The sequence below is a fragment of the Rubellimicrobium thermophilum DSM 16684 genome, assembly GCF_000442315.1.
Taxonomy (GTDB): domain Bacteria; phylum Pseudomonadota; class Alphaproteobacteria; order Rhodobacterales; family Rhodobacteraceae; genus Rubellimicrobium; species Rubellimicrobium thermophilum.
The window spans coordinates 1-56052 of the sequence record NZ_KE557325.1; the positions used below are offsets into that span (position 1 = coordinate 1).

Genomic DNA, 56052 nt, shown 5'->3' on the forward strand with positions numbered 1-56052 from the left:
GCGGGGCTCATGGCGGCCGAGACGATCGCCGCTGCCGGTCATCCCGTCCTGCTGGCCGAAGCCATGCCTTCGCCTGCGCGCAAGCTGCTGATGGCGGGCAAGTCCGGCTTGAACCTCACCAAGGCCGAGGAGCCGGAGGCCTTCCGTGCCGCCTATGGCACACCCCTGCCGCCGGCGCTCGAGGCGGCGCTGCGCGCCTTCGGCCCCGGCGAGGCGATGGCCTGGGCCGAGGGGCTGGGTCAGCGGCTTGTCATCGGGTCCACCGGGCGCGTCTTCCCGGAGGCGTGGAAGGCCTCGCCGCTGCTGCGCGCCTGGCTGAAGCGGCTGGCCGCCGGCGGGGTGCGCCTCGTGCTGCGCTGGCGCTGGACGGGCTGGGACGGCGAGGCGCACCGCTTCGAGACGCCCGATGGGCCGCGGCTGGTCGAGGCGGGGGCGGCGGTCCTCGCCCTGGGGGGGGCAAGCTGGCGCCGGCTCGGTTCGGACGGCGCCTGGGCGGCGGCTCTGCCCGGCCTCGTGGCGCCCTTCGCCCCGGCCAATATGGGCCTTGCCGTGAGCTGGTCCGACGCCATGGCCCGCCATGCCGGCGCCCCGGTCAAGGCGGCGGCCTGGTCGGCAGGGGGAATCCTGTCCCGCGGGGAGGTGGTCGTATCGGCCCGGGGGCTGGAGGGGGGCGGCCTCTACCCCCTTTCGCGTCCCTTGCGCGAAGGCGCGGCGCTGAGGCTCGACCTCTTTCCCGACCGCTCCGAGGACTGGCTGCGCAGCCGCCTGGCGGGCGGGGACCGGCGGGAGAGCCTGCCCAACCGGCTGCGCAAGCGGCTGGGCCTTTCGGGCGTGCGCGCGGCGCTGCTGCACGAATGGGGACGGGACGGCCGCGGGCGGCTGCCGGACGACCTCGCCCCGCTGCTCAAGCATCTGCCCGTGCGCCATGACGGGCCGCGCCCGCTCGATGAGGCGATCTCGACCGCGGGCGGGTTGCGCTTTGACGCGCTGACGGACGATCTGATGCTGCGCGACCGGCCCGGCGTCTTTGCCGCCGGCGAGATGCTGGACTGGGAGGCGCCCACGGGTGGCTATCTGCTGACCGCCTGTCTGGCCACGGGGCGCCTGGCCGGGCAAGCCGCGGCGGCCCGGCTCGCAAGGCGGATCTGACGCCGCCCGGCGCATCCGGTCGGCGAAAAGCGACCATCCGCCCCCGCAGCGGCTTTCCTTCCCGGCCGGCTTGGGCTTAGGTGATCTCATCCACGCGCAGGAGAGACCGATGGCCCGTCCCCTTCTCCGCCTTGCCGCCGCCGCAAGCGTGTTCGCGCTGGTCGCGGGCCCGGACCTGCCGGGACCGGCCGTCGCCCAGGACGGGGTGAGCTATACCTTCTACGGCACGCCCGGCCTTCTCGAGATGCCCTCGGCGATCAGCGCCGCAGACGGGGAACTGGCCGGCACCGTCGGCTGGTTCGGCGGCCAGCTCCGCAATTCCTTCACCTTCCAGGTCACGCCGCGCCTGTCCGCCACCTTCCGCTATGCCGGGATCGAGGATTACGAAGGCCCCGACGACATGCTGTGGGACCGCAGCTTCGACCTCCGCTACCGCTTCACGGACGAAGGGGCGATCAGGCCCCAGATCGCCGTGGGGCTGCAGGACTTTCTGGGCACCGGCATCCATTCGGCCGAATATGTGGTGGCCACCAAGACCATCGGCGACGCCTTCCGGGTGACGCTGGGCCTCGGCTGGGGCCGGTTGGGCAGCTATAACGGGTTCACCAACCCCCTCGGCGCGATCGACGAGAGTTTCGAGACCCGCCCCGACCCTTTCGAGCCCGGCGAGACCGGCGGCGTTCCGACAACGGAATCCTGGTTCCGCGGCGATGCGGCAGTCTTCGGGGGGGATCGAATGGGCACCCACCGACCGGCTGATCCTGAAGGCCGAATATTCCTCGGACGACGCCTATGAGACCGCCGCGGGAGAGCCGCTGTTCGATCGCCGCTCGCCCCTCAATTTCGGTCTCGCCTGGACGCCCTTTCCGGGGCTCGATCTCAATCTGGGCTATCTCTACGGCAGCCAGATCGCCCTGGGCGCCACGATCGCCGTGAACCCCAACAACCGCCCCTTCGGGGCGGGGCTCGATCCCGCGCCGCTTCCCGTGGCGGTGCGCGATGCCCGCGCCGCCGCGCAGAGCTGGGACCGCACTGCCCTCCCCGAGGAGACCCTGCGCGAACGGCTGCGCAGCGCGCTGCTGGCCGAAGGGATCGAGCTGATGGCGCTGGGGATCGACGACCATTCCGCAAGGCTGCGCTATACCAATACCCGCTGGCGGTCCGAGGCGCAGGCCATGGGGCGCGTGGCCCGCATCCTCACGCGCGAGCTGCCCCCTTCGGTCGAGCGGCTCACGCTCGAGCCGATGCAGCGCGGCATCCCCCTTTCGGCCGTGACCTTCGCGCGCAGCGATCTGGAGGCGCTCGAGAACGAGGTGGGCGGCACGGCCCAGACGCTCGCCCGCGCGCAGTTCGAGGATGCGGGCCCCTCTGCCGGTCTGACGCCGCTGCCGCCGGCGCGCGATCCCTTCGACTGGGGGATCCGCCCCTATGCCGGTCTGCTGCTGTTCGACGAGGAGAGCCCCCTGCAGCTCAATGCCGGGGTGGAGCTGTCGGCCAGCTGGCGCCTGGCGCCCGATCTCGTGCTCTCGGGGGCGGTGCGGCAGCGCCTGATCGGCAGCGGATCGGCCGGGGAGGAGCCCGAACCGGTCAACGGCGTTCCCGTGGTGCGGCGCAATGCCGGCCAGTATGTGCAGGACTTTCCCGTCCTGACCGATCTCACCCTCGCACATTTCTCGCGCCCCGGCCGCGATCTCTATGGCCGCGTGACGGTCGGCTATCTCGAACGGATGTATGCCGGCGTCTCGGGCGAACTGCTCTGGGCGCCGGTCGCCTCGCGCCTGGCTTTGGGGGCAGAGATCAACTATGCCGTCCAGCGCGATTACGATTCCCCCTTCGGATTGCGTGACTACGAGACCGTCACGGGCCATGCCTCGGTCTATTACGACATGGGCAACGGCTTTCACCTGCAGGTCGATGCCGGACGCTATCTCGCGGGGGACTGGGGGGCGACCTTCGCCCTGGATCGCGAGTTCGAGAACGGCTGGCGCGTGGGCGGCTATTTCACCCTGACCGACATGCCCTTCGAGGATTTCGGCGAAGGGTCCTTCGACAAGGGGATCCGTCTGTCCGTTCCCCTCGACTTTGCCCTGGGCCGGCCCACGCGGCGCGGCATCGACACGACGCTGCGTTCGCTCAACCGCGACGGCGGTGCAAGGCTGTCGGTCGAGGGGCGGCTCTATGACGTGGTGCGCGGCGGCCGCTATGCGGATCTCGAGGATACATGGGGACGGTTCTGGCGATGAGATGCGCGATTCTTGCGGCCATGCTGGGGGCCGGACTGCTGGCAGGATGCGACCGGGGAGGGGCGGCCGGAAACGCCGGCAGGGCGGACCCCGCCGGCGCTCCGGAAGCCGAGGGGCGCGTTCTCGGCGCCGTCAATGCCGCGGCAAACCTGATCTTCGGCAGCGATCCCGAGAGCGCCGGATCCGGGCCGGGCGCCCTCATCCCCGGCGCCTTCACCCCGGAGGCCGTCGCCGCCGATCCCTCCGCCTATCGCATCATCCAGATCAATGCGCTGGGCCTGAACGAGCTGGGTCGCGTCATCCAGGACAATGGCGAGGAGATCACCATCGCCCTCCAGTCCGGTCCGACGGCCGCCTTCGATCAGGGCGTGCTGACCGCGACACGCGGCTTCGGCGACGATCTGCTGACGATCGACGCGCCGGGCCTGCTGCCCATCCTGCGCGCCGGGGGCGGGACGCTGACGCGAACCGTCGAGACGCTCGATTCGCAGGACCGGATTGTCACCAGCCGCTTCACCTGCACCGTCACCCCGGCCGGAACCGAGACGCTCAATCTCGGCCTGCGCGAGGCTAGCCTGCGGCGCCTCGACGAGAACTGCCGCGGCGAACGAATCGTGTTCGACAACATCTACTGGCTCGACACGCGCGGAGAGATCGTGGCATCGAGGCAGTATGTCTCGCCGACTGTTGCATATTTGCGCGCCAGCCGACTTTGATTGCGGCAGAGGCTTGGCACCCCCGTGCATCGCGCTTGTTTACGCGGAACAATGCCACTACACGAAGCTCAACGCTTTGTATCCAAACGGAGTAGGAACATGCGCATCCTGAAGTCCCTCGTCCTTGCTGTCGCCGCGGCCACCGTCGCCGGTCAGGCCATCGCCGGCGGCTTTGCCCCCGCCGTGCCGGAGCCCGCGCCGACCGTCGTCGTCGAGCCCGAGGCGCCCCGCTCCACCTGGGGGGTGGTCCTGCCGATCGTCCTGCTCGGCGGTCTGATCGCCCTCGCCGTCGCGAACGACTCCGACAGCGAAGACGACACGCCGGCCATGTGATCGGCCGGCGGATGCTGCGTCACGGCACATCCCCGTCACAATCGGCAAGACAGGCCTGATGGCCTGTCTTGTTTCATGATGGAAGCTGCGTCATGATGCCCCTGACGGCCCCGGCCGTGCGCCAGACAACAGGAGTGAATTCCATGCGCTTCACGAAGCCCCTCGCCCTCGCTGCCGCTCTTGCGGCTGCTGCGGGCCCTGTCCTTGCCGGTGGCTTCGCCCCGGTCGTGCCGGTCGAGCCCCCGACCGTGGTCGTCGAGCCGCCGCCGGCCCCCCGCTCCACCTGGGGCGTGGTCCTGCCGATCGTCCTGCTCGGCGGTCTGATCGCCCTCGCCGTCGCGAACGACTCCGACAGCGAAGACGATACCCCTGCTGAATAATTCCCCCCTTCGGGAAGGTTCCGGGCCCGTCTGCCCTGTTCCGGGCGGCGGGCCCTTCTCGTCATGGGAGCCCGGGGATCAGCGACCGCGCAGCGCCGCCTGCCTGAGCAGCATCCGCTCCAGCAAGGCCGCCGGCGGCGCCATGGATCCGCCGCGCAGCCCGAGATCGAGATCCACGGTCAGCCGCAGCGCCTCCTCCAGCGCTTCGCGCGGCCAGGCCGCAGCGCGCTGGATCGCCTGACGCCGGATCCCCCCTGCCGGGGGACGCAGGGCGGCAAGCCCGGCCTCGCCGCCGCCTCGCGGCCTTGACCAGCAGCGCCGCCCGCCAATGGCGGGCCAGCGCGATGGCCACCGCCACCGGTGCACCCCCTCGAGCCGAAAGCCGCGCAAGCAGCGTCGGCACCCGGTCCTTCCGCCCTTCCGACAGGGCGAGCAGAAGATCCTCCATCCCGGCCTCGCCTGTGGCGGGGGCCAGCGCGGCAACAGCTTCGGCGGTCAGCGGTTCCGTCCCTGCGGACTGATACAGCGACAGCTTCTCCAGGAGGCCGCGGAATTCGCCGGGGGGCAGGGATTGGGCTGCGGCAAGGATCGCCTCATATGCCTCCGGATCGGGGTGCAGATCCGCCTCGCGCAGCAGGGCCTCGATCTCGGCCGGGTCGGGCGGATCGTCATAAAGCGCGATGACGACCGCATGCCGGGCCGCCTCGAAGAGCCGGCGGAGCGCCCCGCGCGCAGGCAGCCCCGCCCCCGCCACGACCAGATGCGCATCGCCCGCTGACCATCCCTCCAGCGCGGTCTGCAGGGCAGGGGCAAGGCCATCGGTCGCCTCGTCCAGCACCACGACACGGGTGCCGGGAAAGAAGCCGCGTGCCTTCACGGCATCCGGCAGAAGCGCGGGATTGCGACGGATCTCGGCCGCGGCCAGACGGTCGATGCGCATCTCGGCCTCGGCCCCCGGACCGGCCCAGGCCGCCACGAGATCCCCCCGGGCAAGGGCCACCCGCGCGGCGTCCTCTCCCGTGATCAGGGCGGCGGCGATCCCCGGGCGGGGGGCGCGCAGGAAGGCCCGGGCCTCACGCGAGGAGAGCTTCACGCCAGATCCAGGAGCAGAAGGCGCCGGAGAACCGCATCGGCCATGGTCTGCATCAGCCTTTCGCGCGCATCCCGAGCCGCGGCATCGACGGCCACGGTCGATCCGGTGGCGGAATAGCTGGCCGTGCCGCCGGTCTCTCCCTCAGCCAGAAGACGGTCCCCTTCGGACAGGCGCCAGAGGGTGCGGCCTGCCAGGGTATAGCGCGTGATGGCCCCGCTGCGTGTCACGGCGGCCGATTCGGTGGCGATCTCGGGGGTGACGGCCAGGCGCAGCGGCCCCGCCGAAGGGCCCAGACGATCCTCGAGAGCCCGGCGCAGGCGCGTGCCGTCCTCAGTCTGCGGGGCCTCGATCACGACGCGCCCCCGCAGGCGGAGGCCATCCCCGCCCGGCCCGTAGACAGGCGCAAAGCCACAGGCGGCGAGTGCGACGGGCGCCAGCAGGACCGCCCGCCGGCGCATCAGGCCACCACATTCACGATGCGGCCCGGCACGACGATCACCTTGCGCGGCGTCGCGCCATCGAGCGTTCTGGCCACGGCTTCGACTGCGAGACGTTCCAGCTCGGGCGCGGCGATGTCGCGCGGCACGGTGATCTCGCAGCGGCGCTTGCCATTGACCTGGACGGGGAGCGTCATCGTCTCTTCCACCAGCATGGCGGGATCGGCCTCGGGCCAGGGGGCGGCGGCCACGAGCCCTTCGCCATCCAGCATCGCCCAGACCTCTTCGGCCAGATGGGGGGTCATCGGCGCCATGAGCTGGGCGAGCGTGCGCAGCGCGCGGCGCCGTGCCTCGGCCCCGGCCTCGGATTTCTGGATCATGGTGGTGAAGGCATAGAGACGGGCGATGGCGGTGTTGAAGCCGAAGCTCTCGATTCCCAGGGTCACCTCATGGATGGCGCGGTGGCGCGCCTTCTCGAGCGCGGCATCGGCCTCCGGATGGGGGGGAGCATCCGAGGTCGTCGCCTCCTGCGCCAGACGCCAGACGCGGGCGAGATGGCGATGCGCGGCCTCGGCCCCGGCGGCTGTCCATTCGACGTCGCGCTCCGGGGGCGAGTCCGAGAGCACGAACCACCGCGCCGTGTCCGCGCCATAGCGCGCCACGATGGCGTCGGGGTCCACGACGTTCTTCTTCGACTTGGACATCTTGGCCGAGGGGATGATTTCCACCGGCTCGCCCGTGGCTTTGAGGCGGCCATTCTCCACCTCTTCGGGGAAGTGATAGACGGGGCGGCCTTCGGCATCCCGGGTCTGATAGATCTCGTGCGTGACCATGCCCTGGGTAAACAGCGCGTCGAAGGGTTCGCGCGCGCTCTCCGGCAGATGGCCGGTCTTCACCATCGCCCGGGCGAAGAAGCGGCTGTAGAGCAGATGCAGGATCGCATGCTCGATGCCGCCGATATACTGGTCCACATTCATCCAGTAGCGGGCCTCGGCGAGATCCGTGGGTGTCGCCGCATGGGGCGCGGTGAAGCGCGCGAAATACCAGGACGAATCGACGAAGGTATCCATCGTGTCCGTCTCGCGCGTGGCCGGCGCCCCGCAGGCGGGGCAGGGGACATGCTTCCATGTCGGGTGCCGGTCAAGCGGATTGCCGGGCCGGTCGAAGGTCACATCGTCGGGCAGCAGCACGGGAAGCTGATCCCGCGGCACGGGCACGATGCCACAGGCTTCGCAATGGATGACGGGAATCGGGCAGCCCCAGTAGCGCTGGCGCGAGAGCAGCCAGTCACGCAGCCGGTAGCGCGTGACCCCCTTGCCGATTCCCAGACCTTCGCAATGGGCGATGGCGGCCTCGACCGCCTGTTCGCCCGTCTGATGCGCGTCACCGGCGACCGGGCGCAGATAGCGCTGCCGCTCCGATTTCGGCGGGATATGGGCGGGGCCGCCGGCCTCGGGCGCGACATGGCCTGCGGCCTCCTCGGGCTCGAAGACGGAGAGCACGGGCAGGCCGTATTTGCGCGCAAAGTCCAGATCGCGCCCGTCATGCGCCGGACAGCCGAAGATCGCCCCGGTGCCGTAGTCCATGAGGATGAAATTGGCGACCCAGACCGGCAGCTCCCGGCCGGGATCGAGCGGATGACGCACACGCAGGCCGGTGTCGTATCCCAGCTTCTCGGCTGTCTCGATCGCCTCCTCGGTGGTCGCGCCCTTGCGTGCGAGCTCGCAGAAGGCGGCGAGGGCCGGATCCTCTGCAGCCAGCGCGCGGGTCAGCGGGTGATCGGGCGAGATGCCGACGAAGCTGGCCCCCCAGAGGGTGTCCGGCCGGGTCGTGTAGACGCGGATCGCGGCATGGCCATGGACAGGGGCAGTCAGGGGCCAGTCCATCTCGAGCCCGCGCGAGCGGCCGATCCAGTTGGCCTGCATGAGGCGCACCTTGGCGGGCCAGTTCTCGAGCCCGTCGAGCGCATCGAGCAGATCGCCCGCCATGTCGGAGATGCGGAAGAACCATTGGGTCAGCTCGCGGCGCTCCACCTCTGCGCCCGAGCGCCAGCCCCGCCCGTCCACGACCTGTTCGTTGGCGAGCACGGTGTTCTCCACGGGATCCCAGTTCACCACCGCCGCCCGCCGCGTCACGAGGCCTGCCTCGAGCATGTCGAGGAACAGACGCTGCTGCTGACCGTAATAGGCCGGATCGCAGGTGGCGAATTCGCGGCTCCAGTCGATCGAGAAGCCAAGCGGCTTCATCTGCGCCCGCATCTGGGCGATGTTCGCCTGGGTCCAGTCCTTGGGATGCCCGCCCGAGGCCATGGCCGCATTCTCGGCCGGCAGGCCGAAGGCATCCCAGCCCATCGGATGCAGGACCGCATGGCCGGTTGCCCGCTTGTAGCGCGCCACCACATCGCCCATCGTATAGTTGCGCACATGCCCCATATGGATGCGCCCCGAGGGATAGGGGAACATCTCCAGCACATAGCATTTGGGCCGTCCCGGATCGGCCTTGGCGCGGAAGATCTGCGCCTCCTCCCAGGCGGCCTGCCAGCGGGCCTCGATGGTGGCGGGATCGTAGCGGCTTGTCATCGGGACGGGATCCTCCGGTCGCAGGACGGGCGCGCCGGTGATGCCTGCGCCGGCCGGGCTTGTCCAGCGGCACCGGCAAGGGCCATGCGCCGTCTGCCGCCGGGCGCGCATGAAGACGGCGCATGAAGAAAGGGCGGGTCCGAAGACCCGCCCCCTGTTTCGCGATCCCGATGGGGATCAGAAGGTCAGACCGACCATGAACGTGGTGCCCTGACGGAACTCGGTCGGGCCGGCGTCGGTGAACTCCGCATAGGAGGCTTCGACATAGGCGTTGGAGCCGATCCCGATGCGGGCGCCGGCATAGGCCCCGTCGCTGTCGATGTAGCCGACATAGATGTTGGTGTTCTCGTCGTAGGCGTAGCCGGCCTCGATCCCGAAGTCCTCAACGCCGATCTCGCTCTCGTAGTAGACCGAGGCGGTGATGGCGCCGGATTCGTAGTCGGCCCCGACCTTCCAGGAGTCGTCGGTGAAGTCGGGCTCGAAGGTGTAGGAGCCGTAGACCGCAACCGGGCCGACCGGATACCGCACGAGGACGCCGTAGGAGGTGGTGTCCGCGGTGTTGTCGCGGGCGACGGCGAACTTCAGGTCGGCGCCGCCATAGGTGGCCCCCACAGCCGCGGCGAGCAGCTCGTTCGGGTTGAAGTCCTCGTTGTTCGAGTCGTAGACACCCGCGCTCGTGGCGACGGTCTCATCGCCATAGGCGAGGCCGGCACCGATGGAGGACTCTTCCTGATAAGCCAGGTCGATCAGGAAGTTGCCGAAGGAGCCCGAACCGCCGATCGAGATCTGGTCGAGATAGTCACGGCCCGAACCGCCGCTGCCCGAGCGGTCGTTGTCGGCATCGGCGATGATGGCGGACACCGACAGTTCCCAGTCGTTCAGCACGCCGTCGCCGCGCAGGACGGTTTCGTTGTCCTGCTCCGAGAAGCCGTCGGAGGCCATGGCAAAGCCGGCATCCCAGTGCTTCTCGGCGGCGAAGGAGGTGTCGCCGAAATACAGGCCGCCGAAGCCTTCGGAGGCCAGCGACAGGACGTAGTTGTCATCGACACCGATGCTGGTGTTGCCGAGGTTGTCGCTGGCGATCGGCAGGGTGAAGGTCGCGGTGGCGGTCAGCCCGTTGTCGATCGTGGTGGAGAAGGTCACGTCGAGGTCGGCCGAGTAGAAGAATCCGTCTTCTTCTTCGTCGTTGAAGCCGAGCTCGGCGGAGCCGCCGAAGGTGATGCTCTGGGCCATCGCGGCGCCGGCGAAGGCCACGATCGAGGCCGAGGCCAGAAGGATGCTTTTCATGGTTTCCCTCGTGTTGTGCATTCCCGAGAATGCCAGTCCGACTAGCATTGACCCGTCTTTGCGCTTCGAGGGCGGCATATTCAACCGTCCCTTGCGACACAGGGGCGGGCGCCATGAAAATGATGCAGCACGGCCACACAGTCTTGCAACGCTGCCGCGCTCTTGACGAGTCGCCCGCGATGCCGACCCAGATGGCATGGCAGAAGCAGACGGCAAGGCCGTCGTGTGGAGGGGCCTCATGACGGAAGCGGCGGTGAAGGGCAAGGGGGCAGAGGGGGCCGGATCGGGCCTTGAGGCGGTGCGCGCGCGTCTTGCGGCGGCCGAGGCGGCGGCAGGCCGCCCCCCCGGTTCGGTGGCCCTGATCGCCGTTTCCAAGGAACAGCCCGAGGACCGGGTTCGGGCCGTTCTGGAGGCCGGCCATCGCCTGTTCGGCGAGAACCGCGTGCAGGAGGCCCGTGCGCGCTGGGAGCCGCTGACGGCAGCCACGCCCGGAATCATGATCCATCTCGTCGGGCCGCTTCAGACCAACAAGGCACGCGCGGCCATGGCCCTGTTTGCCGCGATCCACAGCCTCGATCGCCCTCGCCTGGCCGAGACGCTGGCGCGGCTGGCCGATGAACGGGGCGCCTGCCCGGACCTTCTGGTGCAGGTCAATACCGGAGAGGAGCCGCAGAAGGCCGGGGTCGCCCCGGGAGAGGCGCGGGCGCTGCTGGCCCTGACGCGCCGGCTGTCCCTGCCGGTGCAGGGGCTGATGTGCATCCCCCCCGAAGGCGCCGACCCCGTCCCGCATTTCCGGCTCCTGCGGGCCATGGCCGAAAGCGAAGGGCTGTCCTGGCTGTCGATGGGCATGAGCGGGGATTTCGAGACAGCCGTGGCCGAAGGCGCGACCCATGTCCGGGTGGGGCGTGCCGTCTTCGGCGCGCGCCGCTGAGCCGGCGAGGACCGCCGCCCGTCCCCGTCCTGTCCCGCCCTGCGGCGCGGCTCAGCGGCCCTCGTCCGTCTCGAGGCAGTGGCGGCGGAAGGCGCGCTTGAGCATGTCGAGCTCGGCGCGCAGGAGGTCGATCTCGGCCCGCAGGTCGCTGGCCAGCGCCTCGCCGGCCAGAAGGGTGACGGCCGCCTGCGTTTCGCCCGTCCCGGCATCGGCGATGATCACGGTCTGCGCGCCATCGGCGATGACATCCGCCGGCAGGGGCAGGCGCACGATCCAGCCCCCCTCTGCCCGCGTGACGGACAGGCCGGGCAGGTCCCTCCCCTCATGGGTGGCGCGCAGGCGCGGCGCCGAGTCCCCCTCCCACAGACCTTCCCAGACCCCGCCCGCGAGGCGCAGGGGAACGAGACGGGAGGGGCGGTCGGGATCTTCCCTCACAGCTCGGCCCTCGGATAGCGGGCGAAGGTGATGTCGCGCAGCGTGATCTGGTTCATCCGGGGCCCCTCGAAGATCAGGTCGAGCCACATCTTTTCCAGCCGCTTCTCGTTGAGCTTCGTATAGGCGAGGTCGAATTCCACCCAGACCTCGCCGCCCTGCGGCGGCAACTGATGGAGCGGCAGCTCGCGCACGAGCTGTTCGGCATTCGGGCCGTGGCGGATGTTGAGCCGGGCGAAGATCTCGATGGGCCGTTCCATCTCCAGCCGGATGTCGAGCCGCACCAGATGCCGCCGCTTCAGCCCCTCGCAGGCGGAGGGGGGCAGGTCGATGGCCAGCGCGAAATAGGATCCGTCGAAGCGGAACACGTCGATGCGCAGACCGAAGGGGGCCAGATCATCCGTTCGGCTGTTGCGGATCTGGCGCAGGGTGATCTCGCCGAGGGGGCAGTCATGGAAGACGGTCGCCTCCTCGCCGATCGGGGTGCGGTTCAAGACCCCTGCCTCACCCTTCCGGGCCAGGGGGCCGCGCCAGAGCCGCGGCCGCCAGGCCCAGTCGGTTCCGGGGGGGCGCGGGAAGGCCTGCGATCCGATTCGCGGCTGCGCAAGCCGGTCGCCCGCGATGGCCATCAGCTCACCCAGGCGCAGGCGCAGCGCCTCTGCCCGGGCGAGGTCGCGGCGCAGGACGGACAGCTCTGCCTGCGGCGCGGCGCGGACAGCCGCCGTCCAGCGGCGGAGCACAGCGCGGTCGAACGCCCCCTGCATCCATGACCCGCGCGCCATCCGTCCCCCCCCCCGCGGCTTTCGCCCCCATCCTCGTGCCAAATCGTTGAGGAAAAGGAAACGGTGCAGCGGGGGCGTGTGTCACTGATCCATGTAGATGTGCGACTCGCCTGCCGCGCCGGGATGGGTCACCGCGCCATACCGGGCCGGGCCGCAGAGTTTTGCGAATTTCCACACGGCGCCCGAGGTGTATTGCGTGGGGCGCGGTCCCGTCCAGGCGGCGCGCCGGGCGGCCAGTTCCTCCTCGGACAGGGCGACCGACAGCTCGCCGCGGATCGCGTCGATGGTGATCATGTCGCCATCGCGGAGCAGCGCGATCGGCCCGCCATGCGCGGCCTCGGGGCCGACATGACCGACACAGAGGCCCCGCGTCGCGCCCGAGAAGCGCCCGTCGGTGATCAGCGCCACCTTCTTGCCCATGCCCTGACCCGACAGCGCCGCCGTGGTCGCCAGCATCTCGCGCATGCCGGGGCCGCCAGCCGGGCCCTCGTTGCGGATGACGATCACCTCGCCCTCCTTGTAGGCGCGTTTCTTCACGGCCTCGAAGGCGTCCTCTTCGCATTCGAAGACGCGCGCCGGGCCGGTGAAGACCTGTTCCTCCGGCGCCATGCCGGCGACCTTCACGATGGCTCCGTCCGGGGCGAGATTGCCCTTCAGCCCGACAACCCCCCCCGTGGGGGCGATGGGGGTGGCCGCGGGATGGATCACCCGGCCATCGGCCTCGCCGCGGATCTCCTCCAGTTCCTCGCCCAGCGTCCGCCCCGAGGCGGTCAGGCAGTCGAGATGCAGAAGCCCCAGCTTGGCCAGCTCCTTCAATCACCACGGGGACCCCACCGACCTCGTGCAGGTCCCTGGCGACATATTTCCCGCCCGGGCGCAGATCCACGAAATAGGGCGTGTCGCGCATGATGTCGGCGACGGCGAAGAGATCGAAATCGATCCCGGCCTCATGGGCGATCGCCGGCAGATGCAGCGCGGCATTGGTGCTGCCCCCGGTGCAGGCGACCACGCGCGCGGCGTTCTCGAGGCTCTTGCGGGTGACGATGTCGCGGGCACGGATGTTCTTCTCGATCAGCTTCATCACCGCCACGCCCGAGGCCTCGCAGAACTGGTCGCGGCTCTCGTAGGGGGCCGGGGCGCCGGAGCTGTTCAGCAGTGCCAGCCCGATCGCCTCGGAGACGCAGGCCATGGTGTTGGCGGTATACTGCGCCCCGCAGGCCCCGGAACTGGGGCAGGCGACACGCTCGAGGATGGCGAGTTCCGCATCGGAGAACTGTCCCGCCTGGTGCCGGCCCACCGCCTCGAACACGTCCTGCACGGTGACATCGCGCCCCTCGTAGCGGCCGGGCAGGATCGATCCGCCATAGATGAACACCGAAGGCACGTTCAGGCGCACCATCGCCATCATCATGCCCGGCAGGCTCTTGTCGCAGCCCGCCAGACCCACCAGCGCGTCATAGCAGTGCCCGCGCATCGTCAGCTCTACCGTGTCGGCGATGGCGTCGCGGCTGGCGAGGCTGGAGCGCATCCCCTCATGCCCCATGGCGATGCCATCGGTCACCGTGATGGTGGTGAATTCGCGCGGGGTGCCTCCGGCCTTCTTGACGCCATGCTTGACGACCTGCGCCTGCCGGTTGAGGGCGATGTTGCAGGGGGCCGCCTCGTTCCAGCAGGTGGCCACGCCCACCCAGGGCTGATGGATCTCCTCCTCGGTGAGTCCCATGGCATAGAAGTAGCTCCGGTGCGGTGCCCGAGCCGGCCCTTCGGTCACATGGCGGCTCGGCAGGCGCGACTTGTCGAAGCGGATGGTCATGGCGGCGGCTCCCTTCCGTGGTCGCGCGGCACCCTAAGTTGCAGGCCGCAGGACGCAAGGGGCCCCGCGACATCCTCCCCCCCCGCTTCCGGCGCCGATTGCATTCCGGCCCCCCCCGTCCTATCTCCGGCCTTCAGGATCGCAGGGGGGGCACCCATGAACTGGATCACCAACTACGTCCGCCCGCGGATCACCTCGATCTTCTCCCGTCGCGAGGTTCCCGAGAATCTCTGGACCAAATGCGACGAATGCGGGCAGATGCTGTTCCACAGGGAGCTGGCCGCCCATCTCAATGTCTGCACCCATTGCGGCCATCACATGCCGATCAAGCCCCGCGACCGCTTCCAGGCGCTGTTCGACGGTGGCGTCTTCACCGAGGTCAAGGTCCCCGAGCCGGTCGCCGACCCGCTCCAGTTCCGGGATCAGAAGCGTTATGTCGATCGCCTCAGGGAGGCGCGCAAGACCACCGGCGAGAAGGAGGCGATGCTGGTCGCCGAGGGCGAAATCCATCGCACCCCGGTCGTCGCCGCGGCCCATGACTTCGCCTTCATGGCCGGATCGATGGGCCTCTATGTCGGCAATGCGGTGGTCGCTGCCGCCGAGCGCGCGGTAGAGCTGAAGCGCCCCCTGATCCTCTTCACCGCCGCAGGGGGCGCGCGGATGCAGGAGGGGATCCTGTCGCTGATGCAGATGCCCCGCACGACTGTCGCCCTGCAGGCGGTCAAGGATGCGGGCCTGCCCTATGTCGTCGTGCTCACCCATCCCACCACGGGGGGGGTGACGGCCTCCTATGCGATGCTGGGCGATGTCCAGATCGCCGAACCCGGCGCACTGATCTGCTTTGCCGGCCCCCGCGTGATCGAACAGACGATTCGCGAGAAGCTTCCCGAAGGGTTCCAGCGCGCCGAATACCTGCTCGATCACGGCATGCTGGACCGGGTGACGCCGCGCGGCCAGCTCAAGGACGAGATCGCCGCCATCCTGCGGCTGCTGCTGCGCCAGCCCCCCGTGTCAGGGGCGATCTGCCGGCGCCGGCCGACAGCGCGCAGACCGAGGCGAAGGCCGCGGAATGACCATGCAGACCCGCCGCTCCGATGCGATCCTGGAGCGGATGACGACGCTCCACCCCAAGATCATCGATCTGACGCTGGGCCGGGTGGAGCGGCTGCTGGCCGCGCTCGGCCATCCGGAGGCCCGCCTGCCCCCCGTGGTCCATGTCGCCGGCACCAATGGCAAGGGCTCGACGCTGGCCATGATCCGCGCCGGGCTCGAGGGGGCCGGCGCGACCTGCCATGCCTACACCTCGCCCCATCTGGCCCGCTTTCACGAACGCATCCGCCTCGCCGGCCGCCTGATCGAGGAGGATGCGCTGACGGCCGTGCTCGACCGCTGTCTTGCCGCCAACGGGCCCGATCCGATCACCTTCTTCGAGATCACCACTGCTGCGGCCTTCCTCGCCTTTGCCGAGACCCCCGCCGACTGGACGCTGCTCGAGGTCGGCCTCGGCGGGCGGCTGGATGCGACCAATGTCGTCGCGCGCCCGCGCCTGTCGGTCATCACCCCGGTGGACATGGACCACGAGCAGTATCTGGGCGACACGCTGGGCAAGATCGCCGGAGAGAAGGCCGGCATCATCAAGCGCGGCGTCCCCGTCGTCGTGGCCCGCCAGCACCCGGAGGCCATGGCCGTGATCGCCGCGAAGGCCGAGGCCGAGCGCGCCCCCCTTCATGCCTGGGGCGAACAATGGGTGGCCGAGGAAAGCGGGGGGAGGCTGATCTATCAGGACGAGCGGGGTCTGCTCGACCTGCCGCTGCCCAATCTTCCGGGCCCCCATCAGATCATCAATGCCGGAACGGCCGTCGCCGCCCTGCGCGTTCTGGGCGCGGGCGATGCGGAGGCCGCCGTTTCGCGCGCGGAATGGCCGGCGCGGATGCAGCGGCTGAAGGGGCGCCTGGCGCAGATGATCCATCCGGCCGAGCTCTGGCTCGACGGGGGGCACAATCCGGCGGCGGGGGCGGCGCTGGCCGCCACGCTGCGCCGCCTGCCGCCGCGCCCCACCCATCTCGTGACGGGGATGCTGAACACCAAGGATGTCGCGGGCTTCATGCGCCCCCTGGCCGCCGTCGCGGACCGTCTCTGGGCCGTCTCCATCCCCGGAGAGGCCAACACGCTGCCCGCTGCGGCGACCGCCGCCCATGCGCGTGCGGCGGGCCTGAGTGCCGCAGAATCCCCTTCGGTCGATGAGGCCGTGCGGGCCGCCGTCGCCGCCGGGGCAGGGCGCGTGCTGATCTGCGGTTCGCTCTATCTTGCAGGCCATGTCCTGCGCGACTTTGAGGAATGATCCGCGCGGCGCTCCTGCTGTCGGTGTTCGCCGCCGGCCCCGCCTCGGCGGCCGTGGTCCATTTCTGCTGGCGCGGGGCCAATGGCTATTCGATGACCGGCGTCATGGAGTTCCCCGATTCCCTTCTCGGGGCCGGGATGATCACCGAATCCGACGTCACCGCCTTCCGCATCACGGGCTACCGGGACGGGGTCCCGATCGGCAGCTGGGATGCCATGACGCGCGAGCCTGACGACACCTGGTATCTGCGCTACTTTCCGCAGAGCTGGCGTTTCCCCACCGATGGCGAGGTGCCCGGCCCCTTCGATCAGGGCTGGAATGCCGATGGCACCGCGACGGACTGCGGCGAGGGGGGGTTCGGCTTCAATGCCGGCAACTATGCCCAGGACTTCTGTCTCTCGGGCGCCTGGATCGAGGAATCGGGTGTTCCGCCGCCCACCCCCTTCATCGCCCAGGCCGAGCCTCCTGCCGATCCCTCCTGCCGGGGCGAGGCGCTGCTGTCCCGCTTTCCGCGTCCCTGACCGCGCCCCTTGCCCGATCCCCCGGGGGTGCGGCCGCGGTCAGGGGACGACACAGGAAAGCAGGGCCTCGCGCGTCACGGCGTGCTTCGGCCTGGACAGGACGACCGTGCCGCGTCTGAGCACGACGAAGTGATCGGCCAGACCGAAGGCAAAGTCGAAATACTGTTCCACCAGCACGATCGCCATCCGCCCTTCCTCCCGCAGGGCGGCGATCACCGCGCCGATCTGCTTGATGATGTTGGGCTGGATGCCCTCCGTCGGCTCATCGAGCAGAAGGACACGCGGCCGCGTGATGAGCGCGCGGGCAATGGCCAGCTGCTGCTGCTGGCCGCCTGACAGATCGCCGCCGCGGCGGCGCCCCATCGCCTTCAGCACCGGAAAGAGGTCGTGGATGCGTTCCGGGATGCGACGCTCGGCCCGCGGCAGGCAGGTCAGTCCCGTCATCAGATTCTCGGTCACGGTGAGAAGCGGAAAGATTTCGCGTCCCTGCGGCACCAGTCCGATTCCGGCCCGTGCCGCAGCCGCGGCGGAATAGCGGCCCAGATCCCGCCCATCGAGTCGGATGCTGCCCGATTCGAAGGGATGCCGGCCGGCGATGGCCTTCAGAAGGCTGGTCTTGCCGACCCCGTTCATCCCCATCACCGCCGTCACCCGGCCCGGTTCGGCATCGAGATCGATCCCGTGCAGGATCCGGCTCTGACCGTATTTCAGCGTAAGTCCGCGCACTGCGAGCATGGTCTAGCGTCCCAGATAGACGTCGATGACCTCCGGATTGGAGGTGACGTGATCAAGACTGCCTTCGGCGAGGACGCGGCCCTCGTGCAGCACCGTGACCCGGCAGTCGAGGCGTCGGACGAACTCCATGTCGTGTTCGACCACGACCACGGCGCGGTGTTCGGCCAGCCGCCGCAGCAGCGCCGTGGTGTGTTCGCGTTCGGCCGGGGTCATGCCGGCGGCCGGTTCGTCCACCAACAGAAGCCGCGGTTCCTGGGCCAGCAGCATCCCGATCTCGAGCCATTGCTTCTGCCCGTGGCTCAGCTCTCCGGCCAGACGGGGCAGCTCCTCCGCCAGGCCGATCTCGGTCGCGATGGCGGCGACGCGCGCCGCGTCCTCGGGGCGTCGGCGCGAGAACAGGACCGCGAAGGGCCCGCGCGGATTGCGCAGGGCCAGATGGAGGTTCTCCTCCACGGTCTGGGCCTCGAACACGGTGGGGCGCTGGAACTTGCGCCCGATTCCCGCACGGGCGATGCGGGCTTCGTCCATTCCCACCAGATCGATGAAGTGCTCGCCCCAGAGGACGCGGCCGCTGTCGGGACGTGTCTTGCCGGTGACGATGTCCATGAAGGTCGTCTTGCCGGCCCCGTTCGGCCCGATGATCGCCCGCAGCTCCCTTTCGCCGATGGCGAGGGAGAGGTCGTTGATGGCGCGGAACCCGTCGAAGCTGACGGAGATGCCGGACACCTCGAGAAGGGCGCTCATTCCGGGACTCCTTCCTCGCGGCGCCGGGCTCCGCGGTCGGGGCCGAAAGCCCCCTGGCGATCGGGCACGGGCCGGCGGGCGGGAATCAGGTCGAACAGGCCGCCGATGCCCTTGGGAAAGAACAGCGTGACCGCGACAAAGCTCAGGCCGAGGACCACGAGCCACCAGTCGGTCCAGTGGATGACATGGAAGCCCAGATCGAGCGGCGGCGCCCCCCCGCCCGTGAACCAGGAGGAGAGGAGCGAGACCAGCGCCGCCCCGATCGCCGCCCCGTAGAGGCGGCCGCGGCCTCCGATCGCCACCCAGACGGCCAGATAGATGGAGGCCATGGGGGCGAGTTCGGCCGGATTGATGATGCCGGCCTGCGGATAATAGAGCGCCCCCGCCAAGCCGCTCACCATGGCCGTGAGGGTGAAGACGAACAGCTTGTAATGCTCCGTCTGATAGCCGAGGAAGCGCAGCCGTGCCTCGTCGTCGCGGATCGCCCGGATGACAGAGCCCATCCTGCCCGAGGTCACGAAGGCAAAGAGGAGATAGCCCCCCCCGAGCGCCAGGGCCGAGGCCCAGAGGAACAGCACCGACAGCAGGTCCTGTCCCAGGTGATCGAGGCCAGGGATGTTCTGAAGCCCCGACAGGCCGTTGTTGCCGCGCAGCCCGCTGTCGTTCTGGAACAGCCAGAGCGATAGTGCCAGCGTCATCGCCTGGGTGAGGATCGACAGATAGACGCCGGTGACTCGCGAGCGGAACGCCAGCCAGCCGAAGATCAGCGCCAGAAGCCCCGGCGCCAGCATCACCATGAGGAGCTGCAGCAGCAGGTTGTCGGCAAAGGCCCAGATCCAGGGGAATTCGGAAGAACCGACGACACCGAAGATCTGCGATCCCACGGCGGCCACGATCTCGGCCTCCGTCGGGGGCAGGGGGGATTGACGCAGGCTTTCGGTGACGATGATCTCGGTCCGGGCATACATCAGCCACTGGCCGATCGCGTAGCCGCCGATCCCGAAGAAGGCCATGTGCCCCAGCGAGAGAATGCCGCAATAGCCCCAGACCACATCCATCGCCACGGCGACGAGGCACAGGCAGAGCGTCTTGCCCAGCGTCTTGACGAAGGAGGTGGAGATCAGGCCAAGGCCCATCTGCGACAGGACCGTGGCGCCGAGCGTGACCAGCGCGAGCGCCAGCAGGAACCAGGTCACCGGAGGGGTTCCGGGCGATGAGGGGCGGGCGCCGCATCCTCAGACTCCCGCCGCCCGGCCGCGCAGGGCGACGATGCCGCGCGGGCGGAACTGGATGAAGATGATGATGAAGAGGATCATGTAGGTCTGCGCAGCCAGGGTGTTGGATGGGTTGAACCATTCGATGAGCTTCTGCAGCCCGCCGATCAGCGTCGCCCCGGCCAGTGTGCCCCAGACATTGCCCACCCCGCCGACAACGACGGCCATGAAGCTCTGCACGATGTAGTTCGCCCCCATTTCGGAGGTGACCTGGGCATAGAGGCCGATGGCCACTCCGGCGATGCCCGCGATGCCCGAGCCGAGACCGAAGGTCAGCATGTTGATGCGGTCGGGGTCGATCCCCATGGAGGCCGCCATGCCGGGATTCTGTGTCACGGCACGGATCTCGAGCCCAAGCCGGCTGCGGCGGAGCACGACGAGCAGAAGCGCGAGGAAGATCAGCGCGAGAACGAAGATCGCGATGCGGATATGGGAGATCGACACCACGTCGTTGAGCGTGAGCGAGCCTGACAGCCAGGACGGCGCGGTGAGCGGTCGGGCCTGCGTGCCGAAGATGTTCTTCGCGATCTGCTGCAGCGCGATGGAGATGCCGAAGGTGGCCAGCAGCGTCTCGAGCGGGCGGCGAGAGAGGCGGCGGATCACCAGCCGCTCCATCGCCACACCGGCTGCGAAGGCGACCGCGAAGGCCAGCGGCAGCGCCACGGCAAGCGAGAGGGTCTGGTCGGGAATGACGCGTTGCACGCAATAGGCCGTATAGGCGCCGATCATGATGAACTCGCCATGGGCCATGTTGATCACACCCATCACCCCGAAGGTGATGGCCAGGCCGATGGCGGCAAGAAAGTAGATCGAGGCCAGGGACAGGGCATCGAGACCGATATCGGCCGTCTGGTAGAGGGCCACCCGTGTCAGGCTCCGGTCGAGGGTCGCGCGCGCCGCCTCGGTCACCGCTGGATCCGGTTCGGCATAGCCGAGCCAGAAGACATGAGCCTCCAGGGCGGCATCGATGGCCTCATCCGTCACCCGGGGTGGAGCGCTCCCCGCGGCCACCAGCCGGTCATAGGCCGCGGCGCGGGCGGCATCACTGTCCAGGGATGAGGGGTCCAGATCCGGCAGGCGCCCCTCGCCGATGGCGGCGACCAGCGCATTGCGGATGTCCTGTGCCGTCGGCACGGGCGGAGCAAGCCCCTCGGCCACGAGCAGGGCATAGGCGGCCTCGCGCGACAGGTCGGCCCCCCCTGGTTCGAGGATGCGCGCGACATTCTCCCCCTCCGGGATCGCGGCCGCCACCTGGGGCGAGGCCGCGAGGATCTGGTTCAGGACGGAGCGCGATTCGAGACCCGTATCATGGCCGAGTGCCGAGATCGCCGCGATCCGTGCGGCGGGATCGGCGTCGAAGCGGGCCGTCAGGATCCGTTCCAGCCGCTCCTTGCGGGCCTTCAGGACCGGATCCGTCTCGGCCGCGATGCTCTCGCGCAGCGGGTCCAGATGGTCGGCCGACGGGTCGCGGGTGATGGCGGTCAGGGCGGCCGCGCGGCGTGCCGGATCGGGATCGGAGAGCTGGAATTCGATCAGCGCCGTCGCGATCGCTCCACGCACCCCGGCATTGGGGATCAGGGCCGATATCTCCCGTCGGCCTGCACCTCCTGCCGGCGCGCCGGTCGAGATGTCGAAGAGGAGATAGCCGTCCTCCGTCTCCTCGGCATAGAAGAACAGCCCGTCCGAGACCCGTCGGTAGACCGCCCGTTCGCGCCAGCGTTCGAGGAACAGGGGAACCTCGGGCAGGTTGGAGGCCAGGATCCGGTCGAGCGTCTCGCCGACGGTGCGGCGCGAGGGTTCGGCAATGGCCTCCGGGTTCTCCTGCAGGATGTCCTGCAGGGTCTGCGCCGCGGCCGGCAGGCTCAGAAGGCCTGCCAGAACGGCAAGCATCAGGCGGATCATGCGGAGCATCCCGGTCCTCCGGCAGGCGCGGGGGGGTGCCCCCCCCGGCCGTTGCGTCAGTAGTTGGACGTGAGCTGCACGCAGGTCTGGGTCTGCGTGTTGTACATGCCGCAGCCCAGCCCCGGCCAATCGGATTCGAGCACCGCCGATTCGGGCAGATAGTCGGTCCAGGCGTCGCCCGGGACTTCCTCCGTCTGGAAGACGATGTCGAACTGGCCGTCGGCACGGATCTCTCCGATCAGCACCGGCTTGGTCAGGTGATGATTGGGCAGCATCACCGCCGTCCCCCCGGTCAGATTGGGGAATTCCTGCCCGTACATCGCCTCGCGCACGGCATCGACATCGGTGGTGCCGGCTTCGGTGACCGCGTTCACCCACATGTTGAAGCCGATGTAATGGGCCTCCATCGGGTCGTTCGTCACGCGCTCCGGATCGCCGATGAACTCGTGCCAGGCGGCGATGAAGGCCTCGTTCTCGGGTGTGTCGGCCGACATGAAGTAGTTCCAGGCCGCAAGATGGCCGACCAGATCGCTGGTATCGAGACCCGAAAGCTCCTCCTCGCCGACCGAGAAGGCGATCACCGGAATCTCGTCGGCCGACACCCCCTGCGCCGCCAGCTCCTTGTAGAAGCCCACATTGGCATCGCCGTTGATCGTCGAGATGACGCCGACCTGTTCTCCGTCGGCCGCGAGGGCGACCACATCGGACACGATCGTGGCCCAGTCGGAATGACCGAAGGGGGTGTAGTTGACGAAGATATTCTCCTCCGGGATGCCGCGTGAGACCAGATAGGACTGCAGGATGTTGTTGGTGGTGCGAGGATAGACGTAATCCGTCCCCAGCAGGGCGAATTTCGTGACCCCGAGTTCGTCGAGGAAGTAGTCCACGGCCGGAATGGCCTGCTGATTGGGCGCAGCGCCCGTGTAGAACACGTTGCGCGAGGATTCCTCGCCCTCATACTGCACCGGATAGAAGAGGAGACCGTTCAGCTCCTCCAGGACCGGCAGCACGGACTTGCGGCTGACGCTTGTCCAGTTGCCGAAGATCACCGCCACATCATGCACGGTCAGAAGCTCGCGCGCCTTTTCGGCGAAGAGCGGCCAGTCCGAGGCGGGATCCACGACGACAGGTTCGATCTCGCAGCCGAGCAGGCCGCCCTTGGCATTCTGCTGCGCGATGAGCATCAGCATGACGTCCTTGAGAGTCGTCTCGGAGATGGCCATGCTGCCCGAAAGGGAATGCAGGATGCCGACCTTGATCGGGCAGGAGACCTGCGCCTGGGCCGCGCCGGCGGTCAGCGCCAGGGCGGAGAGGGTCGAAAGGGCGAAGGTTCGGGTCATGTTCGTCGTCTCTGTCCCCAGCTTGTGCTGCAAGGCCGGGAAACCCCTTGCCACGCCGTCCCGGGCAGGAGCGGAGAGGCTGCCAGGGTCGGGCCTTGCAGCAGATCCTGTTGTGGCCGCGCGGGGATCTCCCTTCGGGGGAACTGCCCCCGTGCGGTGTTTCTCTGATCGGGTCCGGCACCCACGCCGCCCGAGAGCGATCCAAGCAGCTGCACGCTCACTGCCGGAACCCGGCAGCGACATCGGGTTCCGGTGAATCGAGCAGATTGCCGAAACCTTGTGCGGAATGGCGCTTTCTGCCCCCGGAGCAGGCAGTCCGCGTTCCCCTTGGGCCCGGTTTGGAACCCCGCGCAACGGGATCGGGCCCGGTTCCGGATGGCCCGGATACGCCCTGCGACGAAAGACGGGGTGGAAAGAGGCGAGGGGCCTGGGCCGACGGGCAATCCGGCATGGGCTGTTCATGCCTGATGGCAGTTGAGGTGCGGTTGAGTTTGGGCCTCTATCATGGCGGTCATGCGCCGCTTGGTAATCCTCTTCGGGCTGATCGGGATGGCCGCCCTGGCCGCCCTGGCCGAACCCGTGCCGCCGCCCGGGACCTCCCCGCTGACGCCCGAGGCCGCGCTGGCCTGTGCCGCGGCCCGCTACCGGGGCGAGGCCCTCCGGATCGAGGAGCGCCAGAGCGGCAGGGTGCAGGAACTGCGTTGGCGCACGCCGGCGGGCAATGTGCTCGAAATCCGTCTCACCGGCCCCGGCTGCCTGTTCCTCGAGGTGCGCGGCGTGGGCCAGATCGAGGCGCGCATCCTGCCGGAGGAGGATTCATGAAGGTGCTGGTGGTTGAAGATGACGTGGATCTGGCCTCCCAGATCGGTGCGGCACTGGAAGAGGCCGGCTATACCGTCGAGACCGCCCATGACGGCGAGACCGGCGACTTTCTGGGCGCGACCGAGCAGGTCTCGGCCGCGGTGCTCGATCTCGGCTTGCCGGGGATGGACGGGATCGCGGTGCTGAAATCCTGGCGGGCGCAGGGGCTGGGCTTTCCGGTGCTGATCCTGACCGCCCGCGATGCCTTTGCCGACAAGGTGGCGGGCTTCCGCGCCGGGGCGGACGACTATGTGCTCAAGCCCTTCCGCATGGAGGAGGTGGTGCTGCGCCTTGCGGCCCTGCTGCGCCGCGCGGCCGGACATGCCAGCCCCGAGATTGCAGCCGGCTCGCTGGTCTTCGATACGGCCACGGGCCTCGCCACGCTGGACGGCCTGCCGCTGAAACTGACGGCCTTCGAGACGAGGATCCTGCGCCAGCTCATGCTCAATCTCGGCCGCCCCGTCAGCCGGACCGATCTGGCCGAGCAGCTCTATGACGGCGAGACCGATCGCGACTTCCGCTCCATCGAGGTGCTGATCGGGCGGCTCAGGCGCAAGATCGGCGAGGGGCGCATCGAGACGCGGCGCGGCGAGGGCTGGCGGCTTCTGCCCGGCGATCCGGAATGACGCTGCATTCGATCCGTGCGCGGCTGCTGATCGCCGGCGGGGGCTGACGGCACTGGCGCTGGCGGGGGCCTGGTGGCTGCTGAGCCTGCAGCTGGCCGAGTTCGTCGAACGGCGCATCCAGACGGAACTGCGGGCCCAGGCCCTCGGCCTCATGGCGGCGGCGGGATGGGACGAGACGAGCGGCGAATTCCTGGTCGATCCGCCGCCGGCGGATCCGCGCTTCGGCCAGCCGCTGTCAGGCTGGGTCTGGCAGATCGCGGATGGCCGGACAGTGCTGGCCCGCTCTCCTTCGCTGCTGTCGGCCGATCTCGGCCCGCGGGGGACGATGGCGGCGGCCGACGGGCAGGCCCTGATCCTGTATCACGAGACCTTTACCGCGCCAGGTGACGGCCGCCCGCTGATCGTCTCTGTCGGGCTGCCCGCGGCCGAGGCGACGGAGGAGCTGGCCGCGCTGAACCGGCCCCTGGCGCTGACCTTTGCCTTGCTGGCTCTGGCGCTGATGGGGACGCAGATCGTCGCGGTCCGGGCCGGGTTGGTCGACCTCACCCGCTTTGCCCGGGCCGTGGCACGGCTGCGCGAAGGACAGGGCCACGACCTGCCCGAGCCCCGCACGGCCGAACTGGCCCCCCTGGCAGCCGAGCTCGGGCGGCTGATCGCCGCCAACCGCGACCAGATCGCCCGTGCCCGCGCCGAGGCCGCCGACCTGGCCCATGCGCTCAAGACCCCGCTTGCGGTTCTTGCGAACCGCGTCGGGCCTGCGGACCGTGCCGTGCTCGACCGCATGGAGCGCATCCTGCGCTGGCATCTCACGCGGGCCCGCGCGGCCGGCCGGTCTGCCGATCCTGCCGCCCGTGCCCCCGTCTTGCCGGTGCTGGAGGATGTCGCGCTCGTCCTCGCCCCCGAGGCCCGGCGCCGCGGCGTGACCCTGCGCGTCGAGGCCGGGGATGCGCCGGCCTTTCGCGGCGATGCCGAGGATCTGGCCGAGATGATCGGAACCCTGGCCGAGAATGCCGTCAAATGGGCCCGCGGCGCGGTGCGGCTGACCGCCCGTGGCGAGGCGGGGCGGCTGATCCTCGAGATTGCCGATGACGGCCCCGGCATCCCCGAGGTCGAGCGCAGCCGCCTCATGACCCGCGGCGCCCGGCTCGATCAGTCCGGCCATGGCCTGGGCCTTGCCATCGCCGCCGACCGTGCCGAGGCCTGCGGCGGCCGCCTGATTCTGGGAGAGGCGCCCGAAGGCGGCCTGCTCGCCCGCCTCGAGCTGCCCGCCGCCGGGGGATGATCCCCGCCCTAGAGGGGCAGGGCCACGGTGTTCTTGATCTCCTCCATGCTGAGCAGGGCGGTGACGTTATAGATGCGCACCTCCGAGATGAGCGCCTGATAGAAGGCATCATAGGCCCGCGCATTGCGGACCCGGACCTTGAGGATGTAGTCGATATCCCCCGCCAGGCGGTGCGCCTCCATCACTTCGGGGCGCGCCCTCAGGGCCGCCAGGAAGCGGCGCTGCCATTCGGCCTCGTGCTCGCTCGTGCGGATCAGCACGAAGAAGGTCGCCTCGAAGCCCAGCTTTTCGGCATCGAGCAGCACCGTCTGCTGCCCGATGATTCCCGCCTCGCGCAGCTTGCGGATGCGGTTCCAGACCGGCGTCTTGGATGAGCCCACGGCGCGCGCGATCTCCTCGAGCGAGCGGCCTGCATCGCGCTGCAGCTCGATGAGGATTTTCCGGTCCGTCTCGTCCAGACGGAATGTCATCCGCCCCCTCCTCTCGGTTCAGGAAAAATTCCCTGATGAATGAACTTCTGTAAGAATAATTCCTTATTTGTGTGCTGCAATGGCAAATGATCGGAACATTGTCCTATATTGCCGCGGCAAGCAGAGGGTCAGGCGCGATGCGGCATTTCCCGATCTTCATGGCGGTCGCCGGGCGGCGGATCGTCGTTGCGGGCGGTGGCGAGGCCGCCCTGGCCAAGCTGCGCCTTCTGCTGAAGACCGAGGCGCAGATCGATGTCCATGCCGAGGCGCCCCTGCCCGAGATCGAGGCCCTGGCCGCCGAGGGGCGTATCCGCCTCCTCCGCCGGCGGCCGGAGGCGACGGATCTGGCCGGGGCCGTCCTGGCCTACGGGGCCGAGGAGGACGATCTGCTCGATGCGCGTCTGGCCGCCCTGGCAACAGAAGCCGGCGTGCCCCACAACATCGTGGACGATCTCGATCGTTCCGCCTTCATCACCCCGGCCATCGTCGATCGCGATCCGGTCGTCGTGGCGATCGGTACCGAAGGGGCGGCGCCCGTCCTTGCCCGGCGCATCAAGGCCGAGATCGAGGAGCGCCTGCCCTCCGCGCTGGGGATCCTCGCCCGGATCGCCAGAGGGTTCCGCCACGCCGCCGAGGCGCTGCCCTTCGGCCGGCCGCGGCGCGATTTCTGGGGGGCCTTCTATGATCGCGCCGGGCCCGAGGCCCTTTCGCAGGGGGGCGAGGCGGCCGTCCTGCCGGCGCTGCGGCGCCTTCTGGCCGACCATCTGACCGCAGCGCCCGCCGCCGGCCGCGTGGATTTCGTCGGGGCCGGACCCGGCGACCCGGACCTGCTGACCCTGCGGGCGCGTCGCGCGCTCGATGCCGCCGATGTCGTGATCCATGACCGTCTCGTGCCGCCGGCGATCCTCGATCTGGCCCGGCGCGAGGCGACGATCATCGATGCCGGCAAGGAGGGCTTCGGTCCGTCAACCCCGCAGGCGGCCATCAATGCCATGCTGGTCGCCCATGCGGCTCGCGGCCTGCATGTCGTGCGTCTGAAATCCGGGGACCCCACCCTGTTCGGCCGCCTCGACGAGGAGATCGCCGCCGTCGAGGCCGCAGGGATCGACTGGGCCATCGTTCCGGGCATCACGGCCGCCTCCGCCGCCGTGGCGGTCATCGGCCAGTCGCTGACGGCCCGGGGACGCAATTCGGCCGTCCGCTTCCTGACGGGCCATGACATGAAGGGATTTGCCGATCACGACTGGCGGGCCCTGGCGCGAGCGGGCGAGGTCGCGGCGATCTACATGGGCAAGCGGGCCGCCCGCTTCCTGCAGGGGCGCCTGCTGATGCATGGTGCCGATCCGGCGACACCCGTCACCGTCGTGGCCAGCGCGAGCCGCCCCGATCAGCAGATCCTCTCCACCACGCTCAGCGATCTGGAACCGGCGCTGACGCGGGCGGCCTTCGAGGGGCCCGCCCTGATCCTCTTCGGTCTTGTGCCGCGCCGGGCCGAGCCGGCGCTTTCCGCTTCGCTCCAGGAGGCTGCCCGATGAGCCGCCGCTTCACCCCCAAGGTCGTCACGGCCAACCGCCTGATCGAGGGCGATGCCGTCTGGCTGACCGAGGACGACCGCTGGTCCCCCGACATGGCCGAAGCCGAACTGATCGAGGACGAGGCCCATGCCCAGCTTCGCCTGCTGTTCGCGAAGGGGCAGTCGCATCTCGTCGTGGGGCCCGAGCTGGTGGATGCCGCGCCCTCGCCCACCGGTCCGGTGCCCGTCCATTTCCGCGAGGCCTTCCGCACCCGCGGCCCCAGCAACTATCGCCACGGCAAGCAGGCCGAGGGCCTCATCCCCCGTGGCCGTATCCCTGGCGACGAGACGACCCATGTATAGGTACAACGACTTCGACGAAGCCTTCGTGCGGGAGCGTGTCCGCCAGTTCCGCGCCCAGGTGGAACGGCGCATCGACGGTTCGCTCACCGAGGACGAATTCCGCCCGCTGCGGCTGATGAACGGTCTCTATCTGCAGCTTCACGCCTACATGCTGCGCGTGGCCATCCCCTATGGGACGCTGCGGGTGGATCAGATGCGGCGTCTGGCCGACATCGCCGAACGCTGGGACCGGGGCTATGGCCATTTCACCACGCGCCAGAACATCCAGTTCAACTGGCCGCGCCTGAAGGATGTGCCCGACATCCTCGATGCGCTGGCGGATGTGGGGATGCATGCCATCCAGACATCCGGCAACTGCGTGCGCAACGTGACCGCCGACCATTTCGCCGGCGCCGCCGCCGACGAGATCGCCGATCCCCGCCCGGTGGCCGAGCTGCTGCGCCAGTGGTCCACCGATCACCCGGAATTCCAGTTCCTGCCGCGCAAGTTCAAGATCGCCATCACCGGCTCTCCGAATGACCGGGCGGTGACGCGCGCCCATGACATCGGGCTGCGCATGATCCGCAATGCCGCCGGAGAGCCGGGCTATGAGGTGCTGGTCGGCGGCGGCCTCGGGCGGACGCCGATGCTGGGCCAGGTGATCCGGGACTTCCTGCCGGCCGAGGACCTGCTGCCCTATGTCGAGGCCATCCTCGGCGCCTACAACCTCAAGGGCCGGCGCGACAACAAGTACAAGGCCCGCATCAAGATCACCGTCTTCGAGAACGGTCTGGACGCCTTCCGCGCCGAGGTGGAGAAGCGCTTCGCCCGTCTGCGCAGCGAATGGAAGGGGGCCGATCGCGCGCTTCTGGCCGAGATCGAGCGCCATTTCGCCCCCCCGGCCTTTCGCGAGGCGCCCCTTGACGAATACGAGGCCTTCCGCGCCGCCAATCCGGCCTTCCGCGCCTGGACGGATACCAATCTCCATCCGCATCGCGCGCCGGGCTATGCCATCGTCACCATCTCGCTCAAGAAGCCCGGCGCCACCCCCGGCGATGCGACCGCGCATCAGATGCGGGTGATGGCCGATCTGGCCGAGGCCTACGGCCATGGCGAGCTGCGCGTCTCGCACGAACAGAACATCGTCCTGCCGCATGTCCACCGCTCGGATCTGCCCGCGATCTGGCAGCGCCTGCGCGAGGCGGATCTGGCCACGGCGAATGTCGGCCTCGTCTCCGACATCATCGCCTGCCCCGGCATGGACTACTGCGCCCTCGCCACGGCCCGTTCCATCCCCGTCGCGCAGGCGATCGCCCGCCGCTTCGAGGAGCTGGACATCGAGCATGAGGTCGGTCCGCTCAAGATCAAGATCTCGGGCTGCATCAATGCCTGCGGCCATCACCATGTGGGGCATATCGGCATCCTCGGGCTCGACCGCGCGGGCGTGGAGAACTACCAGATCACGCTGGGCGGCGACGGGACGGAGACGGCCTCCCTCGGCGAGAAGATGGGGCCCGGCTTCCCGGCCGAGGAGATCGTCGGCGCCGTCGAACGGCTCGTGCTGGGCTATCTTGCGATCCGGCGGGACGCCGAGGAGACCTTCCTCCAGACGGTCCGCCGCGTCGGCCTCGAACCCTTCAAGGGCTTCCTCTACGGCACGGAGGCGCGCGATGCGGCCTGAGACCGCCCATCGTCCCTCGGGAACGGGTCTGAACCCGGTCGCCGAACGGGCGGCCGCGCTCAATGCGCGCTACCGCCATCATGGCGCCATCGCCGTGCTGCGCCATGCGATGGAGGATCCGGAGGTCGGGCGTCTGGCCCTGGTGTCCTCCTTCGGGGCCGAGTCGGTCGTGCTGCTGCATATGGTCGCGGTGACGGACCGCCATCTGCCGGTCCTGTTCATCGATACCGAGATGCTGTTTGCCGAAACGCTCGCCTATCAGCTCGAACTGACCGAGCGGCTGCGGCTGACCGATGTCCGGGTCATCCGCGCCCGGCAGGAGGACATCACCGCGCGCGACAAGGATGGCCTGCTGCATCGGGTGGACCCGGATGCCTGCTGCACCCTGCGCAAGACCGAACCGCTCCAGCGGGCGCTGCTGGATTTCGATGCCTGGATCACGGGGCGCAAGCGCTATCAGGGCGGGGCGCGCGCGGCGCTCGAGTTCTTCGAGGCCGAAGGCGATCTGCGCATCAAGGTGAATCCGCTCGCGCACTGGACCAGCCGCGACGTGCAGGACTATATCGAGGAGAACCGCCTGCCGCGCCATCCGCTTGTGGCGAAGGGCTATCCGTCCATCGGCTGCGCCCCCTGCACGACCCGGGTGAATGAGGGAGAAGACCCCCGTGCCGGCCGCTGGCGCAACCTCGACAAGACGGAATGCGGCATCCATATCGTGGATGGCCGGATCCTGCGGGGCGGTTCCGTGGCGGCCTGAGGAGGATCCATGACGATCATCGTGACCGATAGGGGTTTCGCGGCCGACGACTTTGCAAGGCCCATCCACCCGCTGGAGGGGGTGGAAGCCCTGAAGGACGGCGAGGGGATCGAGATCGGCCCGGCCGATGACCCCGGTGCCCTCATCCCCCTTCTGGGGCGGATCGGGCTGATCCGCATCCGCTTTCCGGTCTTCGCCGACGGGCGCGGCTTCTCCCATGCGCGCGATCTGCGCCGCTGCGGCTATGCCGGGCGGCTGCGCGCCGCGGGCCATGTGCTGGCCGATCAGTATGCCATGTGCCGCCGCTCCGGCTTCGACGAGGTCGAGATCGACGAGGCCCTGGCCGCCCGTCAGCCGCAGGACCAGTGGCTCGCCCGGGCCAACTGGCGCGATCACTGGTATCAGGCCCGTCTGCGGGCCCCCCTGTGCGCCTGAGACGCATTGTCCGTCCCCCTGGGGACACAGTAGGAGACGCGCCGCAACGAGCGCGCCGCGAGGAGCCATGACCGACCAGACCCCCGTCAAGGAGGCCGCCCCCTCAACCTGCCGGATGCGCAGATCGTGACAGAGGTCCGTCATTATACGGACCGCCTCTTCGCCTTCCGCTGCACGCGGCCGCGCTCCCTGCGCTTCCGCTCGGGCGAATTCGTGATGATCGGCCTACCGGGCGAGAATGGCCGGCCGCTGCTGCGCGCCTATTCTATCGCGTCGCCGGCCTGGGATGACGAGCTCGAATTCTACTCGATCAAGGTGCCGGACGGCCCCCTGACCTCCCGCCTGCAGCATATCCGACCGGGCGATGCGATCATCCTGCGGCCCAAGCCCGTGGGCACGCTGGTCCATGACGCGCTGCTGCCGGGGCGGCGCCTGTGGCTCTTCGCCACGGGGACGGGTTTTGCGCCCTTTGCCTCGCTCCTGCGCGATCCGGAGACCTGGGAGAAATACGAGGAGGTCGTCGTCACCCATACCTGCCGCGAGGTGGCGGAACTGACCTATGGCCGCGAGATCGTCGAATCCCTCCGCGAGGATCCCCTCATCGGCGAGATGGTCGGTGACCGCCTGCGCTATTATCCCACCACCACGCGCGAAGCCTCGGCGAAGATGGGCCGCATCACGACCCTGATCGAATCGGGCGAGATCTTCCGCGATCTGGGGCTGCCCCCGCTCGATCCGGCGGTGGACCGGGCGATGGTCTGCGGCAGCCTGGCCTTCAATCTCGACATCAAGGCGCTTCTGGAAAAGGCCGGTCTGCGGGAAGGGGCCAACAGCGAACCCCGCGAATTCGTTGTCGAAAAGGCCTTCGTCGGCGACGGGGTCTGATCCGGACCGGGTCCCGTACCCGAGGGACGGCCGGTTGCATCGGGAGGACAGCAAGACGCCGCGGAGGGGGACTCCGCGGCGTTTCCCTGTCCGGTGACGGGGAGAAGGCGGGCGCTTATTGCGCGCCCGTCAGGGCCATGCGGATGCGATCGAGCACGGCGGGCAGCAGCGAGGGGCTGTTCGCCGCTTGCGTCAGCGCCTGCACGAGCTGGGTCTTCTGATCCGCGGGCAGGGAAGAGGCCTCGATCGCGGCCGTCACCGCCGCGACATCGAGATTGGCCGGATCGAGAAGCGCATCGAGATCGGCCGGGGCCGCCGCGGGCTGGGCGGTGTCGGCCGTGGTTGCGGCCTCCGTCGCCGTGGCCTCCGTCGCCGTGGCCTCCGTCGCCGTGGCCTCGGTGGCGGCCGGTTCTGTGGCGGTGGCTTCGGGCTGCGCAGTGGCTTCCGTGGCGGCCGGCTCGGTCGCCGCCGGCTCGGTCGCGGGTTCTGCGGCGGGTTCTGCGGCGGGCTCGGCGGCCGGTTCGGTGGCTCCGGCCTCGGTGGCTTCGGGCGCCGCTTCGGGCGCCGGCTCGGTCGCGGGGGCTTCGGTCGGCTCGGCTGCCGCGTCCTCGGTCACGGGTTCGGCCTCCGCCGGTGCGGCTTCCTCGGCTGCGGCGTCAGCGGGCTCCGTCGCGGCCGGCTGGTCGTTCACGACAACATCGTCGCTGCGGCTGTAGAGATAGGCGATCACCGCAGCGGCGATCACCACAACGATGGCGATGATGCGGATCATCGAGATGGTCCTTCCACAATCCCTGCGACCGGCCCCTGCCGGTCCTCGACCTTCTCTATGTCAGATGCGTCCGGGCTTGGAAAGGCTACGGCCCTGCCGACCCGGTCCCGGCTTCCGGTCCCGGATGCCGGCCTCTGTCCCCGGCCCTTGCGGGCTTGAAGCAGAACGGCTCTCCGACTATCTTGGAGGCCTGATTTTCCGGCCACAAGCGAAGGATTACAGCCATAGGACGCAGACCCCACAACGCACCCCCGGTGCGCGAGACCGGCCCCCGCGTGAACGAACGCCTCCTGAGGGGGGGCGATATCCGCGTGATCGGGCCCAAGGGCGAAAATCTCGGCATCATGTCGCCCGACCGGGCGCTTACCCTGGCCGAGGATGCAGGGCTCGATCTCGTGGAGATCTCGCCTACGGCCACGCCCCCCGTCTGCAAGATCATGGACTTCGGCAAGTGGAAATACGAGACCCAGAAGAAGGAAGCCGAAGCGCGCAAGAACCAGAAGGTCATCGAGATCAAGGAGGTCAAGTTCCGCCCCGGCACCGACACGCATGACTATGAGGTCAAGATGCGTTCGGTCCACAAGTTCCTCGAGGAAGGGGACAAGGTGAAGGTCACCCTCCGCTTCCGCGGGCGCGAGATGGCCCATCAGGATCTGGGCAAGGCCCTGCTGGACCGGGTCGCCGAGGATGTGAAGAATCAGGGCCGGATCGAATCCTTCCCGCGGCTCGAAGGCCGTCAGATGGTCATGATGATCGCCCCGGCGAAATAGGGGCAGCCCGGCGCGGAGCTCATCCGCCATTCCCGAGAGACTCGGCCCGGCGCCTTCGGCCCCGGGCCGTTTTTCGCCGGGGCAGAGGGATCAGGGGCTGTCTCCGCTCCACAGCCTCTCGATCCCGTCGGCGACCCTGTCGCGTTCCTGATCCGTGCCTTCGCCATGCACCACCAGCAGGGCATTGACAAAGCTGTCGCGGAAGACCGGGCACATGATGAGCACGTCATTGTCGCCGGGTGCGAAGTCCCAGCCATAGACGATCCACTCCGTGGGATCGAGGATGCCCTGTTCCCCGGTCTGCCGGTTCCAGGCGTTCATGACCTTGGTGGCCCGATGCATGCAGGCGGGACGATCGGCCACCTCGCCCAGATCGTAGATCGCATACCCTTCGGCTGAGGCGATGCCGGCTGCGCCGATCAGGAGGGACGTCAGGACGGGGCGCATGGACAGGCCTCCCTCGGCGGCGCTTGCAGGCCAAGTCTATCACGGGCAGACCCCTGCGCAAAGCGTCATGCGGTGCCCGCCGACCGGCTTGCCGTGCCGCAGCGGCCCTTCCCCGACATGAACTACATGAAGCCGAGTTCCAGCCGGGCCTCGTCGGACATCATGTCCATGCCCCATTGCGGCTCGAAGGTCATCTGCACATCGACCTGCTTCACCCCCGGCACCGCGCTCACCGCATCGGCAACCCATCCCGGCATTTCGCCGGCCACGGGGCAGCCCGGCGCCGTCAGCGTCATGACGATCTCCACGGCGCCTTCCTCGTCGATCCGCACCGTGTAGACGAGGCCGAGATCGAAGATGTTGACCGGGATCTCGGGATCATAGACCGTCCGGCAGGCCTCCACGACCTGCGGATAGAGCGGATGATCGGTCGTCGAAGGGGCGATGAGGGGGGTTCCCTCGATCTTCGGTTCGGGACAGGACATCGTCAGGCTCCCCGGTGATCCCGACTGCTCATATAAGGAATGTCCGGCATCCGTAAAGCGCCCGGCCCGGCGGGGCGGCGTTCCGCCATTTGCCTTCGCCCGGCCGGCGCGATAGGCCGCCGCGGTCGGAACGGACCGGCAGACATCGGATGGGCGGGAGGCAGGGGAGGATGGCCAGCGGGATCATCTTCACGGTCGCGGCGACGGATGGGCGCGCACGGACCGGGGTCCTGAAGACCCCGCGCGGCGAGATCCGCACGCCCGCCTTCATGCCCGTCGGCACGGCGGCGACGGTCAAGGCCATGCTGCCCCAGAGCGTGCGCGCCACCGGGGCGGACATCCTTCTCGGCAATACCTATCATCTCATGCTCCGGCCCGGCGCCGAACGCATCGCGCGTCTTGGCGGGCTGCATCGCTTCATGAACTGGGACGGCCCGATCCTGACCGATTCGGGGGGGTTCCAGGTCATGTCCCTGGCGGCCCTGCGCCGGCTCGACGAGGACGGCGTAACCTTCGCCTCCCATATCGACGGCTCGCGCCACCGCCTGACGCCCGAACGCAGCATGGAGATCCAGCGGCTTCTGGGGTCCGACATCGTCATGGCCTTCGACGAATGCCCGGCGCTGCCCGCCCCGGAAGAGGCCGTGGCGGCCTCCATGCGCCTGTCGATGCGCTGGGCGGCCCGCTCGCGCGAGGCTTTCGGCGATCGCCCCGGCCATGCGCTGTTCGGCATCATGCAGGGCGGCGTCACGCGCGAGCTGCGCGAGGAATCGGCCGCGGCGCTGCGCGCCATCGGCTTTGACGGCTATGCCATCGGCGGGCTTGCGGTGGGCGAGGGACAGGCGGCGATGTTCGAGGTGCTCGACTACGCCCCCGGCCTGCTGCCGCAGGACCGCCCCCGCTATCTGATGGGCGTGGGCAAGCCCGACGACATCGTGGGGGCGGTGGCGCGTGGGGTGGACATGATGGATTGTGTCCTGCCCACCCGGTCGGGCCGCACCGGCCAGGCCTGGACACGCCGCGGCCCGGTGAATCTGCGCAATGCCCGCCATGCCGAGGATCCCCGCCCTCTCGACGAGGCCTGCACCTGCCCCGCCTGTCGGGGCTATTCGCGCGCCTATCTTCACCATGTCGTGCGCGCCGGCGAGATGATCGCAGGGATGCTCCTGACCTGGCACAACCTCCACTATTTCCAGCAACTCATGCAGGAGATGCGCACGGCCATCGCCGCCGGCCGCTTCGCCGCATGGGAGGCGGAGTTCCACAGGCTGCGTGCCGAGGGCGATATCGAGCCGCTCTGAGATCTCCCCAAGAGGATGTGATTCGCCGGGTCCGGACCCCGATCGGGCCGTTGCGCGAAGCACCCCCGGAGCGCGCGGTCCTGCAGGAAATCATTAACCTTCTGCCCGTAGATCTGGCGGCAGAAGGGCGATGATCGCCCGCAGCGGATCGCCGGAAGAGGAAGGCAGGATCATGGAAAACCAACCGGACGGGGCAGCGCCCCCCCTTCATCCGTTCCGTGAGGCGGTTGACACCCCCTCTGCCAACCCCCAACTATCCGTCATCGACCGGGGAGGGCGAGTGCCGCCGACGACCGGGGCCGCCGCCTTCCGCTACTGAGGACTTCCCAATGACCGCATCCCCCGCCTCCAGCTATCCCGTCCTGCCGCTGCGCGACATCGTGGTGTTCCCGCACATGATCGTGCCCCTCTTCGTGGGCCGCGAGAAGTCGGTGCGCGCGCTCGAGGCGGTGATGGCCGAGGACAAGCAGATCCTGCTGTCCTCCCAGATCGATGCCGGGGTGGACGACCCCGGCGAGGATGGCATCTACCGCACCGGCGTGCTCGCCAATGTGCTCCAGCTTCTCAAGCTGCCCGACGGCACCGTGAAGGTGCTGGTGGAGGGGCGCAGCCGCGTGCGCATCACCGGCTTTGTCCCGAATGACCGCCATTTCGAGGCGCGGGTGGATCTGCTCGAGGAGACCCGGGGCGAGGAAGAGGTGATCACGGCGCTGATGCGCTCCGTGGGGCAGGAGTTCGAGCGCTATGCCAAGATCAAGAAGAACATCCCGGAGGAGGCCATCGCCACCGTCGCCGAGACGGTTGATCCGGCCAAACTCTCGGACCTGATTGCCGGCCATCTCGGCATCGATGTGAAGCAGAAGCAGGATCTGCTCGAGACGCTCGTCATCAGCGAGCGGCTGGAGAAGGTGTTCGGCCTCATGCAGGGCGAGATGTCGGTCCTGCAAGTCGAGAAGAAGATCAAGTCGCGCGTCAAGTCCCAGATGGAGAAGACGCAGCGCGAATACTATCTCAACGAGCAGATGAAGGCGATCCAGCGCGAGCTGGGCGAGGGCGAGGATGGCCAGAACGAGGTCGCCGAGCTCGAGAAGCGCATCAAGGAGACGAAGCTCTCCAAGGAGGCACGCGAAAAGGCCGAGGCCGAGCTCAAGAAGCTCCGCTCGATGTCGCCGATGTCGGCCGAAGCGACGGTGGTGCGCAACTATCTCGACTGGCTCCTGGGTGTGCCCTGGGGCGTGAAGTCGCGCGTCAGCAAGGACATCGCCAAGGCCGAGGCGATCCTTGATGCCGATCATTACGGCCTCGAGAAGGTCAAGGAACGGATCGTCGAATATCTGGCCGTGCAGGCCCGCAGCCAGACGCTGAAGGGGCCGATCCTCTGCCTCGTCGGCCCGCCCGGCGTGGGCAAGACGAGCTTGGGCAAGTCCGTCGCCAAGGCCACGGGGCGCGAATTCATCCGCATCAGCCTTGGCGGGGTGCGCGACGAATCCGAGATCCGCGGCCACCGGCGGACCTATATCGGCTCCATGCCGGGCAAGATCATCCAGGCGCTGAAGAAGGCCAAGACCGTCAACCCGCTCATCCTGCTCGATGAGATCGACAAGATGGGCTACGACTTCCGCGGCGATCCGGCGTCGGCCCTGCTCGAGGTCCTCGACCCCGAGCAGAACTCGACCTTCGTGGACCACTATCTCGAGGTGGAATACGACCTCTCCAACGTGATGTTCATCACCACGGCCAATTCCTACAACATGCCGGGGCCGCTGATGGACCGGATGGAGATCATTCCGCTGGCCGGCTACACCGAGGACGAGAAGCGCGAGATCGTCCGTCGTCACCTGCTGCCCAAGGTCCTGAAGAACCACGGGCTCAAACCGGCCGAGCTGGAGATTTCGGACGAGGCGCTCAACGAGATTATCCGCACCTACACGCGCGAGGCGGGGGTGCGGAACCTCGAGCGCGAGGTCGCCAAGATCGCCCGCAAGGCGACGACGCGGATCGTCAAGAAGGAGACGGACAAGGTCGTCGTCACGCCCGAGAACCTCGAGGAGTTCCTGGGCGTCAAGAAGTTCCGTTACGGTCTTGCCGAGAAGGAGGACCAGATCGGCGTCGTGACGGGGCTGGCCTGGACGAGCGTGGGGGGGGACCTGCTCTCGATCGAGGCGCTGCGTCTGCCCGGCAAGGGTCGCATGAAGACGACCGGCAAGCTCGGCGACGTGATGAAGGAATCGATCGAGGCGGCCGCGTCCTATGTGCGGTCCATCGGGCCGCAGATCGGGATCAAGCCGCCCAAGTTCGACCGGATCGACATCCATGTGCATGTCCCCGAAGGGGCGACGCCCAAGGATGGGCCCTCGGCGGGTCTGGCGATGGTGACCTCGATCGTCTCGGTCCTGACGCAGATCCCGGTGCGCAAGGATATCGCCATGACCGGCGAGGTGACGCTGCGGGGCAACGCGCTGGCCATCGGCGGCCTCAAGGAGAAGCTGCTGGCGGCCCTGCGCGGCGGCATCAAGACGGTGCTGATCCCGGAGGAGAACCTGCGCGACCTGCCCGAGATCCCGGACAATGTGAAACAGGGTCTGACGATCATCCCTGTCAAGCATGTCTCCGAGGTGCTCCGGCATGCGCTGGTGCGCCAGCCCGAGCCCATCGAATGGGACGAAGAGGCCGAGGAGGCTGCCGCTGCGGCCCGGGCCAAGGCCGCCGAGGAGGCCGCCGCGGCCATCGCGCACTGAGCCTCGCGCCCGGGGCTCGCGCCCGGGGTCGGGCCGCCGCCTGTCGGTGGCGGCCCGTTTTGCGGGAATGACGGGGCAGGCTGGGGGCGGGTCTGCGGCAAGGCAGGAGAGGATCTGTCGGGAAACCGGCAGCCCATGCCCCAGGATGGCCCGGACGAGGAGGCGGGCAGGGCGGACGGCTCCGCTTGCCTGAACGTCAATCGTGGTCCGGCTCTTGCGGATGCCATCAGGAGAGTCTAGAGCGGCCTCCGCAAGGGCGACTAACTCAGTGGTAGAGTGCTTCCTTCACACGGAAGAAGTCGGGGGTTCGAATCCCTCGTCGCCCACCATCCCCCTTCGCTAATCATCCGGTCCCGGGGGGTCTGCGGCCTGCGGGGGTAAGGATTCGCGTGCCGCTGCAGTGGAGCCGGGCTTCTTGCCTGAGCCTCTGTCTCCTTCGGATCAGCGGTCTGTCCCTCTCCTTCAGCCGCCTTCTTCGGACTTCCGCGGGGGGTATCCAGGGCCCGACCCTCTCGAGGGGCTGTGGCATCCTCCAGAGGGCGGAGATGGCACATGAACGGAGGGGATGGCGGGGTCCTCGCCCTCCGCACGGGGTGCGCGCGCTGGCCGCGCGGGGGCGTCGCTCGGCGTGTGGCGGGAGGCTTTGCGGCCAGCCATCGCCGCCTTGGCAGAGGTGCGGGTTGCAGGACAGGGTCCCCGGATCGGTGGCGGCGATGGCCGATGCCGGAATGGCGCGATGGAGGCGTGGCGAGCTTCCGAGGAACGCTGTCCTTCCTGCACGAGACGAGGCTGCGCACGGCTGTGGATGAGAAGGCGCTGATCAATCAGCCTCGGCTGCCCTCAACGAGAGAGGGTCCGCAGACACGGGGCGATGACCCCCTCGCCCGGATCTTGCGGGGCGACCGAAGCTGGGCCAGACCGGAGCCGCAGGCCTGCGGCGCAGGTTGCCCAAGGGCGAGGGATCACGGGCTTGTCAAGGGAAGCCTTCCTGCACAGCGAAACAACCGGGGTTGAGGCCCACGCTCTGCCTTCCATGACCCTTCCCGAGCATGTCGCCCGTTTCGTCCCTGACCTCATCCTGCTGCGTCATGGCGAGACCGAATGGAATCGCGCCGGGCGTTTTCAGGGACATCGCGATTCGCCGCTGACATCCCTCGGCCGCGCCCAGGCGGCTGCAATGGGGCGTCTGCTGGCCGGGCTCGGCATCGGGACCAGGACCCATCGCGCCCGCACCAGCCCCCAGCCCAGAGCGGTCGAGACCGCCCGGCTTGCCCTGGGCCCACTGGGCATCAGGGCCGAACCCGATCCGCGCCTGATGGAGATCGGCATGGGACGCTGGACAGGGCTCTGCCGTTCCGAGATCGATGCCCGCTGGCCGCCGCCACCCGGAGGAGAGGGGCTTTTCGACTTCTATGCCCGTTGTGAGGGGGGCGAGACGCTGGACGCGGTCGCCGAAAGGGCTGCTGCCCTCCTTCGCTCGCTCTCCGGCCCGACGATCCTTGTGACGCATGGCGTGACGCTGCGGCTGCTCTGCGCCGCAGCCCTGGGACAGGGACGGCGCGAGGCCGGATCCTATCCGTTCCGGCAGGGGCAGGTCGTGCGGATCGCCGGGGGCGGATGACGCTTCTCGAACCCGAAGCCGAAATCCCCTCCGGCCAGCCCTTGCCAGCCGCAAGCCCGGAGTCTAGGCCCCCGCAGGGGGGTGGTTAGCTCAGCCGGTAGAGCACCTCGCTTACACCGAGGATGCCGGGGGTTCGAATCCCTCACCACCCACCATGTCACCTCAACGCCCGATCCGAACCGGAACGGCCAGCGCGCCGGCAGCAGGGGACCTCATCTGACGCCGGGTCGTGCACAGGGACGTTCCGACACCGCTTGACGCCGGCCGCCGACATCCCTAGAAGCCCCCTTGTCCGGTGCATCGGTGCCGGGCGGCAGAAGCGCGGTTGTAGCTCAGTCGGTTAGAGTACCGGCCTGTCACGCCGGGGGTCGCGGGTTCGAGCCCCGTCAACCGCGCCACTGCCCCCCTTCTCCTCTTGTCGAGCTCTTGTCGAGCAGGCTTTCGGCTCAGGCCAAAGGCATGAGGCTCTGTGCGAAGCGCTGCATCCGCCCATGCGAGCGCCATGAGAGCGCGTGCCGCGATCCCCTGTGCCATGACGCCCCGGGGCGATTCACCCGGTTATTATTATCAGTCCGTTCATCCGATCCTCCTTCATCGTCGCGGGGACGATTCCCCCTGCCGGGGTTTCCCTGGCGGGATCCGTCATGGCAGGGCGATTCGCCGCCTTATCCGAAGGGATAGCATGTCGGGGTTAACAAACCCTTAATGCCGGATCCGGGGACGGCACGCGGGATCGCCGATGCCGGTCTGCTTCGGGTCGGCCCGGCGCGATGCGGCCGTCAGACGGCTTCGGCTTTCTCCAGCCGTTCCTGCGCCTCGAACCACAGGGCTTCGGCGCGGCCCAGAGCCTCCATGATCTCGGCATATTTGCGGTTGCAGAGCTCCAGATCGGTGCGCCGCCCCTCCTCATACAGGGCGGGATCGGCCAGCCGCTCGGCCAGCCTGTCGCGCATCTCCTCGATCTTGCGGATGCGCTCCTCGCAGCGCCGCACCTCGGCGCGCAGGGCGAGCAGGGCCTCTCGGGACGGCCGGGCGGGTTTCGGCGGCCCGGATGGCCGGGGCTGCGGGGGGCGTTCGGGCGGGGCCAGCAGCATGGCCCGATAGGCCTCCAGATCCTCATCGTAAGGCTGCACGCCCCCGTCCTTCACAAGCCACAGACGGTCGGCCACCAGCGACAGGAGATGCATGTCGTGGCTGACCAGGATCACGGCTCCGCGATAGATGGTCAGAGCCTCGACCAGTGCCTCGCGCGATTCGATGTCGAGGTGATTTGTGGGTTCGTCGAGAATCAGCAGATGCGGGGCGTGATGCGTGGCCAGCAGCAGGGACAGGCGTGCCTTCTGCCCCCCCGACAGGCGTCCCACGGCGGTTTCGGCCTGCGCCGCCAGAAGCCCGAAGCCGGCCAGGCGCGCGCGGTGACGTGCGGGTGGCTCGGCCGGAAGGGCGCGGCGCAGGTGATCGAGCGGGGTCTCGTCGGCATGCAGCTCGTCCACTGATGCTGGGCGAAATAGCCGATGCGGAGCTTCGGGCTGTGCGTCAGCCGCCCGGACAGCGGCGGCAGCCGGCCGGCCAGCAGCTTGGCCAGTGTGGACTTGCCTTCGCCGTTGCGGCCCAGAAGGGCGATGCGGTCGTCCTGGTCGATTCGCAGATCGAGGCGGGACAGCACGGGATGCCCGTCATAGCCGACCGAGACGCCCTCCGTCGTCAGCAGGGGCGGGGAGAGCGCGTCCGGCTCGGGAAAGGTGAAGACGGTGCGGGCGGCATCCTCGGGCAGGCGGATCGTCTCGAGCCGTTCGAGCATCCTGAGGCGGGATTGGGCCTGCCGGGCCTTGGACGCCTTGTAGCGGAAGCGGTCCACGAAGCTCTGGAGATGGGCGCGCGTCGCCTCCTGCTTCTTCGCGGCCGATTCCAGCAGGGCACGCCGCGCCGCGCGGGCGCGGGCGAAGTCGTCATAGGTGCCGGTCCAGTAGGTGAGCTTGCGTTCGGACAGATGCAGGATGCCGCCGACCGAACGGTTGAGCAGGTCCCGGTCATGGCTGACGATCAGCACCGTATGGGGATAACGGGCGATATAGCCCTCGAGCCAGAGGGTGCCTTCGAGATCGAGATAGTTCGTGGGTTCGTCGAGCAGCAGCAGATCAGGCTGGGAGAACAGGACCGCGGCCAGGGCTACGCGCATCCGCCAGCCCCCCGAGAAGGCGGAGCAGGGCATCCGCAGCTCCTCTTCGGTGAAGCCCAGGCCCCGGAGGATGGCCGCGGCGCGCCCCTCGGCCGACCAGGCGTCGATATCGGCCAGACGGGTCTGGATCTCGGCGATCCGGTGGGGATCGGCCGTCCTCTCGGCCAGAAGGGCGGCTCTCTCGGTATCGGCGGCCAGAACCGTCTCCAGAAGCGTGACGGAGGAGCCCGGCACCTCCTGCGCCACGCCGCCGATGCGGGCGCCTCGGGGCAGCTCGATCTCGCCGGCCTCGAGGGGCAGTTCCCCCCGGATCAGGCGGAAGAGCGTCGTCTTGCCCGTGCCGTTGCGCCCCACAAGGCCGACCTTGTGGCCGGTCGGGATGACGGCGGAGGCCCCTTCGAACAGCGGGCGTCCCTCGACGGAATAGGAGATGTTCTCGATCCGCAGCATGAGGGGGGGAGTGCCGCAGGCGGGTCGGGGCGTCAACGGGCGGCGGGCAGGGGACAGGGCGGCTGCCTCTCGCGCCTCGCCGCATCGGACGGGCGATCGGCCAGGGGCGGCGGGGCTGCGATCCTGCCGCAGCGGCGCCCCGCCGGCGGCGAGGTTGCCCGCACGGCCCCCCCCATGATAGGGGCGCGCCCGAAAGCCGGGGCATGGGGTCCCGGCCGCAAGGAACAGCCCTCATGGCCATCGAACGCACGCTTTCCATCATCAAGCCCGACGCCACCCGCCGCAACCTGACCGGTCGGATCAACGCCAAGTTCGAGGAAGCCGGACTGCGCATCATCGCCCAGAAGCGGATCCGGCTGACGAAGGAGCAGGCCGAACAGTTCTATGCCGTCCACCGCGGGCGTCCCTTCTTCGCCGAGCTGACCGAATTCATGGCCTCGGGCCCTGTGGTCGTCCAGGTTCTCGAAGGGGAGAATGCGATCCTCAAGAACCGCGAGGTGATGGGCGCCACCAACCCCAAGGATGCAGCGCCCGGCACGATCCGCGCCGAGTTCGCCGAATCCGTCGGCGAGAACAGCGTCCATGGCTCTGACGCCCCCGAGACGGCGGCGCAGGAGATCGCCTTCTTCTTCGCCGGCATCGAGCTGGTCGGCTGAAGACCCGTCCGGGCGGCGGACGGTCGCGGTGGCCGCCTCAGCCGCCCCGCCTGCCGCCTGAACCCCGCCTTCCGTATGCCCCGGGACTGAGGCAGGCTCGTCGCGCGGCAAACAGGGGAGAGGCGGATGCGCACCTTCTTCAGCGAGGATCACCGGCTGCATTTCCCGAAGGGCGAGCTGTCGGGCGGCCGCTTCATCACCCCCCATGAGCGCCCCGCGCGGATGGAGTTCATCCTGTCGCGTCTGCGCGAGCGGGGATTTCCCCCCGTCGAAGCGCCGGGCGAGGCCGATCTGACCCCGGCACGGCGCATCCTCGACGAGGGCTTCCTGCACTTCCTCGAGACCGCCTGGGACGAGTGGAAGGCCGCAGGCATGGAGGGCGAGGTGATCGCCGCCGGCATGCCGACGCGCCGGCAGCGCCATGACCGCATCCCGCGTCACATCGATGGCAAGGTCGAATACTATTGTCATGCCAGCGAGACCGCCATCACCCGGGGCACATGGCAGGCCGCGCTGTCCTCGCTCGCCTCGGCGCAGGCGGCGCAGGCCGCCGTGGCCGGCGGCGAACGGGCGGCCTTCGCTCTCTGCCGGCCGCCGGGGCATCACGCGACGCGCGACCAGTATGGCGGCTACTGCTTTCTCAACAATGCCGCCGTAGTCGCCGAGATGTTCCGCATGGGCGGCGCCGCGCGCGTCGCCGTGCTCGACATCGACTTTCACCACGGCAACGGCACGCAGGACATCTTCTACCGCAGGGGCGATGTCCTCTTCGCCTCGATCCATGGCGATCCCCTCGACGCCTATCCCTATTTCGCCGGCTTTGCCGACGAGACGGGCGAGGGCGAGGGCGAAGGCGCCAATCTCAACTGCGTCCTCGGACCGGGGACGGGCTATGGCCCCTGGGCCGAAGCCCTCGATCACTGCATCGCCCGCATCCGCGATTTCGGGGCCGAGGCCCTGGTCGTCTCTCTCGGGGTCGATGCCTACAAGAACGATCCGATCAGCTTCTTCCGCCTCGATTCGCCCGATTTCCTCGATGCCGGACGGCGGATCGGGCGGATCGGCCTGCCCACCGTCCTTGTCATGGAAGGCGGCTATGCCATCGAGCAGATCGGCGTGAACACCGTCAATGTCCTCGAGGGCTTTGCCGATGCGTGACATCACGCTTGCCGCCGTGCAGTTCGCCATGAGCGACAGCCCCGCCGTGAATGCCGACCGCGCCGAAGGCCTGGTGCGCGAGGCCGCCGCCGCCGGGGCACGCCTTGTCCTGCTGCCCGAACTCTTCGAAAGCCGCTACTTCTGCATCACGCAGGATCCGCGTCATCTTGCCCTGGCACGGCCTTTTGAACGCAACCCCCTGATCGCGCGCTTTGCCGATCTGGCGCGCGAGCTCGGCATCGTGCTGCCGATCCCCTTCTTCGAGCGCGCGAACCAGGCCTTCTTCAATGCGGTCGCCATCGCCGATGCCGATGGGCGGGTGCTGGGGCATTACCGCAAGAGCCACATCCCCCAGAACCCCGGCTATGAGGAAAAGTTCTATTTCTCGCCCGGAGACACCGGATTCCGCGTCTGGGACACAGCGATCGGGCGGATCGGCGTCGGCATCTGCTGGGACCAGTGGTTCCCCGAGACAGCCCGGGCCATGGCCCTGATGGGGGCCGAGATCCTGTGCTATCCTTCGGCCATCGGCTCCGAACCGTCCGAGCCGGGCTGGGACAGCCAGCCGCACTGGGAAACGGTGATGCGCGGCCATGCCGGGGCGAATCTGATGCCCCTGCTGGCCTCCAACCGCATCGGGACCGAAAGCCAGGACGGGCGCGACGTCACCTTCTACGGGTCCTCCTTCGTGGCCGATGCCACCGGCCAGCTCCTGGCCCGGGGAAGCCGCGACCGGGAAGAGGTCGTGCTCGCCCGGCTGGACCTCGAGGCCTGCGCCGCCTTGCGGGCCGGATGGGGGCTGTTCCGGGACCGCCGGGTGGATCTCTACGGGCGGATTGCGGCGTTCTGAGCGCCTCCTTCCCCTGGCCTGGGCTCCCGTCCCCGGCTGTCTCTGCTGTCTGCGGGCAGCCGCACCGCCGGCAAGGGCCCGGCATGGGCCCGGCATGGGGCGGGTGCCTCTGGGTTGTCCTGATGATGTGGTCTGTCCGTCTCCTTTCCCCGGTCTGACGATTCGATGGGGCCAGTGTCGCTCTGAAAGGTTAACAGATGGTAGGCGCAACGCGCGCTCCATCCCCGATTCGCGCAGCACCCCCGCATGCCGCCATCGCCCGGGCCGCCCGCACAGCCCCGGCGGACAGGCCGGGGTGCCGATCCCCGCGCGGCGGAGGGTTCTGCCGCGCGGGATGCAGGGTCAGGACCGGCGGCGAGGGTCGGGCTCAGCTCTGCAGCTCGGTCCAGATCTGCGCATAGAGATCCGTGGCCGAGGGCGGGCAGGTGGGCAGGAACACGCCATGGGCGCGATGCTCCTCGGGGATGACGATCTCGGGGGCGTCGCGCATCTCGGGGTCCATGAATTCCTCCGAGCCGGTGATGCCGTTGGCATAGCGCGCATAGTTGGAGATGAGCGCGGCGTTCTCCGGCTCCATGATGAAGTTCAGGAACTCGTAGGCCTCGTCCACATTGCGCGCATCCGACAGCAGGGCGACCGAGTCCATCCAGATCGGATAGCCCTCGACCGGATAGCCATAGGCGACCGGCGGGTTGTTGAGGCGGGCGCGCATCGTCGGGCCGTTCCAGGTGAGGGCGGCCATGATGTCATTGGCCGAAAGCTTGGCTTCGGAATCATAGTCCATCGACAGCCAGTGCGGCTTGGCCGCCAGCAGCATGTCGCGCACCTGGCGCAGCACCTCGAGATCCTCGGTGCAGGGTTCGCCGCCGACATTCATGATCGCCATCGAGATGACATCGGCCATCTCGGGCACGACGTTGATCTTGCCCCGCAGTTCCTCGGGCGGGTCGAAGACGATGTCGGAGGTGTTGATGTCCCCGTCATAGGCCGAGGTGTTCACGGCGATGCCGGTTGTGCCCCATTGCCAGGGAACGGTGTAGCGCCGGCCGGGATCCCAGGCGACATCCACCCATTCGGGCGCGATGTTGACGATGTTCGGCAGGCGGGAATGGTCCAGCTCTTGGATCAGGCCGTGTTCGATCCAGATCGGCACGTAGTTGGCCGAGGGCACGACGAGATCGAAGCCATGCCCCCCCGCCGAGACCTTGGCCAGCGCGGTGTCGTTGCTGTCGTAATCGGTGATCGTGACGCGGATGCCGGTCTCGGCCTCGAATTTCGCGATCAGCTCGGGGCTGGTGTAGTCGCCCCAGTTGTAGAGCTGGAGCTGGCGGTCCTGGGCGGCGGCCTGGCCCGCCACGAGGGCGAGGGTGGCAGCAGCAAGACGAAGCGATCGCATGAGGGTCTCCCTGGTTGGTGGGTGGGCGGCGGTGTCAGCCCCGCCTTCGCGTGATGAGGAAGAAGGCCGTCAGCAGCACGAGGGTCAGCCCCAGGAGCGCCGTGGCAATGGCGTTGACCTCGGGCGTGAGGGTGCGGCGGAACTGCCCCAGCATGTAGGTGGGCAGGGTGTCCTGGCCGGCGGATTTCACGAATTCGGTGATGATGACATCGTCGAGCGAGATGACGAAGGCGAGCATGGCGCCGGCCAGAACCCCCGGCATCAGCAAGGGCAGCGTGATGCGGAGGAAGGCCCTGCGGGGCGAGGCATAGAGATCGGCCGCGGCGAGTTCGAGCAGGCGGTCCATCCGCTCGAGCCGGGCCCGGATCGGCAGATAGGCAAAGGGAATGCAGAAGGCGGTATGCGCCAGGACGAGATAGCCGAGCCCCTGATACCCTGTCCAGGCGCGCACCGTCCCGAACAGGATCAGCAGGGCCACGCCGGTGACGATCTCGGGCACCATCAGGGGCGTGTTGATCGCCCCCCAGATCGCCATCCGTCCGCGGAAGGGGCCCTGCCGCGTGGTGCCGAGTGCGGCCAGCGTCGCCAGGACCGTGGAGGCCAGCGAGGCGATGGTGGCGATCAGCAGGGAGCGGCCGGCTGCCTCCTGCACGGCGCGGTTGGCCCAGGCGGCCTCGTACCAGCGGAGCGAGAAGCCGCCCCAGTCGGACATCGAATTGGCCGCGTTGAAGGAGAAGACCACGAGCGTGGCGATGGGCAGATAGAGCGCGACGAAGACCGTGACGGCAACGGCTGCGAAGCCCGGCAGAGTCGTGGCGGAAAAGGTCCGCCGGCGCACGGGTGGGGGAGGCGGCGTCTCAGCCATCATGTCCCCCCTTGGGCGTCGTGGCGCGCAGGTAGAGCAGCAGCGCCCCCATGACCGCGATCAGAAGCGTCACGGCCAGCGCCGAGCCCAGCGGCCAGTTGCGCCCCTGGCCGAACTGCAGTTCGATGAAGTTGCCGATCATCATGTTGGTCCCGCCGCCGAGGACGCGCGGTGTCACATAGGCGCCCAGCGCGGGGATGAAGACCAGGATGCAGCCTGCCACGATGCCCGGCCGGATCAGCGGCAGGATCACCCGGCGCAGGACGCGCCAGCGATCGGCATAGAGATCGTAGCCGGCCTCGAGCAGGCGGCGGTCGAAGCGGTCGATGGCGGCATAGAGCGGCAGGACCATGAAGGGCAGATAGACATAGGTCATGCCGATCAGCGTGGCCCAGTCGGTGAACAGGATCTGGATCGGCGCGGAGATCAGCCCCAGTCGCATCAGGACGGTGTTGATCAGCCCTTCGTTGCGGATCACCTCCAGGATGGCGAAGGTGCGGATCAGGAGATTGGTCCAGAAGGGGATCGTGATCAGGAACAGCCACAGCGGCCGCGACCGTTCCGGTCGCGTGGCGATGAACCAGGCGGTCGGCAGGCCGAGGACGAAGGTCACGAGCGTCGTCGTCAGCGACAGCCAGATCGACCGCCAGAAGATCGACAGATGATCGGTGTTGAGCGACACCGTGCCGTCGAAGATGTCGCGGCGCAGGAACACGCGGAACCAGCCCTCGAGGCTGAAGGGCAGGCGCACGCCGCCATAGTCCCCCCGCGTGAGGAAGGAATAGAGCAGCACCACGAGGAGCGGTCCCACCGCCCCCACCAGCAGCACGAGCAGCGCGGGCGCCGACAGCAGCCAGCCCGCACGGGCCCGCGACCGCCGGCGCACCGCCCCGCTCCTCATTCGGCCAGGACCTGCACGGCGCCCGGCACGGGCCGCAGGCCGACGAGGCTGCCGGGCGGCGGCGCGGCGTCGGTGCCGGGAACGGAGGGCAGGCGCGCGATGACGGAACTGCCGTCCCGCAGGCGCAGCCGCAGCAGGCTGTCGGTGCCCAGATAGGTGGCCCCCTCCAGCGTCGCGGCGAGCACGCCCTCTTCCTCCGCCGGCACGAGGCGGATCTGCTCGGGCCGGATGGCCACCGTGACCGGACCGGCCAGCGGCGAGGCCGCCACGACCTCGCCGGAGCGCAGCCGCACGAGGCCATCCCCCGCCATGGCAGGAAGGAAATTCGTCTCGCCGATGAAATCGGCGACGAAACGGGTGGCGGGGCGGTCATAGATGTCGCGGGGGGTGCCGACCTGCAGCAGCCGCCCCTCCGCCATGACGCCGACGCGGTCGGACATCGCCAGCGCCTCCTCCTGGTCGTGGGTGACGAAGACGAAGGTGATTCCCGTTTCGGTCTGGAGACGCTTGAGTTCGGACTGCATCTCGCGGCGGAGCTTGCGGTCCAGGGCGGAGAGGGGTTCGTCCAGCAGCAGCACGGCCGGCTGCGGGGCCAGCGCCCGCGCCAGCGCCACACGCTGCTGCTGGCCGCCCGAAAGCGCCTCGGGACGTCGGTCGGCCAGCGCCTCGAGCTGAACGAGGGCCAGCATCCGCGCGACCCTCTCCTGCACCTCGGCACGGGGACGGCCCAGCATCTCGAGCCCGAAGGCGATGTCCGGGCGACGGTCAGATGGGGGAAAGAGGGCATAGGACTGGAACACCGTGTTGACCCGCCGGCGATGGGGCGGATCCTGCGTGATGTCCCGCCCGTCGAGCAGGATCCGCCCGCTGTCCGGCGTCTCGAAACCCGCGATGCAGCGCAGCAGGGTGGTCTTGCCGCAACCCGAGGGGCCAAGAAGCGTGAAGAACTCGCCCCGCCCGATGGCGAGGGTCACGCCATCGAGGGCACGCACGGCCGAGGCCCCTCTCCGAAGGTCCGGAAGACGCCCTGAATCTCGACCGAGCCGTCCATGCCCGTCATGCTGCCCCGGCAGGGGCGCGGCTGTCCAGAAGGGGCGGGCGGCGATGCGCCCAGGGACGGGCCATCTCCAGCTCGCGGCAGAGGGCGATCAGCGTCTCGTCCTCGCCGAAGGGCGCGGCGAGCTGGACCCCGATGGGAAGCCCCTCGGCATTCCAGGACAGGGGCACCGAGGCGGCCGGCTGGCCCGAGGCATTGAAGGCCGTGCAGAAGGGGGAATAGGGCCAGACCCCCTCCGGCCCGAGGCGATAGGCCACATAATCCTCGCGGTCATGCGCGAAGCGGCCGATGAGGGCCGGCGGTTCGGCCATGACAGGGGACAGCAGGATGTCGATGCGCGCGAAGGCGGCCGCCATCTGGCGCCCATAGGCATGGATGCGCTCCAGGGCGGCCAGGTAATCCTCGCCCGAGAGCGTCGCCGCATGGGCCAGCGCCCCGCGCGCGACCGGCTCCACCCAGTCGGCCGGATCGCGCCCCGCCAGCGCCCTGCGGATCGAAAGCGCCGTGCCGCAGGCGACGATATCCACCCAGGCGCGGATCATCCCCTCATGATCGGCTTCGGGGCGGAAGGGTTCGACGGCATGACCCAGATCCTCGAGCAGGCGGGCGGCCTCGCGCGCGGCCCCGGCACAGTCGGGATGGACGGGGTCGCCGGTGAAGGTCGTCTCGCACAGGCCGATGCGCAGGCGACGGGGCGGGCGGGCGATGGCGGCCATGTAGCCGCGCCCGAGCGGCGGGGCCCAGTAGGGCGCGCCGGGATCGGCCCCTTCGGTGGCATCGAGCAGCGCCGCCGTGTCGCGCACCGATCGGGTGAGGAAGCCGTCGATGGCCATGCCCCCCCAGCCCTCGCCCGCATGGGGCCCGTCGGGCAGGCGGGCCCGGGTCGGCTTGAGGCCGAACAGGCCGCAGTTGGAGGCGGGGATGCGCACCGATCCACCCCCGTCCGAGCCATGGGCCGCCGGCACGATCCGGGCCGCGACCGCCGCACCCGCCCCGCCCGAGGACCCCCCCCGGCGTGCGCGACAGATCCCAGGGATTGCGCGTGGGGCCGCCATAGACGGCGGCCTCGGTCGCCGGGCCGATGCCGCATTCGGGCGCGGTCGTGCGGCCGAAGATCACGAGGCCCGCCGCCCGCAGCCGGGCGACGAGGGTGGCATCGGTATCGGCCGTCTCGTTTGCGAACAGGCGCGAACCCGAATGAGACGGAAAGCCGACCGCCTCGGCCCCCAGATCCTTGAGCAGGAAGGGCACGCCGCGGAAGGGCCCGCGCGGCAGGCCGTTGCGGATGGCGCGGCGCGCCTCCCCCTCCTGCAGCAGGACGACGGCATTGAGGGCGGGGTTGCGGGCAGCCACCCGCTCCAGCGCCGCATCGAGCAGATCGTCGGGGCTGACCTCGCCGGATGCGACAAGGGCGGCAAGGCCAAGCGCGTCGTGATCGTCGAAGTCCGTCATGCCCCTTCTCCCCCGTGGCCGGGCGGACAGTAGGCGGGCCCTTGCCGGGATGGAAGGGCCGGGAACATCGGGCGGCCGCCGTCGTTTCCCCCGCAGACGGACGAACCCGGCAAGGAGGACCGGAGGATGGACAATCCTGGCAACACCCCGCGCGCGCCCCGCGGCTTTGCCGCCATGGATCCCGAGAAGCAGCGCGCCATTGCCTCGAAGGGGGGGAAGGGCTTCCGGGGGCAATTTCCGGAACGATCCGGCGCGCGCTGCGGCCGCCGGGCGGAAGGGGGGCGAGGTCTCGGGCGGCAATTTCGCCCATGACCGGCTGCGGGCCGCAGAGGCCGGCCGCAAGGGCGGCCGATCCTGATCGCCTCCTGATCGCCGGTCCTGATCGCCGCTCCAGTCCCCGGTCCGATGGCGGTTTCCGGGGCCGATGCCGGTCATTCCGGTCCGGCAGGGCAGCCGGCCTGGTCCCCCGCCTGCCCCGATGCGCCCTGATCAGCCCTGATCGCCCCGTTCGGCCGGGCTGGTCCCGCCCGGTCTGGCCCGTCGGGGCGGCCCTTGCACCTGCCTGCCCGGAGGCGTAGCCGGGTGTCATCCCGTGGAGGATGTGCGATGACGGCAGCAGCAGGCATCCCCCCCGGCAGGATGACGCCGGCGGGGGCGACGACGACATGGCTGGTGCTGGCCGGCGTATCGGTCTGCCATGGCATCAACGACATCATGCAGTCGCTGGTGACTGCGATCTATCCGCTGCTGCGGGCGGAGTTCGCGCTCGAATACTGGCAGATCGGCTTTCTGTCCTTCGCCTTCATGGTGACGGCTTCGGTGCTCCAGCCGGTGGTGGGGGCGCTGACGGACCGTCGGCCGATGCCGATGATCCTGCCGCTCGGCATGGCCTGCACGCTGCTGGGGGTGATCCTGCTGGGCGAGGCGCCGGCCTATGCGCTGCTGGTCCTCGGGGCGATGGCGGTGGGTCTCGGCTCGGCGGTCTTCCATCCCGAGGGCAGCCGGGTGGCCCGCGCCGCCTCGGGCGGACGCTACGGGACGGCGCAGAGCCTGTTCCAGATGGGGGGCAATTTCGGTCACATGGCCGGGCCCCTGCTGGCAGCCTTCGTGGTGGCCCCCTGGGGGCGGGGCAGCGTCGCCTGGTTCGCGCTGGGGGCCGGCCTCGGCATCCTGATCCTGTGGCGCGTGGCGCTCTGGCACCGGGCCCATCGCGCCGCCCAGGCCGCAAGGCCCCGCGTCGAGCGGCCCGGCCACGGGCTGCCGCGCCGGCGCGTGGGCTGGGCCCTCGTGGTGCTGGCGGTGCTCGTGTTCACGAAGAACATCTACACGGCCACCTTCGGATCCTTCTGGGCCCTGCATGTCATCGAGCGCTTCGACCTGACCCTGCAGCAGTCGCAGCTCATGCTCTTCGCCTTCATGGCCGGAGGAACGCTGGGCGTGCTGGCCGGGGGGCCGATCGGAGACCGGATCGGGCCGCTGGGGGTCATCTGGGTGTCGATCCTCGGCACGCTGCCCTTCTCGATCCTGTTGCCTCATGCGGGGCTGTGGCAGTCGGCGGTGCTGACGGTGATCGTGGGTTTCGTCATCTCCTCGGCCTTTCCGGCCATCGTCGTCTTCGCGCAGGAGCTGGTGCCGGGGCGGGTCGGCATGATCAACGGCGTCTTCTTCGGCCTGGCCTTCGGCATGGGCGGGATCGCCGCGGCGGGGATGGGGCTGCTGGCCGATGCGAAGGGCCTCGATTTCGTCTTCCGCATCGTCGCCTGGCTGCCGGCGCTGGGGCTCTTGACGGTGTTCCTGCCGCGTGGAGTCGTGCGGGGGCAGGGCTGAACGGGGCGGAACAGGGGGCGCGATGAGGATCCTGGTGACGGGCGGGGCCGGATTCATCGGCTCGGCCGTGGTGCGGCGCGCGGTGGCGATGGGCCATGCCGTCGTCAATCTCGATGCGCTGACCTATGCGGCCAATCCCGCGAATCTGGCGGAGGTGGCCGCTTCGCCCCTCTATGCCTTCGAACAGGCCGATATCCGCGACCGCGTCGCGCTCGACCGCATCTTCCGCGACCACCGGCCCGATGCCGTCATGCATCTGGCCGCCGAAAGCCATGTGGACCGCTCCATCGACGGGCCGGCCGCCTTCGTGGAGACGAATGTCACGGGAACCTTCCATCTGCTCGAGGCTGCGCGGGCCCACTGGCTGCGCGAGGGACGCCCCCCGGGCTTCCGCTTCCACCACATCTCCACCGACGAGGTCTTCGGCTCTCTGGGGCCCGAGGGGCGCTTCACCGAGGAGACGCGCTATGACCCGCGCAGCCCCTATTCGGCGAGCAAGGCCGCCTCGGACCATTTGGTGCGGGCCTGGGGCGAGACCTATGGCCTTCCCGTCCTGGTGACGAACTGCTCCAACAACTACGGCCCCTATCACTTTCCCGAGAAGCTGGTGCCGGTGACGATCCTCAACGCGCTGCACGGCCGCCCCATTCCCGTCTACGGAACGGGCGAGAATGTGCGCGACTGGCTCTATGTCGAGGATCACGCCGAGGCGCTGTTGCTGGTCCTCGAACGCGGCGCGGTGGGGCGAACCTATGCCATCGGCGGCGAGAGCGAGGCGCGCAACATCGACCTCGTGCGCATGATCTGCAGCATCATGGACGAGATGCACCCCGCCGGCGCGCCTCATGACCGGCTGATCACCTTCGTGCCCGACCGGCCGGGTCATGACCTGCGCTATGCCATCGATCCCTCCCGCATCCGCGCGGAACTGGGCTGGCGGCCCTCGGTGACGCTCCAGGAGGGGCTGCGGCGCACCGTGCGCTGGTATCTCGACCGCGAGGACTGGTGGCGGCCGCTGCTCGGCCGCGACGGGTGGGGCGGCGGCTGGGGACCGGGGCATGAGGATCCTGGGTCTTCGGCCGGACCGGACAGGTGGCACAGGCGCTGCGCCGCCGCGCGCCGGCCGGGGTGCAGCTGACGGCGCTCGGCCGGGAGGAGGCGGATCTCATGAACCCCGCAGCCTGCGCCCGCCTCGTGGAGCGCAGCGACACCGATGCCGTGATCCTGGCCGCCGCCTGGACGGCCGTGGACCGGGCCGAGACGGAGCCGGACGCGGCGCGCATCGTCAATGGCGAGGCCCCTGCCGCCATCGCCCGGGCCGCCGCGGCGCGGGGCCTGCCGCTGGTCCATCTCTCCACCGATTACGTCTTCCCCGGCACGGGTGGCGGGCCCTGGAGGCCCCAGGATCCGGTGGCGCCCCTCAATGCCTATGGCCGCAGCAAGCGGCTGGGCGAGGAGGGCGTTCTGGCCGCCGGGGGACGGGCCGTCATCCTGCGGACATCCTGGGTCTTCTCCGCACAGGGGACGAATTTCGTGAAGACGATGCTCCGCCTGGGGCGCGAGCGCGAGAGCCTGCGCGTCGTCGCCGACCAGCAGGGCGGGCCGACACCGGCCGACGCCATCGCCGAGGCCTGCCTGGAGATTGCCGCCGCCCTGCGTGAAGGGGCCGATGGCGGCATCCACCATCTGTCGGGCGCCCCGGACACCACCTGGGCCGGATTCGCCGAGGCGATCATGGCAGAGGCCGGGCTGCGGACGCGGATCGAGCCGATCGCGACCGCAGATTACCCCACCCCGGCGCGCCGCCCCCTCGATTCCCGGCTCGACTGCACCTCTCTGGCCGAGGCCTTCGGCATCCGGCGGCCCGATTGGCGCGCCGCCCTGCGGGAGGTGCTGGCCGAACTGCGCTGAGCCGACGGAAATCCTTGCCGAAACGCTTCGGATCACGGCATGATTGCGGAGTTGGAGGAGCCATGGCCACGCTCAGGGATCTCAGCCGGAGGCTGGGCCTGTCGGTGACGCAGGTGAGCCGCGCGCTCAACGGTCATGCCGATGTGGCCGAGGCGACCCGTGCCCGCGTCCTGGCCGAGGCGCGCCGGCTGGGCTATCAGCCCAATGCGGCGGCCCGGAGGCTGGCCACCGGGCGGTCGGGGATGCTGGGGCTCGTGCTGCCGGGGCCGCCGAGGATGGAAGAGGATTCGCTCTTCGTCCAGATCGTGGCCGCGCTGTCGCAGCATCTGGCGCGGCTGGGGCGGCTGTTCGTTCTGCATATCGCCGATCCGGACGAGCCGCAGACCGAGGTCTATCGCCGCCTGATCGGCGGCGGGGCGATCGACGGATTCGTGCTGCTCGAGCCGCAGTTGCGCGACCCCCGGGTGGCCTTCCTGCGGGCCGAAGGCGTGCCCTTCGTGGTCCACGGGCGGATCGAGCCGCCGCATGACTACCCCTTCTACGATATCGACAACCGGGCTGTCGCGCGGCGACTGACCGGGATGCTGATCGCGGCAGGGCACCGGCGTGTGGCCTTTCTCAACGGTCCTGCGCGCAACACCTATGCCGTCTCGCGCCGGGCCGGCTGGCGCGAGGCGCTGGAGGATGCCGGGATCGAGCCGGAGCCTGCGCTGCACCGCTTCGGCGCGATGTCCGCCGGGGCGGGGCTGGTCGCGGCGGTGGATTTCTGGGGGCCGCGGGGGCTGTGGCCGACGGGGGTCGTCTGCGGCAGCACCCGGATCGCCATGGGCCTGCTCGAGGGAATCCGGGCGCTGGGGCTGTCGGTGCCGGAGGATGTGTCGGTCGTGGTGCATGACGACGAATTGCCGGGTCTGCGGCCGGCCCTGTTCGACCCGCCCCTGACGGCCACCCGATCGCCCCTGGCGGATGGCTGGCCCCATCTGGCCCGGCTTCTGGTTGCGGCCGTGGATGGCGAGCCGGCGGAAAGGCTGCAGGTGGAGGGGCATGTCGTGACGGATGAACGGGGCTCCGTCGCTCCGCCCCGTCCCGCCCCGCCCGGGACAGTCTGATCCAGGCCTGATCGCATGAAATGATTGACCGGTTCCGAAGGACCGATACGATGAATCGAAAGGGAGGAGAGGGAGTCGATTGACGGCGGGCTGTGGACGCCGCTAGTATTCCAAAACGTTTCGGATGGGTGGGAAATGCCGTCCGGGACCACGACAATCGGGCGGGCTGCGGCCCGTCATGGGAGGACGAACATGACCAACGGACTGAAGACGGCCGCGCGGC

50 protein-coding genes, 3 tRNA genes and 6 pseudogenes (1 of these 59 only partly in view) are annotated in these 56052 nt (G+C 69.2%); 36 read left to right on the forward strand and 23 right to left on the reverse strand.

Annotation, left to right across the window (positions count from 1 at the left end; translation table 11 throughout):
- The 6 genes from RUTHE_RS14250 to RUTHE_RS14270 all read left to right on the forward strand — a co-directional run.
- Positions 1–1149 (forward strand): TIGR03862 family flavoprotein (locus RUTHE_RS14250; protein ID WP_021099185.1); only part of this gene is annotated, 1149 nt, incomplete at its 5' end.
- Between the two features lie 109 nt (positions 1150–1258).
- Positions 1259–1945 (forward strand): YjbH domain-containing protein, encoded by a 687-nt coding sequence (locus tag RUTHE_RS18095; RefSeq protein WP_021099186.1) that lies wholly within the window; start codon positions 1259–1261, stop codon positions 1943–1945.
- On the forward strand, positions 1860–3392 hold the full coding sequence (locus tag RUTHE_RS14255; RefSeq protein WP_281167477.1) for a YjbH domain-containing protein: 1533 nt from the start codon (positions 1860–1862) through the stop codon (positions 3390–3392). The genes RUTHE_RS18095 and RUTHE_RS14255 overlap by 86 nt, the downstream gene beginning before the upstream one ends.
- Before the next feature lie 20 nt (positions 3393–3412).
- Positions 3413–4108, forward strand: coding sequence for a YjbF family lipoprotein (locus RUTHE_RS14260; RefSeq protein WP_211217770.1), 696 nt, complete (start codon positions 3413–3415; stop codon positions 4106–4108).
- Between the two features lie 99 nt (positions 4109–4207).
- Positions 4208–4441, forward strand: a complete 234-nt coding sequence (locus tag RUTHE_RS14265) for a hypothetical protein (protein WP_021099189.1) — start codon at positions 4208–4210, stop codon at positions 4439–4441.
- A gap of 143 nt (positions 4442–4584) precedes the next feature.
- The gene (locus tag RUTHE_RS14270; RefSeq protein ID WP_021099190.1) at positions 4585–4821 is read left to right on the forward strand and encodes a hypothetical protein; all 237 of its coding nucleotides are present in this window, start codon (positions 4585–4587) and stop codon (positions 4819–4821) included.
- 61 nt (positions 4822–4882) lie between these two features.
- Here RUTHE_RS14270 and RUTHE_RS14275 read toward each other — a convergent pair whose 3' ends face one another.
- The 4 genes from RUTHE_RS14275 to RUTHE_RS14290 all read right to left on the reverse strand — a co-directional run bounded on the left by RUTHE_RS14275 (position 4883) and on the right by RUTHE_RS14290 (position 10217).
- Positions 4883–5914 carry a DNA polymerase III subunit delta gene (locus RUTHE_RS14275; protein WP_021099191.1) on the reverse strand — a complete coding sequence of 344 codons (1032 nt, stop codon included), beginning with the start codon at positions 5912–5914 and terminating at the stop codon, positions 4883–4885.
- Entirely contained in the window at positions 5911–6372 is a 462-nt protein-coding gene (gene lptE / locus RUTHE_RS14280; protein WP_021099192.1) for an LPS assembly lipoprotein LptE, read from the reverse strand. The genes RUTHE_RS14275 and lptE overlap by 4 nt, the downstream gene beginning before the upstream one ends.
- Complete coding sequence (gene leuS / locus RUTHE_RS14285; protein WP_021099193.1) at positions 6372–8930, reverse strand: leucine--tRNA ligase; 2559 nt, start codon at positions 8928–8930, stop codon at positions 6372–6374. The genes lptE and leuS overlap by 1 nt, the downstream gene beginning before the upstream one ends.
- 177 nt (positions 8931–9107) lie before the next feature.
- Positions 9108–10217 (reverse strand): porin, encoded by a 1110-nt coding sequence (locus RUTHE_RS14290; RefSeq protein ID WP_021099194.1) that lies wholly within the window; start codon positions 10215–10217, stop codon positions 9108–9110.
- A gap of 238 nt (positions 10218–10455) precedes the next feature.
- Between RUTHE_RS14290 and RUTHE_RS14295 the strand changes: the two genes are divergently transcribed.
- Positions 10456–11148, forward strand: a complete 693-nt coding sequence (locus RUTHE_RS14295; protein ID WP_021099195.1) for a YggS family pyridoxal phosphate-dependent enzyme — start codon at positions 10456–10458, stop codon at positions 11146–11148.
- A 51-nt stretch (positions 11149–11199) separates the two neighbouring features.
- On the opposite strand, the gene RUTHE_RS14300 is transcribed toward RUTHE_RS14295, so the two are convergent.
- From RUTHE_RS14300 to ilvD, 3 genes and pseudogenes are all read right to left on the reverse strand, one after another.
- Entirely contained in the window at positions 11200–11583 is a 384-nt protein-coding gene (locus RUTHE_RS14300; protein ID WP_021099196.1) for a hypothetical protein, read from the reverse strand.
- Positions 11580–12344 carry a DUF6478 family protein gene (locus tag RUTHE_RS14305; RefSeq protein WP_040646008.1) on the reverse strand — a complete coding sequence of 255 codons (765 nt, stop codon included), beginning with the start codon at positions 12342–12344 and terminating at the stop codon, positions 11580–11582. The genes RUTHE_RS14300 and RUTHE_RS14305 overlap by 4 nt, the downstream gene beginning before the upstream one ends.
- A gap of 99 nt (positions 12345–12443) precedes the next feature.
- A pseudogene (gene ilvD / locus RUTHE_RS14310) lies at positions 12444–14175 on the reverse strand (dihydroxy-acid dehydratase).
- A 156-nt stretch (positions 14176–14331) separates the two neighbouring features.
- Between ilvD and accD the strand changes: the two are divergent.
- From accD to RUTHE_RS14325, 3 genes and pseudogenes are all read left to right on the forward strand, one after another.
- Positions 14332–15248: pseudogene (accD, locus tag RUTHE_RS16290) on the forward strand (acetyl-CoA carboxylase, carboxyltransferase subunit beta).
- Between the two features lie 2 nt (positions 15249–15250).
- Positions 15251–16516 (forward strand): bifunctional folylpolyglutamate synthase/dihydrofolate synthase, encoded by a 1266-nt coding sequence (locus RUTHE_RS14320; RefSeq protein WP_021099200.1) that lies wholly within the window; start codon positions 15251–15253, stop codon positions 16514–16516.
- On the forward strand, positions 16513–17037 hold the full coding sequence (locus RUTHE_RS14325; RefSeq protein WP_021099201.1) for a hypothetical protein: 525 nt from the start codon (positions 16513–16515) through the stop codon (positions 17035–17037). Before RUTHE_RS14320 ends, RUTHE_RS14325 begins: the two co-directional genes overlap by 4 nt.
- 39 nt (positions 17038–17076) lie before the next feature.
- Here RUTHE_RS14325 and urtE read toward each other — a convergent pair whose 3' ends face one another.
- The 5 genes from urtE to urtA are packed head-to-tail and all read right to left on the reverse strand — an operon-like array spanning position 17077 to position 23032.
- Complete coding sequence (urtE, locus tag RUTHE_RS14330; RefSeq protein WP_021099202.1) at positions 17077–17772, reverse strand: urea ABC transporter ATP-binding subunit UrtE; 696 nt, start codon at positions 17770–17772, stop codon at positions 17077–17079.
- 3 nt (positions 17773–17775) lie between these two features.
- Positions 17776–18516: an urea ABC transporter ATP-binding protein UrtD gene (urtD, locus tag RUTHE_RS14335; RefSeq protein ID WP_021099203.1), complete on the reverse strand. Its 741-nt coding sequence runs from the start codon at positions 18514–18516 to the stop codon at positions 17776–17778.
- A complete protein-coding gene (gene urtC / locus RUTHE_RS14340) occupies positions 18513–19712 on the reverse strand; it encodes an urea ABC transporter permease subunit UrtC (RefSeq protein ID WP_021099204.1) in 1200 nt (399 codons plus the stop codon). The genes urtD and urtC overlap by 4 nt, the downstream gene beginning before the upstream one ends.
- Before the next feature lie 39 nt (positions 19713–19751).
- Entirely contained in the window at positions 19752–21692 is a 1941-nt protein-coding gene (gene urtB / locus RUTHE_RS14345) for an urea ABC transporter permease subunit UrtB (protein WP_040646035.1), read from the reverse strand.
- Between the two features lie 56 nt (positions 21693–21748).
- Positions 21749–23032 carry an urea ABC transporter substrate-binding protein gene (urtA, locus tag RUTHE_RS14350; protein ID WP_021099206.1) on the reverse strand — a complete coding sequence of 428 codons (1284 nt, stop codon included), beginning with the start codon at positions 23030–23032 and terminating at the stop codon, positions 21749–21751.
- 513 nt (positions 23033–23545) lie between these two features.
- On the opposite strand from urtA, the gene RUTHE_RS14355 reads away from it, so the two are divergent.
- The 3 genes from RUTHE_RS14355 (at position 23546) to RUTHE_RS14365 (ending at position 25801) form a co-directional block, all read left to right on the forward strand.
- Entirely contained in the window at positions 23546–23854 is a 309-nt protein-coding gene (locus tag RUTHE_RS14355; protein WP_040646037.1) for a hypothetical protein, read from the forward strand.
- A complete protein-coding gene (locus RUTHE_RS14360; protein WP_021099208.1) occupies positions 23851–24519 on the forward strand; it encodes a response regulator transcription factor in 669 nt (222 codons plus the stop codon). The genes RUTHE_RS14355 and RUTHE_RS14360 overlap by 4 nt, the downstream gene beginning before the upstream one ends.
- Before the next feature lie 151 nt (positions 24520–24670).
- Positions 24671–25801, forward strand: a complete 1131-nt coding sequence (locus RUTHE_RS14365) for a sensor histidine kinase (protein ID WP_021099209.1) — start codon at positions 24671–24673, stop codon at positions 25799–25801.
- A gap of 8 nt (positions 25802–25809) precedes the next feature.
- On the opposite strand, the gene RUTHE_RS14370 is transcribed toward RUTHE_RS14365, so the two are convergent.
- Complete coding sequence (locus tag RUTHE_RS14370) at positions 25810–26271, reverse strand: Lrp/AsnC family transcriptional regulator (protein ID WP_021099210.1); 462 nt, start codon at positions 26269–26271, stop codon at positions 25810–25812.
- Positions 26272–26408: 137 nt separating this feature from the next.
- Here RUTHE_RS14370 and cysG point away from each other — a divergent pair, with 137 nt between their 5' ends.
- The 6 genes from cysG to RUTHE_RS14400 all read left to right on the forward strand — a co-directional run bounded on the left by cysG (position 26409) and on the right by RUTHE_RS14400 (position 31884).
- A complete protein-coding gene (cysG, locus tag RUTHE_RS14375) occupies positions 26409–27806 on the forward strand; it encodes a siroheme synthase CysG (RefSeq protein ID WP_021099211.1) in 1398 nt (465 codons plus the stop codon).
- On the forward strand, positions 27803–28147 hold the full coding sequence (locus RUTHE_RS14380; RefSeq protein WP_021099212.1) for a DUF2849 domain-containing protein: 345 nt from the start codon (positions 27803–27805) through the stop codon (positions 28145–28147). The genes cysG and RUTHE_RS14380 overlap by 4 nt, the downstream gene beginning before the upstream one ends.
- Positions 28140–29807: a nitrite/sulfite reductase gene (locus tag RUTHE_RS14385; RefSeq protein WP_021099213.1), complete on the forward strand. Its 1668-nt coding sequence runs from the start codon at positions 28140–28142 to the stop codon at positions 29805–29807. Before RUTHE_RS14380 ends, RUTHE_RS14385 begins: the two co-directional genes overlap by 8 nt.
- Positions 29797–30564 carry a phosphoadenylyl-sulfate reductase gene (locus RUTHE_RS14390; protein WP_021099214.1) on the forward strand — a complete coding sequence of 256 codons (768 nt, stop codon included), beginning with the start codon at positions 29797–29799 and terminating at the stop codon, positions 30562–30564. The genes RUTHE_RS14385 and RUTHE_RS14390 overlap by 11 nt, the downstream gene beginning before the upstream one ends.
- Before the next feature lie 9 nt (positions 30565–30573).
- Positions 30574–30999, forward strand: coding sequence for a DUF934 domain-containing protein (locus tag RUTHE_RS14395; RefSeq protein ID WP_021099215.1), 426 nt, complete (start codon positions 30574–30576; stop codon positions 30997–30999).
- 108 nt (positions 31000–31107) lie between these two features.
- Positions 31108–31884 carry a ferredoxin--NADP reductase gene (locus tag RUTHE_RS14400; protein WP_040646010.1) on the forward strand — a complete coding sequence of 259 codons (777 nt, stop codon included), beginning with the start codon at positions 31108–31110 and terminating at the stop codon, positions 31882–31884.
- Positions 31885–31999: 115 nt separating this feature from the next.
- On the opposite strand, the gene RUTHE_RS15675 is transcribed toward RUTHE_RS14400, so the two are convergent.
- The gene (locus tag RUTHE_RS15675) at positions 32000–32656 is read right to left on the reverse strand and encodes a hypothetical protein (RefSeq protein WP_021099217.1); all 657 of its coding nucleotides are present in this window, start codon (positions 32654–32656) and stop codon (positions 32000–32002) included.
- 275 nt (positions 32657–32931) lie between these two features.
- Between RUTHE_RS15675 and infC the strand changes: the two genes are divergently transcribed.
- Positions 32932–33426 (forward strand): translation initiation factor IF-3, encoded by a 495-nt coding sequence (gene infC, locus RUTHE_RS14410; protein WP_245542263.1) that lies wholly within the window; start codon positions 32932–32934, stop codon positions 33424–33426.
- A gap of 90 nt (positions 33427–33516) precedes the next feature.
- Here infC and RUTHE_RS14415 read toward each other — a convergent pair whose 3' ends face one another.
- Together RUTHE_RS14415 and RUTHE_RS14420 are read right to left on the reverse strand one after the other, a co-directional pair.
- Positions 33517–33873 carry a hypothetical protein gene (locus RUTHE_RS14415; RefSeq protein ID WP_021099219.1) on the reverse strand — a complete coding sequence of 119 codons (357 nt, stop codon included), beginning with the start codon at positions 33871–33873 and terminating at the stop codon, positions 33517–33519.
- Between the two features lie 122 nt (positions 33874–33995).
- Positions 33996–34358: an SUF system Fe-S cluster assembly protein gene (locus tag RUTHE_RS14420; RefSeq protein ID WP_021099220.1), complete on the reverse strand. Its 363-nt coding sequence runs from the start codon at positions 34356–34358 to the stop codon at positions 33996–33998.
- Positions 34359–34528: 170 nt separating this feature from the next.
- Here RUTHE_RS14420 and tgt point away from each other — a divergent pair, with 170 nt between their 5' ends.
- From tgt to RUTHE_RS14450, 6 genes are all read left to right on the forward strand, one after another.
- Positions 34529–35659 carry a tRNA guanosine(34) transglycosylase Tgt gene (tgt, locus tag RUTHE_RS14425; protein WP_021099221.1) on the forward strand — a complete coding sequence of 377 codons (1131 nt, stop codon included), beginning with the start codon at positions 34529–34531 and terminating at the stop codon, positions 35657–35659.
- Positions 35660–35988: 329 nt separating this feature from the next.
- Positions 35989–38397, forward strand: a complete 2409-nt coding sequence (gene lon, locus RUTHE_RS14430) for an endopeptidase La (protein ID WP_021099223.1) — start codon at positions 35989–35991, stop codon at positions 38395–38397.
- A gap of 254 nt (positions 38398–38651) precedes the next feature.
- Positions 38652–38726: transfer RNA gene (locus tag RUTHE_RS14435), tRNA-Val, on the forward strand.
- A gap of 704 nt (positions 38727–39430) precedes the next feature.
- Positions 39431–40018: a histidine phosphatase family protein gene (locus RUTHE_RS14440; protein ID WP_040646014.1), complete on the forward strand. Its 588-nt coding sequence runs from the start codon at positions 39431–39433 to the stop codon at positions 40016–40018.
- A 79-nt stretch (positions 40019–40097) separates the two neighbouring features.
- Positions 40098–40173: transfer RNA gene (locus RUTHE_RS14445), tRNA-Val, on the forward strand.
- Between the two features lie 166 nt (positions 40174–40339).
- Positions 40340–40416 (forward strand) — tRNA-Asp (locus tag RUTHE_RS14450).
- A gap of 381 nt (positions 40417–40797) precedes the next feature.
- On the opposite strand, the pseudogene RUTHE_RS14455 reads toward RUTHE_RS14450, so the two are convergent.
- A pseudogene (locus RUTHE_RS14455) lies at positions 40798–42647 on the reverse strand (ABC-F family ATP-binding cassette domain-containing protein).
- Between the two features lie 233 nt (positions 42648–42880).
- Between RUTHE_RS14455 and ndk the strand changes: the two are divergent.
- From ndk to aguB, 3 genes are all read left to right on the forward strand, one after another.
- Positions 42881–43303: a nucleoside-diphosphate kinase gene (gene ndk, locus RUTHE_RS14460; protein ID WP_021099227.1), complete on the forward strand. Its 423-nt coding sequence runs from the start codon at positions 42881–42883 to the stop codon at positions 43301–43303.
- Positions 43304–43429: 126 nt separating this feature from the next.
- Positions 43430–44461, forward strand: a complete 1032-nt coding sequence (locus RUTHE_RS14465; RefSeq protein WP_021099228.1) for a histone deacetylase family protein — start codon at positions 43430–43432, stop codon at positions 44459–44461.
- Positions 44454–45311, forward strand: coding sequence for an N-carbamoylputrescine amidase (gene aguB, locus RUTHE_RS14470; RefSeq protein ID WP_021099229.1), 858 nt, complete (start codon positions 44454–44456; stop codon positions 45309–45311). The genes RUTHE_RS14465 and aguB overlap by 8 nt, the downstream gene beginning before the upstream one ends.
- Before the next feature lie 367 nt (positions 45312–45678).
- Here the strand turns inward: aguB and RUTHE_RS14475 are convergent, their stop codons facing one another.
- The 6 genes and pseudogenes from RUTHE_RS14475 to RUTHE_RS17880 all read right to left on the reverse strand — a co-directional run.
- The gene (locus RUTHE_RS14475; RefSeq protein ID WP_021099230.1) at positions 45679–46707 is read right to left on the reverse strand and encodes an ABC transporter substrate-binding protein; all 1029 of its coding nucleotides are present in this window, start codon (positions 46705–46707) and stop codon (positions 45679–45681) included.
- Positions 46708–46741: 34 nt separating this feature from the next.
- Positions 46742–47572: an ABC transporter permease gene (locus RUTHE_RS14480; RefSeq protein WP_021099231.1), complete on the reverse strand. Its 831-nt coding sequence runs from the start codon at positions 47570–47572 to the stop codon at positions 46742–46744.
- Complete coding sequence (locus RUTHE_RS14485; protein ID WP_040646018.1) at positions 47565–48473, reverse strand: ABC transporter permease; 909 nt, start codon at positions 48471–48473, stop codon at positions 47565–47567. The genes RUTHE_RS14480 and RUTHE_RS14485 overlap by 8 nt, the downstream gene beginning before the upstream one ends.
- Positions 48470–49524 (reverse strand): annotated as a pseudogene (locus RUTHE_RS14490) (ABC transporter ATP-binding protein). Before RUTHE_RS14490 ends, RUTHE_RS14485 begins: the two are co-directional and overlap by 4 nt.
- 5 nt (positions 49525–49529) lie before the next feature.
- On the reverse strand, positions 49530–50585 hold the full coding sequence (locus RUTHE_RS14495; protein ID WP_021099234.1) for an amidase: 1056 nt from the start codon (positions 50583–50585) through the stop codon (positions 49530–49532).
- Between the two features lie 10 nt (positions 50586–50595).
- Positions 50596–50982 (reverse strand): annotated as a pseudogene (locus tag RUTHE_RS17880) (amidase family protein); the annotation flags it as partial.
- 126 nt (positions 50983–51108) lie between these two features.
- Between RUTHE_RS17880 and RUTHE_RS18715 the strand changes: the two are divergent.
- From RUTHE_RS18715 to RUTHE_RS14525, 7 genes and pseudogenes are all read left to right on the forward strand, one after another.
- Positions 51109–51201, forward strand: a pseudogene (locus RUTHE_RS18715) (KGG domain-containing protein); the annotation flags it as partial.
- A complete protein-coding gene (locus tag RUTHE_RS18720; protein ID WP_211217771.1) occupies positions 51182–51340 on the forward strand; it encodes a con-10 family general stress protein in 159 nt (52 codons plus the stop codon). The pseudogene RUTHE_RS18715 and the gene RUTHE_RS18720, both read left to right, overlap by 20 nt.
- A gap of 248 nt (positions 51341–51588) precedes the next feature.
- Positions 51589–52809, forward strand: a complete 1221-nt coding sequence (locus RUTHE_RS14505) for an MFS transporter (protein ID WP_021099237.1) — start codon at positions 51589–51591, stop codon at positions 52807–52809.
- Positions 52810–52831: 22 nt separating this feature from the next.
- Entirely contained in the window at positions 52832–53947 is a 1116-nt protein-coding gene (gene rfbB / locus RUTHE_RS14510; RefSeq protein WP_021099238.1) for a dTDP-glucose 4,6-dehydratase, read from the forward strand.
- Entirely contained in the window at positions 53902–54720 is an 819-nt protein-coding gene (gene rfbD / locus RUTHE_RS14515; protein ID WP_021099239.1) for a dTDP-4-dehydrorhamnose reductase, read from the forward strand. Before rfbB ends, rfbD begins: the two co-directional genes overlap by 46 nt.
- Positions 54721–54782: 62 nt before the next feature.
- Positions 54783–55829 carry a LacI family DNA-binding transcriptional regulator gene (locus RUTHE_RS14520; RefSeq protein ID WP_021099240.1) on the forward strand — a complete coding sequence of 349 codons (1047 nt, stop codon included), beginning with the start codon at positions 54783–54785 and terminating at the stop codon, positions 55827–55829.
- Positions 55830–56021: 192 nt separating this feature from the next.
- Positions 56022–56052, forward strand: partial view of an ABC transporter substrate-binding protein gene (locus tag RUTHE_RS14525; protein WP_021099241.1) — the beginning only. It continues 1256 nt past the right edge of the window; only the first 31 of its 1287 coding nucleotides appear in the window; it begins with the start codon at positions 56022–56024; its stop codon lies off the right edge, out of view.

Bases quoted from the DNA above. Each gene is read 5' to 3' on its own strand.
- RUTHE_RS18095 (WP_021099186.1), top strand. From the start codon at position 1,259: ATGGCCCGTCCCCTTCTCCGCCTTGCCGCCGCCGCAAGCGTGTTCGCG.
- RUTHE_RS14255 (WP_281167477.1), top strand. From the start codon at position 1,860: ATGCGGCAGTCTTCGGGGGGGATCGAATGGGCACCCACCGACCGGCTG.
- RUTHE_RS14260 (WP_211217770.1), top strand. From the start codon at position 3,413: ATGCTGGGGGCCGGACTGCTGGCAGGATGCGACCGGGGAGGGGCGGCC.
- RUTHE_RS14265 (WP_021099189.1), top strand. From the start codon at position 4,208: ATGCGCATCCTGAAGTCCCTCGTCCTTGCTGTCGCCGCGGCCACCGTC.
- RUTHE_RS14270 (WP_021099190.1), top strand. From the start codon at position 4,585: ATGCGCTTCACGAAGCCCCTCGCCCTCGCTGCCGCTCTTGCGGCTGCT.
- lptE (WP_021099192.1), bottom strand. From the start codon at position 6,372: ATGCGCCGGCGGGCGGTCCTGCTGGCGCCCGTCGCACTCGCCGCCTGT.
- leuS (WP_021099193.1), bottom strand. From the start codon at position 8,930: ATGACAAGCCGCTACGATCCCGCCACCATCGAGGCCCGCTGGCAGGCC.
- RUTHE_RS14290 (WP_021099194.1), bottom strand. From the start codon at position 10,217: ATGAAAAGCATCCTTCTGGCCTCGGCCTCGATCGTGGCCTTCGCCGGC.
- RUTHE_RS14295 (WP_021099195.1), top strand. From the start codon at position 10,456: ATGACGGAAGCGGCGGTGAAGGGCAAGGGGGCAGAGGGGGCCGGATCG.
- RUTHE_RS14305 (WP_040646008.1), bottom strand. From the start codon at position 12,344: ATGCAGGGGGCGTTCGACCGCGCTGTGCTCCGCCGCTGGACGGCGGCT.
- RUTHE_RS14320 (WP_021099200.1), top strand. From the start codon at position 15,251: ATGCAGACCCGCCGCTCCGATGCGATCCTGGAGCGGATGACGACGCTC.
- RUTHE_RS14325 (WP_021099201.1), top strand. From the start codon at position 16,513: ATGATCCGCGCGGCGCTCCTGCTGTCGGTGTTCGCCGCCGGCCCCGCC.
- urtE (WP_021099202.1), bottom strand. From the start codon at position 17,772: ATGCTCGCAGTGCGCGGACTTACGCTGAAATACGGTCAGAGCCGGATC.
- urtD (WP_021099203.1), bottom strand. From the start codon at position 18,516: ATGAGCGCCCTTCTCGAGGTGTCCGGCATCTCCGTCAGCTTCGACGGG.
- urtB (WP_040646035.1), bottom strand. From the start codon at position 21,692: ATGATCCGCCTGATGCTTGCCGTTCTGGCAGGCCTTCTGAGCCTGCCG.
- urtA (WP_021099206.1), bottom strand. From the start codon at position 23,032: ATGACCCGAACCTTCGCCCTTTCGACCCTCTCCGCCCTGGCGCTGACC.
- RUTHE_RS14355 (WP_040646037.1), top strand. From the start codon at position 23,546: ATGCGCCGCTTGGTAATCCTCTTCGGGCTGATCGGGATGGCCGCCCTG.
- RUTHE_RS14360 (WP_021099208.1), top strand. From the start codon at position 23,851: ATGAAGGTGCTGGTGGTTGAAGATGACGTGGATCTGGCCTCCCAGATC.
- RUTHE_RS14365 (WP_021099209.1), top strand. From the start codon at position 24,671: ATGGCGGCGGCGGGATGGGACGAGACGAGCGGCGAATTCCTGGTCGAT.
- RUTHE_RS14370 (WP_021099210.1), bottom strand. From the start codon at position 26,271: ATGACATTCCGTCTGGACGAGACGGACCGGAAAATCCTCATCGAGCTG.
- cysG (WP_021099211.1), top strand. From the start codon at position 26,409: ATGCGGCATTTCCCGATCTTCATGGCGGTCGCCGGGCGGCGGATCGTC.
- RUTHE_RS14380 (WP_021099212.1), top strand. From the start codon at position 27,803: ATGAGCCGCCGCTTCACCCCCAAGGTCGTCACGGCCAACCGCCTGATC.
- RUTHE_RS14385 (WP_021099213.1), top strand. From the start codon at position 28,140: ATGTATAGGTACAACGACTTCGACGAAGCCTTCGTGCGGGAGCGTGTC.
- RUTHE_RS14390 (WP_021099214.1), top strand. From the start codon at position 29,797: ATGCGGCCTGAGACCGCCCATCGTCCCTCGGGAACGGGTCTGAACCCG.
- RUTHE_RS14395 (WP_021099215.1), top strand. From the start codon at position 30,574: ATGACGATCATCGTGACCGATAGGGGTTTCGCGGCCGACGACTTTGCA.
- RUTHE_RS15675 (WP_021099217.1), bottom strand. From the start codon at position 32,656: ATGATCCGCATCATCGCCATCGTTGTGGTGATCGCCGCTGCGGTGATC.
- RUTHE_RS14415 (WP_021099219.1), bottom strand. From the start codon at position 33,873: ATGCGCCCCGTCCTGACGTCCCTCCTGATCGGCGCAGCCGGCATCGCC.
- RUTHE_RS14420 (WP_021099220.1), bottom strand. From the start codon at position 34,358: ATGTCCTGTCCCGAACCGAAGATCGAGGGAACCCCCCTCATCGCCCCT.
- tgt (WP_021099221.1), top strand. From the start codon at position 34,529: ATGGCCAGCGGGATCATCTTCACGGTCGCGGCGACGGATGGGCGCGCA.
- lon (WP_021099223.1), top strand. From the start codon at position 35,989: ATGACCGCATCCCCCGCCTCCAGCTATCCCGTCCTGCCGCTGCGCGAC.
- RUTHE_RS14440 (WP_040646014.1), top strand. From the start codon at position 39,431: ATGACCCTTCCCGAGCATGTCGCCCGTTTCGTCCCTGACCTCATCCTG.
- ndk (WP_021099227.1), top strand. From the start codon at position 42,881: ATGGCCATCGAACGCACGCTTTCCATCATCAAGCCCGACGCCACCCGC.
- RUTHE_RS14465 (WP_021099228.1), top strand. From the start codon at position 43,430: ATGCGCACCTTCTTCAGCGAGGATCACCGGCTGCATTTCCCGAAGGGC.
- aguB (WP_021099229.1), top strand. From the start codon at position 44,454: ATGCGTGACATCACGCTTGCCGCCGTGCAGTTCGCCATGAGCGACAGC.
- RUTHE_RS14475 (WP_021099230.1), bottom strand. From the start codon at position 46,707: ATGCGATCGCTTCGTCTTGCTGCTGCCACCCTCGCCCTCGTGGCGGGC.
- RUTHE_RS14480 (WP_021099231.1), bottom strand. From the start codon at position 47,572: ATGGCTGAGACGCCGCCTCCCCCACCCGTGCGCCGGCGGACCTTTTCC.
- RUTHE_RS14485 (WP_040646018.1), bottom strand. From the start codon at position 48,473: ATGAGGAGCGGGGCGGTGCGCCGGCGGTCGCGGGCCCGTGCGGGCTGG.
- RUTHE_RS14495 (WP_021099234.1), bottom strand. From the start codon at position 50,585: ATGGCGGCCCCACGCGCAATCCCTGGGATCTGTCGCGCACGCCGGGGG.
- RUTHE_RS14505 (WP_021099237.1), top strand. From the start codon at position 51,589: ATGACGGCAGCAGCAGGCATCCCCCCCGGCAGGATGACGCCGGCGGGG.
- rfbB (WP_021099238.1), top strand. From the start codon at position 52,832: ATGAGGATCCTGGTGACGGGCGGGGCCGGATTCATCGGCTCGGCCGTG.
- RUTHE_RS14520 (WP_021099240.1), top strand. From the start codon at position 54,783: ATGGCCACGCTCAGGGATCTCAGCCGGAGGCTGGGCCTGTCGGTGACG.